This window comes from Actinoplanes auranticolor (assembly GCF_018332655.1).
Classification (GTDB): domain Bacteria; phylum Actinomycetota; class Actinomycetes; order Mycobacteriales; family Micromonosporaceae; genus Actinoplanes; species Actinoplanes auranticolor.
Map to the genome: position 1 here is coordinate 1 of NZ_BOQL01000035.1, position 55,879 is coordinate 55,879.

Here is a 55,879-nt window from a genome sequence, read left to right on the forward strand (position 1 = left end):
GAAGCCGAGCAGGCCGGTCGCCGCGATGGCCAGGGGCACGACGAGGGTGATGACCGTCAGGGGCGCCACGGACGAGCAGATCGCCGAGCCGATCGCCAACGGACCGAGCCGGTTACGCGCGAGCGCGTAGGACACGGGGGACTGCGCGACAGAGGGAGGTGCGGACACGGGGGTTCCTCCTGCGGAGTGGGTTGAGGGGTGGGTGATGCGTTGCGGTCGTTCAGCGCATGGCGGCCTCACCGATCGCGGCGTCCGCCGCTTGCAGCAGCTCCCGCACCATCGCCTTGATGCCGGGCTCGCCGGTGTCGGTCAGCCCGGCCTGGATCTGCTGGGCCAGCAGCGACCGCTCGTACGGCGACAGCGTGGCCAGGGCATGGTGGTGCAGCCCGCTGGCCAGGAACAGGCCGGCGAGAACGACGTCCGACCCGGACAGGCGGCGACCGGTCTGCACCGCATGGGTGATGGTGTTCGCCGGCGTCCCCGAGGCGTAGGAATCACACGGGACGTAGCGCACCGTGGTGCCGCCGAACAGCCGACGGTGCTCCTCACGCCGGACCAGACCGGTGCGGGACAGCCGGTCGAGGACCCGGGTCTCCGCGCGTTGCTCGTAGGCCAGGTAGGAGATCCAAGCGTTGAGCTGGTGGCCGGGCAGGCGGTGCCGGGTCTCCTGCCTGACCGGTGGTAGCCAGCCACTGTGCTCGTCGTGCGCCCATGCCCGCACCGGAGCCGTCGGGACGGGCCAGGTCTGCTCTTCGGCTTGCATCGTGACCAGCACCGGGCGCAGCGCAGGATCGCTCGGCAGGGCGGCGGCGGCCTTCGCGGTGCGGAACAGCTCGCCCTCGCGCAGTTCCAGGAAGCCGCCCTGGATGAACTCCGCCAGCAGCCCGGTGGCCAGAGCGACCCCGAGCGGCCAGTCACCGATCAGGCGAGCGCCTTTGACGCCGTCGTGCGCGGCGAGCCACAGGTCGTCGGTGAGCCGTGTCGGCTCCGCTGACGGCATGACAACGTTCCTTTCCTCCGGGGAGGTGTTCGCGGTCGAAGGCGTGGCGGTAGGGGGGCCGTCGGCGGCCGGGCCGGCTGCGGACCGAGTGCTCAGCGGGCGGAGACGCCGGCGCGGATCCCTGGGGTGTGCTCGCCCGGGTCGGCGTCCGGTCGTCGCCGAGGTGGAACGGGTCCTCGGCGTGCTCGACGGCGCTGTCCGCCTGAGCACCGTGCCTTGGGCGCGAGGCTCGGCTCGACCGGCTGCGGCCCGTCGAAGAACCCGCCGATCTGGGTGGCGGTGCGGGCATCCAGTGGCCGCGGCCTGTCGAGGACTCCGCCGATCTGGGCGGTAGCGCGGGGATCCAGCGGCCGTGGTTGATCGACTTGCTCGCCGATCTGGGTGGCGGTGCGGGGACCCAGTGGCCGCTGTTTGTGGGAGTGCTCGCCGATTCAGGCGGCGGTGTGGGGATCCCGCGGCTGCGGCCCGTTGAGGATCCTGTCGGTGTGGGTGGCGGATCGTGGAGCCAGTGGCCGCAGTTCGTCGGAGTGCTCGCCGGTCCGGGTGGCGGTGTGGGGATCCCGCGGCCGTGGCCCGTCGAGGAACCCGTCGGTCTGGGTGGCGGTGTGGGGATCGTGCGGCGGCAGCTCGTTGAGGAATCCGTCGGTTCGGGTGGCGGCGCGGGGATCCAGTGGCGGCAGCTCGTTGAGGAATCCGTCGGTTCGGACGGCAGTGCGGAGATCCAGTGGCCGCAGTTTGTCGGAGTGTTCACCGGTCTGGGCGGCGGTGTGGGGAGCCGGCGGCGTGGTGATACCCGGGCGTTCGGGCTCCGCGGCGACGTTGCCGACCACCTCGGGTCGGCTGTCACTGCTGACATGCGTGTTGGCCAGGTAGCCGCCGGGTCCGGGCGGGTCGACCGGCTCCGGGCGCGCCCCGGGACTGGCCGCCGGGGCGATTCGGTGCCTCGTGCCCGGGCTGGGCAGACTGGCGCCCGGGCCGATGGATTGACCCATGCCCCTGGCACGCCCGGGAAGTCACGTCGCGTCCGGTCGGTGTGCTTGCTGCCTGGTCCGCCTGGTCGTACCGGGCACTTGCGACGCTCGGCATGCCGGTGTCCACGGTGTCGCCGCCCGGCGGGAGAGGGAACGGTAGTCGTGGCGCGGGGACCAGGCGGTCCACGCACGGGGCTGGGAGTCCGCACGAGCAACGTCGCCACAGCGACCGCCAGAGGCGCCGGTGGGACGGTTCGTGCGGGACCGGGCCGAGGCGCCGCTTGCGACGGATAGTCATCCGGCCGCCTCTGCGGGGAACCGCTTGTCGGGGTCAGTCATCCGGCCACCAATCCGAGAGTCCGCTTGTCGGGGATGCTCATGCGGCCACCGTAGTTGCTCAGCGACTAGCTGTCGTTTGCGAAGTTGACCCATGACTAATAGTCATACGTCTACGGTCGATCATGTGGGAAGCAAGCCGATTCGATTGATGGGCGCGCACGAGATCCGCATTCGCCTGGGCGGGGTCAGTCGTCAGCGCGCGTACCAGATCACCAGCAGGGCGGACTTTCCCGCGCCTGTCGCTGATCTGGCCCAGGGCAAGGTGTGGGCGACCGAGGACGTCGAGGCCTGGATGAAGGCACACCGCCGCGACGTGGACGACGTCGAGGCCTGACGCCGCGCTCTACACCGGACCCGGCGGCGCTCGTCTGGCCGACCGGGCCAGTGCCACGCCGTCGCTGCGACGTACCACCAGGCCGGCCATCTCCAGCAGGGAGAGCCGGCGCAGCACCGTACGAACGCCCAGCCCGGCCCGGGCCGCCAGTTCCTCCGGCCCGACCGTTCCCCGGCGCGGTATCGCCTCCAGCACCAGGGCGGAATCCTCGTCCAGGTCGTCCCGGACGTGATCGCGGCCGCGCGGTATCTCCGCCAGATATTCGCCGATCGTGCCGACCTCTTCGAGGACCTGGGCCGTCCCGGTCACGACGACGGTCTCGGGATGCCGGCGGAGCAGCTCGTGGCAGCCCACCGACATCGCCGACGTCACCGGGCCGGGCACGACCATGGCTCGCCGGCCGAGAGCGACCGTCCGGCTGAGAGTCTGCACGGCGCCGCTGCGGGCGGCCGCCTCGACGATCACCGTGCCCGCCGTCGCCGCCGCGATGACCCGGTTACGGATCAGGAACCTGTGCCGCAGCGGATCCGATCCCGGCGGCCACTCGCTCATCAGCAGACCGCTCTCCGCGATCTGCTCGAACATGGCGGAATTCCCCACCGGGTACGGCCGGTCGACCCCGCACGCCAGTACAGCGACCGTCAGCTCGCCAGCCGTCAGCGCCGCCCGATGCGCCGCCGCGTCGATCCCGAACGCGCCGCCGGACACCACCGTCCACCCGTGCTCGGCCAGCCCGTACGCCAACTCGTTGGTCACGTGGACGCCGTAATTCGTCGCAGCGCGGGCGCCCACCACCGCGACCGAACGGGCGAACGCCTCATCGAGCCGCCGCCCGCCCCGGACCCACAGGCACAGCGGCGGTCGGACGTTCCGGTTGATCCGGTCGCCGCCTTCGAGCTCGAGAGTGCTCAAGCTGTCCACACCGGTCGGCCACTCCGGATCCGCGGGGACCACGACCCGGGCGCCGAGCCGCTCCGCCCGGTGCAGTGCCGCCTCGGCGAGCCGGCGTGGGTCGCCGGCGGTGGTCCGGGAGATCACCGCCGCGCGCAACGTCGGCTCCGGGATGTCCCCGCCGAGCAGGCGGTCGAGGGTGGCCTCGGCGCCGCCCGCCTGGACGAGCTGCCACACGGCCCGGTTGCCGGGCTCGGCCAGCCAGGTGAGTGCCACCCGCGCCATCCGGTCGGCGTCATCACCCGGCCGCGACCCGCTCATGCCGCCCTCCCGCCGTCGTCGTCCCCGGACGGGACGGACGAGGTGGGGATCAGCCAGGGCCGGCGTGTGCGACGGTGCCGGCCACCGGACGGCCAGCCGATCGCGGCGCCCGAGCCGCCGTCAGGCCACAGCCGGACGACCGCCGCCACATCCGCGCCGGCCACATCCACGCCCGCCGCAGTCGGCTCCCGCCCAATAACGGACTGCCTGACGTCCCGCAGGGACGGCGGCCGGGATTGCCTGACATACCGCGGTGTGGGTGGTGGCGGGAATTGCCTGTCATCCCGCGGTGGGGATGGTGGCAGGGGCTGCCTGTCATCCCGCGGTGGGGATGGTGGTGGGGATTGCCTGACGCCGAGCGGTGGGGATGGCGGTGGGGATTGCCTGACCCCGGGCGGTGGGGACAGTGGCAGGGGCTGCCTGACATCCCGCGGTGGGGATGGTGGTGGGGATTGCCTGACGCCGAGCGGTAGGGATGGCGGTGGGGATTGCCTGACCCCGGGCGGTGGGGACAGTGGCAGGGGCTGCCTGACATCCCGCGGTGGGGATGGCGGTGGGGATTGCCTGTCATCCCGCAGTGGGGGTGGCGGTAAGGATTGCCTGACGCCCCGCGGTGGGGACGGTGGCAGATCCCGCGGCGAGGATGGCGGCAGGGGCTGCATGGCAACCCGCGGCGAGGACCGCGGTGTAAACGGCGCCGGGGACCGCAGGGCAATCCGTGGCGGCCGGTGCTGGTCAGGTCTGGTCTCTCTGGTCATGAGCCTCTCCAATTCGTAGTTGTGCCGCCTCGTGCACGTCCGAGCCCGTCGGCCGCCCCCGCCCGTCCAGGTCCGCGATCGACCAGGCCAACCTCAGAATCCGGTCGAATCCCCGCGCCGACAGGGCGCCCCGGTCCAGCCCTGCCCGCAACGCCGCCGTGTCCCGTGCCGCCAGTCGCCACGGTGGTCGCCGCAGGTACGGCCCCGGGACCTCCGCATTCACCCGCCAGCCCGCCTTCGACCACCGCTCGGCCGCCGCCGCCCGCGCCTCGGCCACCCGTGCCGCCACCACAGCGGACGACTCGGCGGGGGCCGCGGTCGTCATCAGCTGGGCCGCGCTCAACGGCTGGATCCGGATCTGGATGTCGATCCGGTCCAGCAACGGGCCGGACAGCTTCGCCAGATACCGGCGCCGGGCCGTCGCATTGCACACGCAGAACTGGTCGCCGGCCGGGTTCGCGCACGGGCACGGGTTGGCCGCCAGCACCACCTGCACCCGGGCCGGATACTCGGTGTTTCCGCGCGCCCGGGCCAGCCGCACCCGCCCGCTCTCCAGCGGCTGCCGCAGCGCCTGCAGCGTCGCGTTGGCGAACTCCGGTGCCTCGTCCAGGAACAGGACCCCGCGGTGGGCCAGCGACAGAGCGCCGGGCCGGGCCAGTCCCGAGCCGCCGCCGACCAGCGCAGCCAGGCTGGCGCTGTGGTGGGGTGCCTGGAACGGCGGGCGGCGGACCAGGCCGCCGTCCGGCGGCAGCACGCCCGCGATCGACTGCAGCGCCGTCACTTCCAGGGCCGACGTGTCGTCCAGCTCGGGCAGCAGGGACGGCAGGCGCTCGGCCAGCATGGTCTTTCCCGCGCCGGGCGGCCCGATCAAAGCCAGGTGGTGTCCGCCTGCGGCCGCCACTTCGAGCGCATAGCGGCCCAGCTCCTGGCCGGCCACGTCGGCCAGGTCGGGTCCACCGGCCGGTGGCGGTGGCGGTGCGGGCGCCGGCTCCGGCAGGTGGTCCTCGCCCCGGACGTACGCGACCAGCCGATGCAGCGAGTCGACCCCGCGAACCGTCACCCCCGGCACCACGGTCGCCTCGCGGGCATTGCCCAGCGGCACGATCACCCGCCCGATCCCGGCCCGGGCGGCCGCCGCCACCATCGGCAGCACCCCGCGGATGGGCCGCACCGCGCCGTCCAGGCCGAGCTCGCCCAGCACCACCACGCCCTCCAGCGGCGCCAGCGGCAGCTCGCCCGCCCCCGCCAGCAGCGCGCAGGCGATCGCCACATCGAACGCGCTGCCGTGCTTGGGCACCGTGGCCGGCAGCAGGTTCACCGTGATGCGCCTGTTCGGCCAGCTCTGGCCCGAGTTCACCACCGCGGCGCGCACCCGGTCGCGGGCCTCGTGCAGCGCCGTGTCCGGCAGTCCGGTCAGCACCACCGCGGGCAGCCCGGGGGACAGGTCCGCCTCGACCTCGACGAGGTGTCCCTCGACGCCGACGAGACCGACGCAGAGCACCCGTGCGTAGCTCACCTAGAACGCCGCGCGGACGTGCTCGACCACGGTCGCGCCGCGCGGCTGGGGGAGCACCGCCACCACGTCGAAGCGGACCTCTCTCGGGTGCACCCCGGTCTGCTCGAGCCAGCGGGCCGCCAGCCGGCGCAGGCGGCGGACCTTGGCCGGGCGGATCGCTTCGGCCGGCGCGCCGAAGGTGTCGCCGCGGCGGGTCTTGACCTCGCAGAAGACGACGTCCTCGCCGTCGCGCAGGATCAGGTCGACCTCGCCCTCGGCGCAGCGCCAGTTGCGGGCCAGCACCACCAGCCCCTGGTCGCGCAGGTGCCGCTCGGCCAGTCGCTCGCCGTACGCGCCGACCGCCCTTCTCTCCGTCGTCATGGCGGCGACCCTCGCGCATCCGGGCGGCCTCGCGCGGACCCGGTTGTGGACAGAGCGCGATTGTGGATAACCGCAGCGTCATCGTCGGCATCTGATAGGCCCCCACCGGTGGCATCCGGCCTCCGCGTCACCTACGGTGCGAAATCGTGGAAGGACATCGCCGGTACGCCGAAGAGCCGGAACCCAGCTGGTACACCGGGTCGCGATCGCCTGAGGTCCCGAGCCCGTACGCAGCTCAGCCGCCGGAGACGAACCCCTACGACTCGGCTGTGCACGAGCGTCCCAGCGGCGCGTTCCGGTTGCCGGACCAGCGCTCGGCCGACCCGTACTCCGCCCCGCCGGCCGGTTACGCGTCACCCGATCCGGTGACGACCTCCGGCAGCCACGCGTTGTCGTCCGCCGATTCCGGCTCGATCCGCATCCCGGTGCGCGGGCCCGAGTATCCGGCGGTCCGGCCGAGCAGCGGGGCCACGTCGCTCGCCGACGCCCCGGCCGTGTCCACGGTCACCACGACCACCACGTACGGCGCCGCGCCGGAGCCCCCGCCGGCGGCGGCGTCCCCCTACGACGAGCCGACCAGCATGGTCCCCATGGCCAAGCCGGGTGGCGGCGCTCCCGACCCGGTGTACCACTCCCGCCGTCCGGTTTCGGCCATCGTGTTCGCGGCCGTCACCGTCGTCCTGTTGATCCCGGCGCTGCTGCTGCTGATCCAGGCCACGTTCGTCGACGACCCGACCGCTCGGGGTGTCGTGCCCGCGGTCCTGCTGACGCTCGGGCTGCCGCTCACCGGGTTCGGGTTGTACTCGCTGGCCGGCGGCGGCCGGGCGAGTGTCCGTGACGCCTGGCTGCGTCCGCCGCTCGCGTATCTGCCGATCGGCCTGCTGTTGCTGCTGGCCGCCGGCCTCGGCGTCGCTTAATCCGACAAAAACCCCGGAAGTCGGGCGGCGCCCGCCCGGAAGCGGGCCGCCCCGCCCACGGCGTATGCTTGTCCACGGCGACCGCCTCGTGCGGTCGACTTCGCGCGCCTTCTGCACGAGCCATGATTGATCACTCGCCGGCTGCACCTCGCGGCGAGGGTCATGAGCCGTCAGCGACGGTCCTCCCTGGTCCCGATCCTCTCGGGTCCACCTGGGCCGGCGACCGGGCGCCAGGACGCACACCGCCGGTGAGCGTGACAACCAGGGAAATAACAGGGAGCAATTCACCATGGCCGTCGTGACCATGCGTCAGCTGCTGGAGAGCGGTGTCCACTTCGGGCACCAGACCCGGCGCTGGAATCCGAAGATGAAGCGATTCATCATGACGGAGCGCAACGGTATCTACATCATCGACCTGCGCCAGACCCTCGACTACATCGAGAAGGCCTACGCGTACGTGCGGGACACCGTCGCCGAGGGTGGCCACATCCTCTTCGTCGGCACCAAGAAGCAGGCCCAGGAGGCGATCGCGGAGCACGCGACCCGCGTGGGCCAGCCGTACGTCAACCACCGCTGGCTCGGTGGCATGCTGACCAACTTCCAGACGGTGTACAAGCGGCTCCAGCGCATGAAGGAGCTCGAGGCGATCGGCGACCTCACCGGTACCGCCGCCGGCTACACCAAGAAGGAGACCCTTCAGCTGTTCCGTGAGCAGACCAAGCTCACCAAGACCCTCGGTGGTCTGCGGGACATGACGAAGGTGCCGTCGGCGATCTGGGTCGTCGACACCAAGAAGGAGCACATCGCCGTCGACGAGGCCCGCAAGCTGGGCATCCCGGTCATCGCGGTGCTGGACACCAACTGCGACCCGGACGAGGTCGACTTCCCGATCCCGGGCAACGACGACGCGATCCGCTCGGCCGAGCTGCTGACCAAGGTCATCGCCGCCGCCGTCGCGGACGGTCTGATCAAGCGCTCCGGCCGTAACCGCGGCAACGCCGACGACAAGCCCGAGCCGGGCACCGTCGCCGCCGGTGAGCCGCTGCCCGAGTGGGAGCGCGACCTCTACGAGGGCGCCGACAAGAAGGCCGCTGACACCGAGACCGCCGCTGCGCCGGCCGCCGGAGACGCTGCGCCGGCCGCCGGAGACGCTGCGCCGCCCGCCGGAGACGCTGCGCCGCCCGCCGGCGAGGCTGCTCCCGCCGTCGCCGGCAACGACGCCACCCCGGCCGTCGATGCCGTACCGGACGCCCCTCAGAAGGTCGCCGCCACCGCGGAGTAACAAACTTCAAGGAAGCCGGCCGCCGCCCGCGGCGGCCGGCCCCGGAAGATCCCGGACCTCAAGCATCGAGAGAGAGTCATGGCCAACTACACCGCCGCGGACGTGAAGAAGCTCCGCGACCTCACCGGCGCCGGCATGATGGACTGCAAGAAGGCGCTCGACGAGTCGGACGGTGACTTCGACCAGGCCGTCGAGTTCCTGCGCATCAAGGGTGCCAAGGACGTCGGCAAGCGGGCCGGCCGGACCGCCGCCAACGGCATCGTGGCGCACTCCGGCAAGGCGCTGCTCGAGCTCAACTGCGAGACCGACTTCGTCGCCAAGACCCCCGACTTCGTCGCGCTGGGTCAGACCCTGGTCGAGCACGGCGAGCAGGCCAAGCTGGCCGACGCCGCCGCGCTGCTGGCCTCCACGCTGGCCGACGGCCGCGCCGTGGCCGACGTGATCCAGGACTTCTCGGCCAAGATCGGCGAGAAGATCGTCCTCAACCGCTTCGCGATCCTCGACGGCAACGTCGCGGTCTACCTGCACCGCAAGGCGCAGGACCTGCCGCCGCAGGTCGGCGTGCTGGTCGAGTTCACCGGCAAGACCGACGAGGCCGGCGCCGACGACGCGCGCGCGGTCGGCATGCAGATCGCCGCCATGCGGCCGAAGTTCCTCACCCGCGAGGAGGTGCCCGCCGAGACCGTGGAGTCGGAGCGTCGCATCGCCGAGCAGACCGCGCGCGAGGAGGGCAAGCCCGAGCAGGCGCTGCCCAAGATCGTCGAAGGCCGGGTGAACTCCTTCTTCAAGGACTTCGTCCTGCTGGAGCAGCCGTCGGTCACCGACAACAAGAAGACCGTCAAGCAGGTCACGGCCGACTCCGGGATCGAAGTCACCCGCTTCGTCCGGTTCGAGGTCGGCCAGGAGTAATCCAGGCGCCAGCGCACTGCGCGGGAGGCCGGGACGCGAGACAAGCGCCCGGCCTCCCCGTCACATAGGGTCTCGGGTTAGCGAAGGAAAGGGCGGACCGGCATGACGATGGTGACCGAGCAGGCTGTCGTGGTGGACGAGGTCACGACGCCCCGGGCCGAGCGGCCCCGGCGGGTCGTGCTGAAGCTCTCCGGCGAGGTCTTCGGTGGCGGCGCGGTGGGTGTCGACCCCGACGTCGTGCAGGGCATCGCGCGGCAGATCGCCACGGCCACCCGCCGCGGCGTGCAGATCGCGGTCGTCGTCGGCGGCGGCAACTTCTTCCGCGGCGCCGAGCTGCAGAAGCGCGGCATGGACCGCAACCGGGCCGACTACATGGGCATGCTCGGCACGGTCATGAACTGCCTGGCCCTGCAGGACTTCCTGGAGAAGGAGGGCATCGAGACGCGGGTGCAGACCGCGATCACGATGGCCCAGGTCGCCGAGCCGTACATCCCGCTGCGCGCCATCCGGCACCTCGAGAAGGGCCGCGTCGTCATCTTCGGCGCCGGCGCCGGCATGCCGTACTTCTCCACGGACACGGTCACCGCGCAGCGCGCGCTGGAGATCCACGCCGACCTCGTGCTGATGAGCAAGAACGGCGTCGACGGGGTCTACACCGCCGACCCGCGGACCGACCCGGACGCCCGCAAGATCGACCACATCACCTTCGCCAGCGTGCTCCAGCAGGGCCTGCGCGTCGCCGACCAAGCCGCGTTCAGCCTCTGCGAGGAGAACGGCCTGCCGATGCTCGTCTTCGGCGCCCAGGGCGACGACACGATCGTCCGCGCCGTCAGCGGTGAGAAGATCGGCACCCTGATCACCACGTGATCCCGCGCTTACCCCACACTTTCGCAACGACCACGAGGAACAAGGAGGCGACGGAGCGGTGATCGACGAGACCCTCTTCGAGGCCGAAGAGAAGATGGAGAGCGCGGTCGAGCACGCCAAGGAGGAGTTCGCCGCGATCCGTACGGGCCGTGCCACGCCGGCGATGTTCTCCAAGATCGTCGTCGACTACTACGGCGCGCTCACCCCGATCACCCAGATGGCGTCGGTCGGCGTGCCGGAGCCGCGCATGGTGATCGTGAAGCCGTACGACGCGTCCCAGCTGGGCCCGATCGAGCGGGCGATCCGCGACTCGGACCTCGGGGTCAACCCCAACAACGAGGGTACGCAGCTGCGGATCAACCTCCCGCAGATGACCGAGGAGCGCCGCCGCGACATGATCAAGGTGGCCCGCACCAAGGCCGAGGAGGGGCGCGTGGCGATCCGCAACGTGCGCCGCAAGGCCAAGGAGCAGCTCGACCGCCTGGTCAAGGACGGCGAGGCCGGCGAGGACGACGGCCGCCGCGCCGAGAAGGAGCTCGACGACGTCACGCACCGCTATGTCGCGGTGGTCGACGAGCTGGTCAAGAACAAGGAAGCAGAGCTGCTCGAGGTCTGATGTCGTACCTCGAGCCCCGCGGTGGGCAGACCCCTTCCGGTGGCCGGGCGTCCGGGCAACCCGACGTCCCGGCCCCGTACGGCCTCGACGCGCCTGCCGCCGAGCCCGATCCGTACGCCGAGCACCGCCGGCAGGCCGCGCAGCAGGCGGCTGAGAACGGCCCGGTGTGGAACGCCTTCACGCCCGCCCCCGAGCCCGCGGCGCCGCCGTGGGACCCGCCCGTGGCCGCCACCTCCACTTCCCAGGCGGAATGGGAGCTGACCGCCACCGAAGCGGAGGGAGCCCGTGGGCCGGGTAAGCGCCGGGCCGGACGCGACGGCAAGCCCCCGGTGAAGCCCACCGGGCGGGCGGGGCGCAACCTGCCCGCCGCCATCGCGGTCGGGGTCAGCATGATCCTGGTCGTCCTGGCCTCGCTGTTCGTCTGGCGGCCGGCCTTCCTCGGGGTCATCGCCGTGGCCGCCGGCCTGGGCATCTGGGAGATGGTCCGGGCACTCAAGGTCACCGGCGCCAAGCCGCCGCTGATCCCGCTGGTCACCGGCGGCGTGCTGATGACCGGGCTGGCCTGGTACGGCAGCACCGATGCGCTGATCCTGGGCCTCGTGGTGACCGTCCTGGCCACGCTGCTCTGGCGGCTGGCCGACGGTGTCACCGGAATCACCAAAGACCTCGCGGCAACCGCGCTGATCGCCGTCTACGTGCCGTTCCTGCTGAGCTTCGGGGTGCTGCTGGCCAAGCCCGACGACGGCGACTACCGGGTGCTCATCACCCTGCTCGCGGTGGTGTTGTCGGACACCGGCGGCTACGCGGCCGGCGTCTTCTTCGGCAAGCGCCCGATGGCCCCCACGATCAGCCCCAAGAAGTCCTGGGAGGGCTTCGCGGGCTCGGTCGCCGCGGCGGCCGTCGGCAGCTCCGCGCTGGCGTACTTCCTGCTCGACGTCCCGTTCTACTGGGGCCTGCTCTTCGGTGCCGTGCTCTCGGTGGTCGCCGTGCTGGGCGATCTGGCGGAGTCGATGCTCAAGCGGGACATCGGCATCAAGGACATGAGCAACCTGCTGCCGGGCCACGGTGGCCTGATGGACCGGCTCGACTCGATCCTCTTCGCGGTGCCGACGGCTTTCCTGCTGCTCTGGCTCATCGCGCCGCCGGGGTAGGCATGGACGCGCGACGTGGGAGACTGGATACGCCATGACGATTCTTCCGGTCATCCCGATCAGCCCCGACGCCCCCGACGCGGTGGTCACCCGCCGTCGCCCCGCGATGCCGCCGCGCCACCTCGCCGACCTCGACCTGGCCGGCCGCCGCGCCGCCGTCGCCGCTCTCGGCGAGCCCGCGTTCCGGGCCCAGCAGCTCTCCACCCACTACTTCGCCCGGCTGGTGCGTGACCCCGCCGCGATGACCGACCTGCCCGCCGCGTCGCGGGCCAAGCTCGCCGCCGACCTGTTGCCCACGCTGCTCACCCCGCAGCGCGAGCTGGCCTGTGACGACGGCGCCACCCGCAAGACGCTGTGGAAGCTGCACGACAACGCCATGGTCGAGAGCGTCCTGATGGGCTATCCCGACCGGATCACCGCGTGCGTGTCCAGCCAGGCGGGTTGCGGCATGGCCTGCCCGTTCTGCGCCACCGGCCAGGCCGGGCTCACCCGCAACCTCTCCATCGCCGAGATCGTCGACCAGGTCGTCTATCTCGCCGGGGTGGCCGCCTCCGGCGCGGTCACCGGGTCGCCGCCGCGGCTGTCCCGGGTCGTGTTCATGGGCATGGGCGAGCCGCTGGCCAACTACCCGCGGGTGATCGAGGCCGTGCGCCGGCTGGTGGCTCCGGCCCCGGAGGGCCTGGGTCTCTCACAACGGCACATCACCGTCTCCACCGTGGGCCTCGTGCCCGCTATGCGGCGGTTGATCGCCGAAGGGTTGTCGGTGACTCTTGCGCTGTCCCTGCACGCCCCCGATGATGATCTGCGCGATGAGCTTGTGCCCGTCAACCAGCGTTGGAAGGTGGCCGAGGTGCTCGATGCCGCGTTCGACTACGCGGCGCAGACCGGTCGTCGGATCTCCATCGAATACGCCCTGATCCGGGACGTAAACGATCAACCCTGGCGTGCCGACCTGCTTGGCAGGCTGCTGCACGGCAAGCTGGCGCATGTGAATCTGATCCCGCTCAACCCGACGCCGGGCAGCAAGTGGGACGCCAGCCCCAAGCCGGTCGAGCGGGAGTTCGTCCGCCGGCTGCGCGAGGCCGGCGTGGCGACCACGGTCCGAGACACCCGGGGGCGGGAGATCGACGGTGCATGCGGCCAATTGGCCGCAAGTGAGCTGACGGTGGTGGACGCTGGGGGCGCCGTCGCCGACGCGGAGGTGGCACGATGACGGGGCTCAGTTCCCTGCGGACGCTGATTTGGGAGACGTTGTGACGAGTCAGGGACAGCGTTTCCGGCGGCGCGCGCTGCGCCGCGGTTACAAGGTCGACGAGGTCGACGCTTTCCTGGACCGGGTCGAAGCGACCCTGGCCGGTGAGCAGTCCGGCGCGCCCGTCGGTGCCCAGGAGGTGCACGACGTCGTCTTCCGCGTGCGCTTCGGCGGCTACGACGAGTGGCAGGTGGACCTGCACCTGGACCGGGTGGAGCGGCAGCTCGCCGAGTTCGAGGACCGGGGCGGGCGCTCCCCCGACCCGCGGATGACCCCGGAGCGGATGCAGCCGGAGCCGATGCGCGGCATGCCGGGCGACCGGATGAGCCAGGCGCTGGGCCGGTCCGCGCCGCCCACCGAGCGCCTGCCCGCGCCGGTGCGCGACGACCGCCAGTATGCCCGCGAGGACCAGTTCGGCCGGGACGACCAGTACGCCCGCGAGAGCCAGTTCGCCCGCGAGGACCCGTACGGCCGCGAGGACCGGATGCAGCCGCAGCAGCTCCCGCAGCGGCCCCAGATGCCCGCTCCGGACCCGTACGGCCGCTACGAGGAGCCCGGGTACGGCCAGCAGCCGCAGCAACAGCAGCGGCCGCCCGCTCCGGCCGGCTACGACACCGGCAGCTACGACGGCTTCGAGCCGGGCCGGCACGGCAAGACCGACATGACGGCCGAGATCCGCATGCCGGACCGGGACCGCGGCGGCTTCGGCGGTCCGTCCCCGATGAGCGCGCCCCCGATGAGTGGCCCGCCCATGGGTGGCCCGCCGATGGGTGGCCCCCCGATGGGTGGCGGCCCCGGTGGCAGCCCGGAGCTGTACCGGGTGGATCAGCTGCGCCGCACGTTCCAGCCGCGCCGCTTCGGCAGCGGCTACGACCCGGTGCAGGTGGACCGGCTTTTCGAGAGCATCCTGCAGGCCATGACCGGCCGCGGCCCGATGCCCGTCCCCGAGAACGAGCTCGACACGCTGCAGTTCGGGCTGGTTCCGGGTGGCTACTTCGAGGCCGAGGTCGACGCGGCCCTGCGCGAGGTCAAGGACATCCTGCTGCGCCACCGCTGAGCACGTACGGCAAAGGCCCGCCCCCGGCCGGGGAGCGGGCCTTGCTGTGTCCGGGGGTTACTGGTCGTTCGGCCGCAGGCCGTTACGGCGCAGCACGACATCGATCAGGAGGACGGCGATCAGCCCGACCGCGGTCCCGATGATCCAGATGTTCTCGGTGTTGCCCTCGTGGTTGCCCCACAGGTACATCAGCAGGACGACCACCGAGGCGATCGCGCCGCGCCGAGCGCCCTTGCGATTGCCCGGCTTGAGCTGGTCGGGCGCGTAAACCGGCTCGTTCTCGGCTGCCACTGTCGGTTCCTCCTCAGGCACGGACACGTCTGCCGTCCAGTCTGACACGGGGCCGATGAGGGCATCCGGGCAACCCGGCGGTACCTTCGATGCCGTCGGATATGGGTGAACCGAGGGAGCTGAACGGTGCGGATCACGGGCACTGGCCACGCGAGCATGCGGATCGACACGGCCGCGGGCAGCATTCTGTGCGACCCGTGGGTCAACCCGGCGTATTTCGCGTCGTGGTTCCCGTTCCCGGACAACTCCCAGCTGGACTGGGAGAGCCTCGGTGACGTCGACTACCTGTACGTCTCGCACCTGCACCGGGACCACTTCGACGCGGAGCACCTGAAGCGCTTCATCAACAAGAAGGCCACGGTGCTGCTGCCGGAGTATCCGACCAGCCAGCTCGAGGACGAGCTGCGTGAGCTCGGCTTCACCAGCTTCTTCAAGACCAAGAGCAACGAGGTGCACGAGCTCGACGGCGGCCTCAAGGTCATGATCCAGGCGCTGATCAGCCCCACCGACGGCCCGATCGGCGACTCGTCGCTGTGGGTCGAACACGACGGCGTCCGGGTGCTCAACCAGAACGACGCCCGCCCGACGGACCTGTCCACGTTCGCCGAGCTGGGCCACGTGCACGCGCACATGCTGCAGTTCTCCGGCGCGATCTGGTACCCGATGGTCTACGAGCTGCCGCAGGCGGCCAAGACGGCGTTCGGCAAGCAGAAGCGCGACCGGCAGTTCGACCGCACCTGGCGCTACATCGACGACCTGAAGGCCGACCACGTCTTCCCGATCGCCGGCCCGCCGTGCTTCCTGGACGACGAGCTGTGGCAGTTCAACGACATCCACGGTGACGAGGGAAACATCTTCCCGGACCAGTCGGTCTTCATGAGCGAGTACGCCAAGGTCGGCGGCACCAACGGCGTCGTGCTGCTGCCGGGCAGCGTGTCCGAGCTCACCACCGGGTCGATCGAGACCACCCACCCCACCGACGTGGACGAGTTCTTCGCCGACAAGCAGGCCCACCTCGAGGAGATGCGCGAGCGCAAGGCGCCGATCATCGCGGCCGAGAAGGCGTCCTGGCGGCACCCCGAGATCGACGTGCTGGGCGAGCTGAAGAAGCGCATCGAGCCGCTGCTCGAGGAGTCGATCTACCTGGCCAAGGGCGTCGGTGGCCCGGTCCGCTTCGACCTGCTGTCCTACGACGGCGAATCGGTCGAGTCGATCGTGGTCGACTTCCCGGGCAAGCAGGTCCGGCCGTACGCCGACGAGAAGGTCCGCTACCGGTTCAAGACCCAGCGCGAGCTGATCGAGCACCTGATCTTCATCGACGAGGGCGACTGGGTGAACTCACTGTTCCTGTCCTGCCGGTTCTCGGCGGCCCGGATCGGCCAGTACAACGAGTTCGTCTACGCGTTCTTCAAGTGCCTGTCCGAGGAGCGCCTGCAGTACGCCGAGGGCTGGTACGACGAGCACGAGAAGTCGGTCGACGCCGAGGACACCGAGCTGGGCGGCTGGACCGTGCAGCGCCGCTGCCCGCACCTGAAGGCGGACCTGAGCCGCTTCGGCATCGTGGACGGCAACGTGCTGACCTGCCAGCTGCACGGCTGGAAGTTCGACCTGCCGACCGGCCGGTGCCTCACCAGCGTCGGCCACAAGATCCGCGCCGAGAAGTCGGGTGCGGACATGCCCGCGCGAGCGGAGTAACGCCGGGCCCGCCCCGAGCGCTCTTAGGTCTGGCATTGATCAGCAGCGCTCGGGGAGGGACCCATGGACGACATCTGGGCTTACCGTGTCAGCCGGCAGGGCGAAATGTCCCTCGTCGTCCTGTCCGGCGAAGTCGACATGAGCGCGGAGGACGAACTGGCCGCGGTCCTGCTGGCGGAAATGTCGCGTCCCGGCATCTCGTGCGTCCAGATCGATCTCGACGCGGTGGAGTTCCTGGACTCGTCCGCGATCAACGTCCTGGTCCGGGCGTTCAACGCCGCCCGGGAGGCCGGCCGGGAGCTCCATATCGTCCGGGCCCACCAGACGCCGCTGAAGGTGCTGGAGATGACCGGGCTGATGCCGCTGCTGGCCCCCGGCGGCGATACGGCGGTCAGCGACCCAGATCGGTGAGGATGCGCCTGGCGGCGTTGTGACCGGCGGCGCCGATCACACTGCCGGCCGGGTGTGCGCCCGCCGAGCCGGCGTAGAGGCCGTCCAGCCCGGTGGCGTACGGCATGCGCTCGTTGAAGGCCACGGTGTTGTCGACGTGGTGGATGTGGCCGCCGGTGATGCCGAAGTGCTTCTCGATGCCCGGCGGGCTCAGCGGCATCGTGTCCGCCACCAGCTCCGATGTGCCCGGTGCGTAGCGGTCGACGATGGCCAGCAGCCGGTCGACGTAGCCGGGCAGCTCCGCCTCCCAGGACGAGGAGGCCAGCGCGTACGGCACGGACTGGACGAACAGGGCCGACGAGTGGTGGCCCGCCTCGTCCTGCAGGGACGGGTCGACTGTCGTGTGCAGGTACCACTCGATGGTCGGCTCCGCCGGCAGCCGGCCGGCCTGCACGTCGGCCCACATCGCACGCAGGGCGGCCATCGGCGAGTCGGTCCCGGCCAGGCCGGCCAGGCCCGCCGAGCCGGGCAGCAGGTGGATCGTCGAGCCGAACGGCGAGGCCGCGTCGTCGGGCAGGCAGGAGAAGCGCGGCAGAGCGCTGAGCGCGAGGTTGACCTTCAGGGTCGTGCCGGGGCGGCGGACCGCCGCCATCCGGTCGGTCAGGGCGGCGGGCAGCGCACCCTCCGGGACCAGGCTCATCAACCTGTACGGGTCGCAGGAGCCCAGCACGACCCGGGACGAGATCGCCCGCCCGTCGGCCAGCACCACGCCCGTGGCAGCGCCCTGGGAGACCGTCACCTCCGCGACCGGAGTGCTCGTGAAGATCGACGCACCGGCGGCGCGGGCCGCGTCGGCGAACGTGCGCGACACCGTGCCCATCCCGCCCGCCGCGATCATCCACGTGCCATCCGAGCCCGGCAGCCGGCACATGTTGTGCACCAGGAAGTTGTGGCCGGTGCCCGGGTCGTCGGGGCCCGCGTTCAGCCCGGACAGGCCGTCGGTCACCGCGTACATGCTCATCAGCAGTTCGCTCTTGAAGCCGAACCGGGACAGGTAGTCGGCGACCGACCCGCGGACCAGGTCGATGAACGTGCTCTGCAGCTGGGGGCGGATGTGCCGGTCGGCGATCTCCTCGACCGTGCCCGGCTCCCGCAGCCAGGCCGGCGCCAGATCGGCGCGCAGGGCCGCGATCTCCACCTGCATCGCCTCGTCGGCGGTCACGTCGCGGGGCGAGAAGAACCGCTGCATCTGCGCCCGGGTCGCCTCGCGGTCCGTGCCGAACAACAGGTACGGCGAACCGGGGCCGCCCGGAGTGGGCAGGAAGTAGTGCGGGTCGCGGCGCAGCACCGGGATGTCCACGTCGAGCGTGCGCAGCAGCTCCGGCGGCATCAGACCGAGCAGGTACGAGCCGGTGGACTGGCCCAGGCCGGGCACCCGTGGGAACGGCCGCTCGGTGCGGGTGGCTCCGCCGAGCACGCCGGCCGCCTCGAGCACCACGACGTCCAGTCCGGCGCGGGCCAGCAGCACGGCGGAGACCAGGCCGTTGTGGCCGGCCCCGATGATCACCACGTCCGCGCGTTCGGGCAGAGAGCTCATGGCAGCGGAGCCTAGCGCGCCAATCGGCTGACGGTCCGGGCCAGTTCGACCTCGAAAAGTGGCTCCACGTCCGTCATGGCCCACCTGAGATGGCCGAAAACCTCCATCGCCACGATTCCGTACAACCGGGTCCAGGCGGCCACGAAGAGGTAGATCACGGGCAGCGGGAAACGGTCACCGAAGATGTCCAGGTACGGCTTGAACAGCTCGCGCAGTGCCGGGTCGGGCAGGTCGGGGGCCTCGCCGCCGAACGGGTGGCGGGCGTAGTGCTCGCCCAGCACCGTGAAGAAGGTCTCCCCGAACCGGGCCCCGGCGTCGTTGAGCGGGCCGCACCGCTCGGCGAACGGCGTGACCCCGGGCACCGGGCTGCCGAACATCAGCGCGAACTCGGCCGGCCGGTCGAGCGACCAGCGGCGGAACGCGCGGGCCATGTAGCCGACCCGGGCCAGCGGCTCCTCGTCGCCGTGCGCGACCGCCGCGTCGGCCACCGTGGCCCGCAGATCCTCGAACAGGTCGGTGACGATCGCCAGGATCAGGGCATCAAGGCTGGCGAAGTACCGGTACAGGGCGGGGGCGGTCATGCCGAGGTCCCGGGCGATGGCCCGCAGTGAGATGGCGGTCGGGCCGCCGGCGACGAGCAGGCGGCGGGCGGCGTGCTTGATCTCGGTGACGGTCTCCGCGCGCAGCCGTTCGCGGCGGCCGGGCGTGGTCGTCGTCATAGGGTGCTCCGTTGACGAAGGTGAACGGTGTTTGCGAGGGTAAACGGCGTTCACTGGGTTGGCCAAGATCTGGAGCGACTCTAACGGGCCGTGCGGGAGGCAGACACATGTTCGGCTGGTGGGGCAGAGCCGTCGTCCGGCTGCGCTGGTGGGTCATCGCAGCGGCGTTTGCGCTGGTCGTGGCCGGGGCGACGTGGGGTGCCGGCGTCTTCGGCGCCCTCACCGGCGGCGGCTACGACGACCCGGACAGTCCCTCGAACAGGGCAGCCGCGGGCATCGCCGAGCAGCTCGGGCAGCGTGATCCCGACCTGATCGTGCTGTGGTCCAGCGCCACCGGCACCGTCACCGACCCGGCGTTCCGTACGGCGGTGAGCGAGGCCGTCGGCCGGATCCGGGCCGAGGCGGACGTGGCCCAGGTGGCCGCGTACACGGACGGGAACGCGTCGCCGGCCCTCGTCAGCACCGACCGGCGGGCCACCTACGCGGCGGTCTACCTGCGGGCCACGGACGAGGACGGCAAGACCGCCGCGTACCACCGGATCGAGCCGGCCTTCGCCGCACCCGGCCTGACCACCCAGGTCGGTGGGCTCGTCGCCTTCACCGACCAGGCGAACACGCAGACCGAGCAGGACATCACCCGGGCCGAGATCTTCTCGCTGCCGATCCTGTTCATCCTGCTCGTGCTGATCTTCCGCGGCCTGATCGCCGCACTGTCGCCGCTGGTCATCGGCGGTATCGCGATCCTCGGGGCGTTCGTCGCGGTGCGGGCGCTGACCTACCTCACCGACATCTCGGTCTTCGCGATCAACGTCATCACGCTGCTCGGGCTGGGCATGGCCGTGGACTACTCGCTGTTCGTGGTGAGCCGGTTCCGCGAGGAGCTGGCGAACGGGCAGGACGTGAGCGCCGCCATCCGGACTACGGTGGCGACGGCCGGCCGTACCGTCGTGGTCTCGGGTCTGACCATCGTGCTGGCGCTGTCCAGCCTGCTGATCTTCCCGCAGCCGTTCCTCGGCGGCCTGGCCATCGGCGGCATGGCCGCCGTGCTGATCGCGATGCTGGCCGCGCTGACCGTGCTGCCCGCGGCGCTGGTCCTGCTCGGCCACCGCATCGACAAGCTGCGCATCCCGCTGCCGCACAGTGCCCACCCGGGCGCCGGCTGGGCCCGGATCGCGCACAGCGTGATGCGCCGCCCGGTGCTGTACGTCGTCGGCGTGCTCGTCGTGCTGACCGCGTTCGCGGCACCTTTCCTGCGGGTGGAGTTCGGCGGTTTCGACGAGCGGGTGCTGCCCTCCGACAGCTCGGCCCGGATCGTCGGTGAGCGGCTCGCCGCCGGTTTCCCCGGTGGTGGTGAGGAACCGATCACCGTGCTGGTGACCGGTGCGCCGGCCGGCGGGCTGGCGGAACGGATCGCCGGCCTGCCCGACGTCGCCGCCGCCACCGTCACCGCCGAGCGCGGCACCTCGTCGCTGATCACCGTGACCTACCCGGCCGACTTGTCCCGCGCCGAGTCCCGCGAGATCGTGTCGCAGATCCGGGAGCTACCCGCGCCCGTCGGCGCCGAGGTGCTCGTCGGTGGCCGGCCCGCGATCGACCTCGACCTGTTGGAGAGCCTCGCGGCCGGGCTGCCCTGGATGGCGCTGATCATGGCGGTGGCCACGATGCTGCTGCTCTTCCTGGCCTTCGGCTCCATCCTGCTGCCGATCAAGGCCGTGCTGATGAACCTGGCCTCGATCGGGGCGTCCTTCGGCGTGGTCGTCTGGATCTTCCAGGACGGCCACCTGGAGGGCCTGCTGCGCTTCGAGTCCACCGGCTTCGTCGAGCCGAGCAACATGATCCTGGTGCTCGCTGTGCTCTTCGGCCTGGCCACCGACTACGAGGTGTTCCTGCTCTCCCGGGTGCGCGAGGAGTGGGACGCGAGCGGCGACAACACCGCTGCCGTGGCCGCCGGTCTGCAGCGCACCGGCGGCATCATCACCGCCGCCGCGGTGCTGCTGATCACGGTGGTGGCCGGCTTCGCCACCGGCTCGGTGACCGTCATCAAGACCATCGGCGTCGGCATGATCGTGGCCATCATCGTGGACGCGACCCTGGTCAGGGCGCTGCTGGTCCCCGCGACGATGCGACTGCTGGGGCGGTGGAACTGGTGGGCGCCGGGTCCGCTGGCCCGTTTCTACGGCCGCTACGGGATCCACGAGACCCCGGCTCCGCCGGCTCCGGAGGCTCCGGATCGCCGGCCCGCACCCGTCTAGCCCGCTGGAAGGCGCTGGCGCTCTGGGTCGCGGCGAAGCCGGCCAGCAGGATGACGTGGAAGAGGTAGAGCCACAGCCCGACGGCGACCACGCCGCCGATCTCGGTGAAGCCGCCGAACGGCACGCCCAGGTCCAGCGGCAGCGAGCAGAAGAGCACAAAACCGTGCAGGAAGCCGGACAGGTTCGCCGCGGTGAACGAGCCGACCAGCGTGGTGGCCAGCCACTCCGGGCGTCCCGGGGCCACCCCGCGGTAGACCCAGATCACCACGGGGGTCAGGACCAGCCAGGCGGCGAAGAAGGACAGGATCACCCCGGCGACCGCGTACCAGCCGCCCCGGACCCAGAGGCCGCTGGTCACCGGCAGCGCCAGGAACAGCGCGAGCAGCAGGGCGGGGGAGGCGGCCAGCAGCGGCAGCCAGAGGATCCGGCCGCGCCAGCCGACCAGCGCCTCGCCCGGCTCACGCAGGGACACGAAGGCGCGGCGCAGGCCCTCGCCGTACAGGGTGGCGGGCAGCAGGCTGGCCACGGCGAGCATCGGGGTCAGGTGCAGACCGGCCTCGATCAGCGCGGCGAGCGCGCGCGGCGCCCCGATCGCGTCCGGCAGGGCGTCGATCGTGCGCCCGGTGAGCCGGCGGACCCGGTCGGCCCCGGCGATCAGGCCGGTGATCCAGATCGCCAGCAGCGCCACCGGCACCACGGCGATCCCCGCGTAGAAGGTCACCGCGGCCGAGTACAGGGCGAGGTCACGCCCACGGAGCAGCCGGAACGGCGCCGACAGTTTTCGGCGCACGTCCGCCACCCGGGATCTCATGGCTCACCCTTACCCAGTGCGGCGCTACGATCCACCCGCCGGCGCCTCGACCCGGCAGGGGAAGATGAACGTCATGCGTGAGTTGGTACTGCTCGGCTCGACCGGATCCATCGGCACCCAGGCCATCGACATCGTCCGGCGCAACCCGGACCGGTTCCGGGTGGTCGCGCTCGGTGCCGGCGGCGGCAACGTCGAGGTGCTCGCCGCGCAGGCGCTCGAGCTGGCCGTCGACGTGGTCGGCGTGGCCCGCTCCAGCGTCGTGCAGGACCTGCAGCTCGCCTTCTACGCCGAGGCGCAGAAGCGCGGCTGGGCCACCGGCGACTTCAAGCTGCCGAAGATCGTCGCCGGGCCGGATGCGATGACCGAGCTGGCGCAGTGGCCCTGTGACGTGGTGCTCAACGGGGTGGTGGGCAGTCTCGGGCTGCCGCCGACGCTGGCCGCGCTGCGCTGCGGGCGTACCCTCGCGCTCGCCAACAAGGAGTCCCTCGTCGCCGGCGGCCCGCTGGTCAAGGCCGCGGTGACGCGGCCGGGGCAGATCGTGCCGGTCGACTCGGAGCACTCGGCGCTGGCCCAGTGCCTGCGCGGCGGATCGGCCGCCGAGGTCCGGCGACTGGTCCTGACCGCCAGCGGGGGAGCGTTCCGCGACCGACGGCGCGCGGAGCTGACGAACGTCACACCGGAGGAAGCGCTCAAGCACCCGACGTGGGACATGGGCCCGGTGGTGACGATCAACTCCGCCACCATGGTCAACAAAGGTCTCGAGGTGATCGAGGCGCACGAGCTGTTCGACGTGCCGTACGACGCCATCGAGGTGATGGTGCACCCGCAGTCGGTGCTGCACTCGCTGGTGGAATTCGCCGACGGCTCGACTCTTGCCCAGGCCAGCCCGCCGGACATGCGGCTGCCCATCGCGCTCGCGCTGGCCTGGCCGGAGCGGGTGCCCGACGCCGCGGCGGCCGTCGACTGGACGCTGGCGCACAACTGGGAGCTGCGTCCGCTGGACGACGACGCCTTCCCGGCCGTCCGGCTGGCCAAGGCCGCCGGTACGGCCGGACGGTGCCGGCCGGCCATCTACAACGCCGCGAACGAGGAGTGTGTGGCCGCGTTCGTGTCCGGTCGGCTACCTTTTCTGGGCATCGTCGACACCCTCGAGGCGGTGCTCGCGGCGGCCCCCGATTTCGACGAGCCGGGTACCGTCGAGGACGTGCTGACCGCGGAGGCCTGGGCGCGTGCCCAGGCCCAGCGGATGATCGCTACGGCGGCTGAAGGAGCCTGATGCTGTACTGGTTGGGGACGGCGGCCTTCGCGCTGGCTATCTTGATCTCGGTGAGCCTGCACGAGCTGGGCCACATGATCACGGCGAAGCGCTACGGGATGAAGGTCACCCAGTACTTCGTCGGCTTCGGGCCGACCATCTTCTCGTTCCGCCGCGGCGAGACGGAGTACGGCCTCAAGGCCATCCCGCTCGGCGGGTTCTGCAAGATCGTCGGGATGACGCCGCAGGACGACGACGTCTCGGAGCAGGACCAGCCGCGGGCCATGTGGCGGTACCCGGTGTGGAAGCGCACGGTCGTGATGTCGGCCGGCTCCCTCACCCACTTCGCCCTCGCGATCGTCGCCGCCTGGTGCGCCGCGGTCTTCGTCGGCCTGCCCAACCCCGACGTGCCGCAGACCGTGCAGCAGCAGGTCGCCCTGCCGGCCCAGATCACGGTGGCCGACTGCGTGCCGATCGTGCTCAGCGCGAACGAGTGCAAGGTGGGCACGGGCACCGACGTCGCCGGCCCGGCCGCCGCCGCCGGGCTGAAGACCGGCGACGTCATCACCAAGGTCGGCAACACCCCGATCACCAGCTACGGCCAGCTCACCGACGCCATCCGCGGCAGCCGGCCGGGCCCGACGGTCTTCGAGTACACCCGCGACGGCCAGCCCGGTAGGACCACGGTCACCATGATCGCCGCGCAGCGCCCGCCGCTGGCCGACCCGGAGGGCAAGGTCGCCGAGGTCTCGGTGGTCGGCATCGGGCAGAGCATCAACATCCCCGGCACGGTCACCTACGGCCCGCTCGACGCCGTGCCCGCGAGCCTGCGGTACGACTGGAGCCTGGTCGAGGGCTCGTTCGTGGCGATGAAGCGGATCCCGGAGAAGATCCCGGCGCTGTGGAACTCGATCACCGGCTCGGAGCGCGACCCGAACACCCCGATCAGCGTCATCGGCGCCAGCCGGCTGGGCGGCGAGGCGATCGAGCGCGGCGTGCCCGAGATCTTCCTGCTGATCTTCATCTCGCTGAACGTCTTCATCGGCATCTTCAACCTGCTGCCGCTGCTGCCGCTCGACGGTGGCCACATCGCCATCGCCTGGTACGAGCGGGTCCGCTCGTGGATCTACGGCAAGCTGCACAAGCCCGACCCCGGCCGCGTCGACTACTTCAAGCTGATGCCGCTGACCTACGCCGTCATCCTGATCGGTGGGGCGTTCACGCTGCTCACCGCCACGGCCGACGTGATCAACCCGATTACCATCTTCTCTAAGTGAGAGTGCGCACATGACCGCTGTCAGTCTCGGTATGCCGGCCGTACCGCCGCCGCCGCTGGCCTCCCGCCGGCAGAGCCGCCAGATCATGGTCGGCAACGTGCCGGTCGGCGGGGGCGCGCCGGTGAGCGTGCAGTCGATGACGACCACGCTGACCGCCGACGTCAACGCGACGCTGCAGCAGATCGCCGAGCTCACCGCCTCGGGCTGCCAGATCGTCCGGGTCGCCGTGCCGTCGCAGGACGACGTCGAGGCGCTGCCGGCCATCGCGAAGAAGTCGCAGATCCCGGTCATCGCCGACATCCACTTCCAGCCGCGGTACGTCTTCGCCGCGATCGACGCCGGCTGCGCGGCGGTCCGGGTCAACCCGGGCAACATCCGCCAGTTCGACGACAAGGTCAAGGAGATCGCCAAGGCCGCGGGCGACGCCCGGGTGCCGATCCGGATCGGCGTGAACGCGGGCTCGCTGGACAAGCGGATCATGCAGAAGTACGGCAAGGCCACCGCCGAGGCGCTGGTCGAGTCGGCGCTGTGGGAGTGCTCACTGTTCGAGGAGCACGGCTTCCGCGACATCAAGATCTCGGTCAAGCACAACGACCCGGTGGTGATGATCCGCGCGTACCGCCAGCTCGCCGAGCAGTGCGACTACCCGCTGCACCTCGGTGTCACCGAGGCCGGTCCGGCGTTCCAGGGCACGATCAAGAGCGCGGTGGCCTTCGGCGCGCTGCTGGCCGAGGGCATCGGCGACACCATCCGGGTGTCGCTGTCGGCGCCGCCGGTCGAGGAGATCAAGGTCGGCCAGGGCATCCTGGAGGCGCTGGGCCTGCGCGAGCGCGGCCTGGAGATCGTCTCCTGCCCGTCCTGCGGCCGCGCCCAGGTGGACGTCTACACGCTGGCCGAGCAGGTGACGGCGGCGCTCGAGGGCTTCCCGGTGCCGCTGCGCGTGGCGGTCATGGGCTGCGTCGTGAACGGCCCGGGCGAGGCCCGCGAGGCCGACCTGGGGGTGGCTTCCGGCAACGGCAAGGGCCAGATCTTCGTCCGGGGCCAGGTCATCAAGACGGTGCCGGAATCGATCATCGTGGAGACGCTGGTCGAGGAGGCCCTGCGGCTGGCCGACCAGATGGGCGCCGAGCTGCCGGACGAGCTCCGCGAGCTCCTGCCCGGCCCCACCGTCACCGTCCACTGAGGTCCGCGCCGTCCGATCCCGACCCGCCTCGCCGCAGGCCGGGCCGGTCGGCGTCGCGCCACTGCGCCGGGGTCGCCTGGTGCTCGGCGCGGAACCGTTTGATGAAGTAGCTGACGTCGGGATACCCGACCCGGTGGCTGATCGCCGCCACCGTCAGGCCGGTGGTCGACAGCAGCAGGCGGGCCTGCTGCATGCGCCGCTGCGCGATCCACTGCTGCACCGTCCGGCCGGTCTTGCGGCGGACGACCGTGGTGAGATGGCCGGTGGTCAGGGCCAGCTCGGCGGCGACGTCGGTCAGCGAGATGGGCTCGTGGTAGCGCCGCTCGATGACCTCGAAGACGGCGGCGAGCAGCGGCTCGTCGGACGAGCGCAGCTGGCCCGCGACGTCGGTGGACAGCCGGGCCGCGGCGACCAGCACGAGAGTCAGGTGGGCGAGCGCGGCCTCCTGGTAGCCGTCGCGCCGGGCCCGTAGTTCGGCTTCGAGCGTGGCGAAGCGGGCCACCCAGGCGTCCCGGTCGGCGGCGGGGATCTCCAGTCGCTGCGCGCGGTCGATGCCGCGGGCGAACGGGAACAGCAGCGGGTGCGCGCGCCACGACGAATAGGCTCCGGGCGTACCGGGGCGGATGACGTCGGCCGGAAACCAGACCACCCAGCCGTCGGTGGCGACCTCCTCGTGCGGGCCGGTGAAGGACACGACCTGCCCGGGCGCGATGACGAACAGATCGCCGTCGGCCACCGGCCACTCCCGCTCGTCGAGCACGATCGTCCCGGCGGCCCGGTGCGCGTAGAAGAGCACCAGGAAGTCGTGCGTGTGCGAGCCGGCGGGCGGACCGCCGCTCGCAGGGTTCTCCGGCAGACGGGTGATCGCGATCGGGGCGGCGCCGGGCACGTGGCCGAAGGCGATGACCGGGACACCCCGGCCGGTCGCCCCCACCTGCCGGGCCCTTCCCCAGGTCGGCACCGAAGATCGTCGCATCCCGGCCACGGATCGCCCGTTGTTGCTTTCCTCGTCCCGCATGAGGCTGAGAGTACGACCGAACTTCGTCGGACTCGACAGGAGCGCGACATGAACCGACAGACACACGCCCGGGACGACCAGCACTACCTGCCGGCCATGGGCAGACACTGGCTGCTGCCCCTCTACGACCCGTTCACCCGGCTGGCGCGGGTCGGCCGGATCCACGCTCAGCTGCTCGACCGTGCGGACCTGCGGCCGGGCCAGCGGATCCTGGAGATCGGCTGCGGCACGGGCAATCTGCTGACCGCCCTCGGGCGGCGCGCGCCCGACATCGAGGCCGTGGGCATCGACCCGGACCCGGCGGCGCTGCGCCGGGCCCGGCGCAAGGCCGCCCGCCGCAGACTGCCGATCCGGTACGAGCAGGCGTTCGCCGGCCACCTGCCCCAGCCCGACGCGAGCTTCGACCGCGTCCTGTCGTCGTTCATGCTGCACCACCTCGACGAGGAGGAACGCGGGCGAGCGCTGGGCGAGGTCCGTCGCGTCCTGCGCCCGGGCGGCGAGTTCCACGTGGTCGACATCGACGCCACGCCGTCAGGCACCGGCCGGGCGCACCGCCGTCCCCTGGTGGCGGACAGCGTCCCGGAACGCGTGCTGGCCTCGATGACAGAGGCCGGCCTGACGGGCGTCCAGGAGAACGGCCGCGAGAGAGCCCGCTTCGGCGCCTACGCCTTCTACCGCGCCGAGAAGTGACAGCCCGGGCCGAGTGGCGGGCTTGTGGGCGGGCACGTCCCCTGGACGCGGCCATGGCAGCGACAGCCGCCGGCGTGGCGAGTGCCCTGTTTGCCGTCGCCGTCGTGGCGTTCAGCTTCGCGTAGTACAACGGCGACCGGCGCATCGACTGGGCGCAGGCCGCCGGCGTCGGCCTGCTCGCCGCCGCATGCGTCCGGGCGATCGCGGTCAACGCCGTCGTGACCACCCCCGACTGAACCGCACCCGCCGCGCCGGGCGTCCGGGCGGCCACCGGAATCGCCCGGCGGCGGGTGCTCAGCCGGAGTTCCGCCGGCTCGCCTGTGTGCGGGTGGAGGACGGTGTTGCGGTTGGGGACCGTTGCTCGCCGTAGCTGAATGGAAAGGGGTCCCCGCTCACTCGTCGGCGAGGATCGCGTAGAGCTTGCGCTTGGTTTCGTTGAGGACTTCCAGGGCCTTGTCGCGCTGCTCCGGGGTGCCGTTGAAGCCCACCTGGCGCAGCGCGTCCATGATCCCGATCGCCGCGTCGCGGAAGTCCTGGACCTGGGACATCGTGTCGTTGCTGAACTGGGCCCACGGCGGGTTCTCCGCCGCGACGGTCGCTTCCTCGCGGCCGGCGTCGGTCAGGGTGAAGCGCTTGCGGCCGCCCGTCGCCTCGGCCTCGATGAGGCCTTCGTCCTCGAGCAGCTGCAGGGTCGGGTAGACCGAGCCCGGGCTCGGGCGCCAGATGCCGCCGGTGCGGCTCTCCAGCTCCTGGATCATCTCGTAGCCGTGCATCGGCCGCTCCAGCAGCAGGGCCAGCAGGGCCGGGCGCACGTTGGGCCGGCTACCGCGGCCACCGCGGCGATGGCCGCGTCCGCCCGGGCCGAAGCCGGGGCCGCCGAAACCAGGACCGCCGAAGCCGGGCCCGCCCTGACCGAACGGGAACCCGGGCGGGAAGCCGAAGCCGCGCATCAGGCCCTCGCGCAGGCTGCCGGGGTGACCGTGTCCCTCGCGCATGTGGTGGTGTCGCATGACCTTCTCCGATCTGTTGTCGATAGTTAGACGATATATCGGCAACATGTCATCGGCAAGGGTTTCTCCGATCGGAGGGGGCGGCGCGGGTGTATCCGGGCTGCCATCTGGCAATCTGGTAGCTGTGTTGACGGTGCCCATCCGCCAGCTCGGTGAGTCCGAGCGGGCGACGGTCGAGCGGATCCTCGACCAAGACCCCTACGCCGGCGCTCAGATCGCCGAGCGCGTAGCGGCGCACGGGCTCAACTGGTGGCGTTCCGACGGCCGGATCTACGGCTACGGCACCGGCCGCCGCATCGAATCGCTCTGCTGGTCCGGCGCACATCTCGTGCCGGTGTGCACGACGCCGGCCGCGGTGGCCGCCTACGCCGACCTGCTCGGCGCCGAGCCGCGCATCTGCTCGTCGATCATCGGGCGGGCCGAGGCCGTGCTCGACCTCTGGGAGCGTCTCGGCGGGCACTGGGGCCCGGCCCGCGACGTGCGGCCGCACCAGCCGCTGCTGGTCGCCGACCGGGAGGCCCCGGTCGCGCCCGACCCCGAGGTGCGCCTGGTGCAGCCCGGCGAGGTGGATCAGCTCTTCCCGGCCGCGGTCGCGATGTACACCGAGGAGGTCGGCGTCTCGCCGCTGGTCGACGACGGCGGGCGCGGCTACAAGCGGCGGATCTCCGACCTGGTGCGGTCGAAGCGGGCCTACGCGCGGTTCGTGGGCGACCGGGTCGTCTTCAAGGCCGAGCTGGCGATCGTCACCCGGCGCACCACGCAGGTGCAGGGCGTGTGGGTGGACCCGGAATTCCGCGGGCAGGGAATGGCCGCGGGGGCCATGGCGGCGGTGCTGCGGGACGCGCTGCGCCGGGTGGCGCCGACCGTGAGCCTGTACGTCAACGACTACAACGCGCCCGCCCGCCGGGTCTACGCGCGCTGCGGTTTCGTGCCGAACGGCAGCTTCGCCACCGTCCTCTTCTAGGGCCGGCCCAGCCCCGTGATGAGCTCACCCAGCGCCGCGGCGCCACCCTGCTGCAGCTCCGGTGTGGGCACCAGGGCCATCACCGGGACGTCGACGCCGGCCTCCGCATAGCGCGCCACGTGCTCGCGGCACTGCTCCGGTGAGCCGTGCACGATCAGCTCGTCCACCACCTCGTCCGGGATCGCCGCCAGCGCACCCTTGCGGTCGCCGGCCGCCCAGGCCGTCCACATCGGAGCCAGCACGGGCTCCCGGCCCAGCCAGCGGTGGAACTCCGCGTACGCCGGGACCGTCAGGTAGGCCGCGATCATCCGGCGGCCGACCGTGCGGGCATAGGCCGCGTCCTTGGTCGGGCACACGAAGATGCGCGCGACCACGTCGAAGCCCGGCCGGTCGGACTTGGCCTCGGCCAGCGCCCGGGGCACGTCGGTGGCCGCCAGCCAGTTCAGGATCACGCCGTCGGCGGCCGACGCGGCCAGCCGGAGCATGCCGGGACGCAGGGCGGCGAGCAGCACTCCCGGCGGGGTCGCGGGCGGGCGTTCGAGGCGGAAACGGCGTACCCGGAAGGTCTCGAACTCGCGGTCGACCATCTCGCCGGCCAGGGCCGCGCGCAGGAACTCCAACATGTCCCGGCTGCGGGCGAACGGGCTGGTGAAGTCGGCCGCGTTCCAGTCGCCGACCACGACCGGTGACGACGCGCCGATGCCGAGCTGGAACCGGCCCGGTGCGGCCTCGGCCAGGGCGGCGGCCGTCATTGCGAGCAGAGCCGGGCCGCGGGTGAAGACCGGGGTGATCGCGGTCCCGAGCCGGGCCCGTGGCTGCCAGGCGGCGGCGAGGGTCAGCGGGGTGAAGGCGTCGGTGCCGGCCACCTCGGACGACCACAGGTCGGTGAAACCCGCGTCGGTCAGCGCCGCGAACACCGCGGCGTGCTCGGCCAGCGGCACCCCGCCCAGCGGTACGGTCATTCCCCATCGCGTCGACATCACCCGATCCTGCCCTGTGATCGAGGTGAGGTCCACCACCGGGCCAGGGTCGCCAAGGGCGTCCGCCGGGTCGCTCGAGCGACCCGGCGGCACCACACCTCAGCCGACGGTGGAGCGGCTGCGCCAGGCGGTCGCGAAGGACGTCCGCCCGTTGGTACGCAGCAGCGACCCCTCGTAGACGCGGGCGCCGACGGCGAGGAACACCACCGTGGAGACCGCCAGCACGAGCAGGGACACCACCGGCTCCCAGCCCGCCGCGTCCCCGGTGAACAGGCGCACCGGCATCGCGATCGGCGAGGAGAACGGGATGTAGGACAGCGCCGTCATCGCCGCGGCGTTCTCCTGCAGGAACAGCACCGCGAAGAACGGTCCCATCACCGCGAGCTGCAGCGGGGCCGAGGCGCCGTTGATGTCCTCCTGCCGCGCCGCCAGCGCGCCCACCCCGGCCCACAGGGTGGCCAGCATGACGAAGCCGATCAGGAAGAACGGCAGGAACCAGGCGATGGTCGGCCCGACCAGAGCGGTCACGTCGGCGTCGACCCCGGCGATGCGCATGCCGACCAGCGCCACCACCGCGATCAGGGCGATCTGCCCGAACGCCAGCAGCGTCATCGCCGCCACCTTGCCGGCCAGCAGCGCCCGTACGGGCACGCTGGCGACGAGGATCTCGACGATGCGGGTCTGCTTCTCCTCGGTCACGCTCATGGCGATCTGCAGCCCGAAGGTGAACGAGGTCATGAAGAACAGGAAGGCCAGGGCGAACGGCACGAGGAAGGCCAGGAACGGGTCGGTGGCGTCCGGGTCGAGCAACCGCACCGGCGGCGCGGTGCTGAGCGCCTCCACCACCTCACCCGGCGCCTCCTCCAGGCCGAGCACGGTCGGGCCGGCGACCACGGCCGCCTCCACGTCGCCGTCGCGCACGAGCCGTTCGGCCTCGGCGTCGGTGGTGACCGGACGCACCTCCAGGCCGGCCCGCTGCAGCGCCGTGGCCACCGTGGGGTCGGTCGTGGCGACCTTGGCCGGGCCGCCGTCGAGCAGGCTCGGCAGCACGGTGCTGGCGATGGCGATCAGCAGGAAGAAGGCCGTGCTGATCAGGAACGTCTTGTCCCGGAGCTTGACCCGGATCTCGCGGGCGGCGACGAGCCGGGCGGCGGCAAGGGTGGTCACTGGTTCACCTCTCGGAAGATCTCGGCGAGCGACGGCGTGACCGGACCGAAGGAACGGACCGGGCCCCGGGCCAGCGCGGCCCGCAGCACCTCCTGGTCGTCGGTGCCGGGAGCCAGATCGAAGACCGCGCGGGCGCCGTCCAGGTCGATCAGCGTCACCCCCGGCTGGTCGCGCAGCCAGCCGGCGTCGGTGTCGACCTCGACGGCGAACCGGGGGAGCGCATAGCCGGCCCGCAGCTCCGTCCGGCTGCCCGAGGCCCGGATCCGGCCGCCGGCGATGATCACCAGGTCGTCGCAGAGCCGCTCGACCACGTCGAGCTGGTGGCTGGAGAAGAGCACCGGGGCCCCCGCGGCCGCGCGTTCACGCAGCACGCCGACGACCACGTCGACGGCGAGCGGGTCGAGCCCGGAGAAGGGCTCGTCCAGCACCAGCACCTCGGGGTCGTGCACCAGCGCGGCGGCGATCTGCACGCGCTGCTGATTGCCGAGCGAGAGCTTCTCCACCTGCTCGCCGGCCCGGTCGCCCAGCCCGAGACGCTCCAGCAGAGCGTCGGTGTTGCGGCGGGCGGCGTCGGCGCTCAGCCCGTGCAGGCGGCCCAGATAGATGATCTGGTCGCTGATCGTCATCTTCGGATAAAGGCCGCGTTCCTCGGGCATGTACCCGAACCGGTGCCGCAGCTGCCGGGTAAGCGGGACGCCCTGCCAGGTCACCTCGCCGGCGTCCGCCGCGAGCACGCCGAGCATGATCCGCATCGCTGTGGTCTTGCCGGCGCCGTTCGCGCCGACGAAGCCGGTCATCCGCCCGGCCTCCACAGTGAACGAGACGTCCTCGAGCACCCGCCGGTCCCCGAAGCTGCGACTGACGGCCTCGACTTTCAGCACGTTGGTCATGGTGACCACGCTAGGGCGCTTTCGCCGCCCGCGAGTCCGGCCCGAGGATGATCACCGGGGTCCTCCGCTAGGAGGACCCCGGCCGCACCACCCCGAGCTCGTACGCGAGCACGACCGCCTGCGTCCGGTCCCGCGCCCCGATCTTCATCAGCACCCGGCTCACGTGCGTCTTGACGGTGGTCTCGCCCAGCCGCAGCCGCCCGGCGATCTCGGCGTTGGTGGCCCCGCCGGCCATCAGCACCAGCACCTCGTGCTCGCGCGGGGTCAGCTCGGCCAGCCGGGCCCCGGCGCCGGGCTGCCGCAGGGCCGGATTGGCGAAGGTCTCGATGACCCGCCGGGTGATCGCGGGCGCGAGCAACGCGTCCCCCGCCGCCAGCACCCGGACCGCCTCGGTCAGCGCCTCCGGGGTGCCGTTCTTGAGCAGGAAGCCGCTGGCCCCGGCCTGCAGCGCGGCGAACAGGTAGTCGTCGCGGTCGAAGGTGGTCAGGATCAGCACCGACGGGCCGTCCCGGGCGGTGACCCGCCGGGTCGCCTCCAGCCCGTCCATGCCGGGCATCTCGACGTCCATCAGGATCACGTCGGGCCGCAGCCGCCCGGCCAGGTCGACCGCCTGGATGCCGTCGGCGGCCTCACCGACCACCTCGATGTCGTCCTCGCTCTCCAGGATGGCCCGGAAACCGGTCCGCACCAGCTGGTGGTCGTCGGCCAGCAGCACCCGGATCATCGCTGCTCCCCGGCGACGGCCAGGGCCCGGGACAGGGGCAGCCGCGCGCGGACGCGGTAGCCGCCGCCGATGCGCGGTCCGCTCTCCAGTACGCCCTCGTGCACCGCGACCCGCTCGCGCATGCCGATCAGGCCCAGTCCGCCGGTGGGACCGGGAACGGCGCCGCGGCCGTCGTCGGCCACGTCGACCTCCAGCTCGCCGGCCAGGTACCGGATCCGGATGTCCAGGGTGGTCGCGTGGGCGTGTTTCAGCGTGTTCGTCACGGCCTCCTGGATGATCCGGTACGCCGCCTGCGACACCGAGCCGGGCAGGGGCACCGGGTCGCCGTACACGTTGCAGGTCGCGGTGAGGCCCGCCTCCCGGGCGCGGATCACCAGCTCGTCGACCCGTTCCAGGGCGGCCTCGGCCGGCGGCTGCTCGCCGGCGCCGCCGGTGTCGCGCAGCGCACCCAGCATGCGGCGCAGCTCCTCCACAGCGGTCCGGGCGCTGTCCTCGACGGCTGTCAGCGCCGTGCGGGCCCGCTCGGGGTTCTTGTCCAGCATCCGGCGGCAGGCCGAGGCCTGGATGCCCATCACCGACACGTGGTGGGCGACGACGTCGTGCAGCTCCCGGGCGATCCGGACCCGCTCGCCGATGACCGCGCGCTCACCGGCCACCGCCTGCGCCGCCCGCAGCTCGGCCGTGCGCCGCTCGAGCTGCCACTGCCGCCGCGCGGCCTCGCCCAGGGCGTACGCGAAGCCGAAGAACGCCGCGTTGACGATGATGCTGTTCAGCAGACCGGCCAGCAGCGGGGGGAGCTCGCCGGAGGCGCCGGGCGGCCCGTCCGCCAGGATCTCGTCGTGGGCCAGGAACCACGCGACGCCCAGCCAGACGAACATCGCGGCGATGACGGCCAGGCGCAGCCGACGGCTCCGGCGCCGGTCCCGGCCCCAGGCGCCGAGGGTGTAGATCGCGACGAAGAGCGCCCCGGTGACCAGCTGCTGCTCCTGCGAGCCGCGGACCTGACCGCCGATGTAGGAGATCGCGACCAGCACCACCACGACGTCCGGGTGGCTGCGCCGCCAGATCAGCGGCAGCGTCACCGCCAGCGACCAGCCGATCTGCTCGATCACCGAGGGCGCGGAGCCGGAGGACAGCAGGCCGAAGCTGCGGGCCAGGAAGACGTTGAGGACCGCGATCGTGGCGACGGTCAAGGCGATGCCGAGGTCGATGCGGCGCTGGCGCGGTGTCGGTCCGGGGCGCGGCCCGTCGTCGACGGTCGGGGACGTCATCCACCGACGATCGCACGGCTCCCGGGCCCGGGGGCAGGGCGGGTGCGGCGGATCATGGCGGCGGCGATCGACGTGCCGACCAGCCAGCTCACCGCCACCACCAGGGCCGCCCGTTCGAGCCCGGCGCTCAGCGGCCCGCGGCCGGCCAGCAGCATGGTCAGCCCGAGGGCGGCACCGAGCGGCACGATGATCGCGACGGCGGTGGTGGCCAGCCGGCGCAGCACCGGCCCGAAGGGTGCGGAGAGGGCCACCAGCGCCATGGCCCCGGCCAGCAGCACCATGCCGATGACGCTGGCCACGGTGTGGCTGACGTCGGCGACGGTCGTCGGCTCGTACGGCGGGAGCGGGCAGCCGCTGGTGCACGGCACCACACCCGACGTCCCGGCCAGCACCGCCGCCAGGCCGAGCAGCGTCGCCACCGGCCGCGAGTCGCGTCCCAGGACCCGGCCCAGCAGCGCCACCCCCAGGGCCAGCCCGACGAGCCCGCAGCGGTACGCGACAGCCAGCGGCATGCCGGTGGTGCCCGCCTCGCTGACGTAGCCCTCGGTCCAGGGGCCCGGCGCGGCGACCAGCCCGGCCAGCATGGTGAGCGCGCCCACCAGGACTGCCGCGCCGGCCAGGGCAGCGACCCGGTCGTGGCGGTACCCGAGCGCAACCATGATCTCCACCGTAGCCCGGCGGCGCGCCCGGACTGATCCAATGGTGGGTGTGGGAGAGCGGCGCACGATCGTGGTCACCGGTGGCAGCTCGGGCATCGGGCTGGCCGCGGCCGCCGCGTTGGCCCGCGGTGGTGACGAGGTGGTGCTGCTCGGCCGCGATCCCGGCCGGCTGCGGCGTGCGGTCGAGGTGGTGCGGGAGGCCGGCGGGCGCACGCCGGCGGCGTACCGGGCCGACTTCGCGGTGCTGGACGAGGTGCGCTCGGCCGGTGCCGCGCTGGCGGCGGTCCACGAGCGGGTCGACGTGCTGGTCAACAACGCCGGGCAGCTGGCGCCGGCGCGGCGGTTGACCGTCGACGGGTTCGACCCGTGCGTCCAGATCAACCATCTCGGCGGTTTCCTGCTCGCCCACCTGCTGCTGGACCGGCTGCGGGCGGCGGCGCCCGCGCGGATCGTCACGACCGGTTCCGCGGCCGAGGCGTGGGGCACGCTGGACGTGCGGCGGCCCGGGCGGCGTCAGGTGAGCCGGTGGGCCGCGTACGGCGCCAGCAAACAGGCCAACCTGCTGTTCACGATCGAGGCAGCCCGGCGCTGGGGCCCGTACGGGATCGTGCCGACCTGCTTCTTCCCCGGCCTGATCCGCAGCCGCTTCGGCCGGCAGAGCCCGCTGTTCTCCCTCGGCAAGCTGGTCTTCCGCAGCCCGGAGCAGGGCGCGGACACGCTGCTGTGGCTGGCCGGCGATCCGGCCGCCGCGATGCCCGGCGGCTACTTCGCGTGGCGCAGGCCGTTCGGCGCCACCGGGCGTTCCGTCGATCCGGCCCGCGCCCGGCACCTCTGGGACTCCAGCCTGGCCGCCGTCTACGGCGCCGAGGGGGAGCGGTCGCCGCGGGGCGAGCCGTAGTAATGGGTGGTCGCGATGTCCGGCCGGGTGGTGGTCGGCAGGTCCGCGTCGTCGTCGGCGGTCAGCGTGCCGCCCAGCTCGACGATGCGCCGGTGCGCCGCCGCCAGCCTGTCCTCCAGGGTCACGATCCGGCAGGCCGCGGTGAGCAGCATGCCCTCGTCCAGTAACTGCCGGACCCGGACGGCGAGTTGCAGCTGGTGCCGCGAGTAGCGGCGGTGCCCGCCCAGCGAGCGTTCCGGCTCGATCAGGCCGGCCGAGCCCAGGCTGCGCAGGAAAGCCGGCGTCACGCCGATCATGTCAGCGGCCCGGCCCATGGTGTACGCCGGGAAGTCGGCGTCGTCGAACGCGGTGCTCATGGTGCCTTCCGTGGGGGGTTGGACACAGTCCAAGGCCCCGGCGGGTTACCGGGGCCTTGGCTGTTCAATTCTGTGGCCGACCGTCGTCGGCGAGGCTCATCTGCTTGCGTGCCGCTAGCGGATGGCCTGAGTAAGGGGCATCGGCTGCCATCACCTCTTGTCGGGTCGGGGACTTTGCGAGTTCGCGTTGCTGCGGTATCTCGTCCTCCTTACCAACTCAGAGTCATTGCCAGTTGCGTGCCGGCTGTGCGTGGCCGACTCCTGTGATGTTAGGCCCGCCACAAGCATATTTCTAGTCTCGCCGCTGTAGATTTTTAGGGCGAATGGGGCGGCGGCACGGGACGGGCGCGTGGCACAGCGCGATGCTGCGTCGAGAGAGAGGTGACCGCGCCCCGCGCCGCCGCGGGTGGGGAGCCGTGGGCTGCCCCGGGTCTTCCGCGAAGCCTGCCGAGGGCCCGCGCGCCGAGTGGCGTCGTCAGTGCAGTTGCCCTGACATGTCTACGAGTGTGCGGGTTGCTTCTGGCGCCCGGCAACGCAATTAACGCGGTTCATTGACGGCCGTAACACCGCGGGTAGATCATCACCGAACAGCGGTGGCCCAGGTCACATCTGCCCCTCGGATCCAGGGAGTCGTTATGAGCGTTGAGCCTCCCAGCACCGACGAAGAACGCCTCGCCCAGCTCGGCTATCAGCAGGAACTGCACCGCCGACTGTCCGGCTTCTCGAACTTCGCGGTCTCCTTCTCGATCATCTCCATCCTGGCCGGCGCGATCACCTCGTACGGGATCGCCATGAACGCCGGTGGCCCGCTGGCCATCACGCTCGGCTGGCTCTTCGTCGGCATCATGGTCACCTTCGTGGCGCTGGCGATGGCCGAGGTCTGCTCGGCCTATCCCACCGCCGGCGCCCTCTACTGGTGGGCCGCCGCGCTCGCCAAACGCAACAAGGCGGCGTGGGCCTGGTTCATCGGCTGGTTCAACTTCCTCGGCGAGGTGGCCGTCACCGCGGCGATCGACTTCGGCGCGGCCATCACCACGTCGGCGTTCCTGAGCCTGACCTTCGACATGGAGGTCACCAAGGGCCGCACGTTCCTGATCTTCCTGTGCCTGATCGTGGCCCACGGCCTGCTGAACACCTTCGGGGTCAGCCTGGTCCGGCTGCTCTCCGACGTCAGCGCCTGGTGGCACCTGATCGGCGTGGCGGTCATCGTGGTCGTCCTCGCCGTCGTGCCCGACCAGCACAAGCCGATCTCGGAGGTGTTCTTCGAGGTCCGCAACGAGACCGGCTTCACCTTCACCGGCGCGGCCGTGTACGCGGTCCTGATCGGCCTGTTGATGGCCCAGTACACGTACACCGGCTACGACGCCTCGGCGCACGTGGCCGAGGAGACCCACGACGCCGCCCGCGCCGCACCGCGCGGCATCGTGCTCTCGGTCGTGGTCTCGGTGATCGCCGGTTTCCTGCTGCTGACGGCGATCACCTGGTCGATCCAGGACTACGACGCGCAACGCACCACCGAGCTGGGGCTGCCGCCGGCGCAGATCTTCATCGACGCGGCCGGCGACAACCTGGGCGCCTTCCTGCTGTTCATCTGCGTGGTCGCCCAGTTCTTCTGCGGCATGGCGTCGGTGACGGCCAACTCCCGGATGTCGTACGCGTTCGCCCGCGACGGTGCGCTGCCCGGCTCCCGGCTGTGGAAGCAGGTCAACGCCCGGACCGGTACGCCGACCAACTCCATCTGGCTCTGCGTGACGCTGTCCACCCTGCTGGTGCTGCCGTCGCTGTGGAACACCACGGCGTACGCGGCGGCGACCTCCATCGCGGTCATCGGGCTCTACATCGCCTACGTCGGCCCGGTGCTGCTGCGCCGGCTCAACCCGGACTTCCAGCCGGGGCCGTGGAACCTGGGCCGGTGGAGCGCCCCGATCGGCTGGATCGCGATCGTCTGGGTGGCGTTCATCTGCGTGCTGTTCGTCCTGCCGGTGGCCGGCCCGATCAGCGCGGCGAACTTCAACTACACGATCGTGGCCGTCCTCGTCGTCGTCGGCGGAGCCACGCTGTGGTGGCTGATCAGCGCCCGCAAGTGGTTCACGGGTCCGAAGCAGAACCTGATCGAGAAAGCCGCGCACGGAGAGCCGACGTTGCCGGCCGGGGAGTGATCTATTAGTAGGCGGGGCCGGGCACCTGCCCGGCCCCTCGTACCCCCTGGAGGGAACCGGATGGATCTCGAAGATCTGGACGTCGCCGTCACCAACGGCAGCATCGACACCGTGCTGCTCGCGCTCACCGACATGCAGGGCCGGCTCCAGGGCAAACGGCTGCACGGCCCGTTCTTCATGAACGAGGTCGCCGGCGGCGGCAGTGAGGGCTGCAACTACCTGCTCGCGGTGGACGTCGACATGAACACCGTCGACGGTTACGCGATGTCGTCGTGGGACAGCGGCTACGGCGATTTCGTGATGCGCCCGGACTTCGCCACCCTGCGGCCGGTCCCGTGGCAGCCCGGCACGGCCATGGTCCTGGCCGACCTCGAGACCACCGACGGTGAGCCGGTCTACGCCTCGCCCCGGCAGATCCTGCGCCGCCAGCTCGACCGGCTCGCCGAGCACGGCCTGACCGCCTTCGCCGGCACCGAGCTGGAGTTCGTGCTCTACCAGGACACCTACGAGCAGGCGTTCAGCAAGAGCTACCGCGACCTGACCCCGGCGAACCAGTACAACGTGGACTATTCGCTGCTCGGCACCGCCCGGGTCGAGCCGCTGCTACGCCGCATCCGCAACGAGATGTACGGCGCCGGCCTGGTCCCGGAGAGCGCCAAGGGTGAATGCAATCTCGGCCAGCACGAGATCGCGTTCCGCTACGCCGACGCGCTGACCTGCGCCGACAACCACGTGATCTACAAGAACGGGGCCAAGGAGATCGCCGCTCAGGAGGGCATGGCGCTGACCTTCATGGCCAAGCCGAACGAGCGCGAGGGCAACTCCTGCCACATCCACTTCTCGCTGCGCGGCGAGGACGGCCGCTCGGCGATGCTCGGCGACGGCCCGGCCCACCTGAGCGTGACCGGGCAGCGGGTGCTGGCCGGCCTGCTCGCCACCATGCGTGAGTTCAGCCTGCTCTTCGCGCCGAACATCAACTCCTACAAGCGCTACCAGCCCGGCTCGTTCGCGCCGACCGCCCTGCGCTGGGGCGTCGACAACCGCACCTGCTCGCTGCGGATGGCGGGACACGGTCAGGGCATGCGCGTGGAGAACCGGGTGCCCGGCGGTGACGTGAACCCGTACCTGGCCATCGCGGCGCTGGTCGCGGGCGCGCTGCACGGGCTGGAGAACGAGCTCGAGCTCGAGGAGGAGTTCCGGGGCAACGCCTACGACGACGCCTCCGCGCCGCGGGTGCCCGGGCATCTGCGTGACGCGGTGGAGTTGTGGGAGCTCAGCCCGGTGGCAGCGGCGGCGTTCGGGCCCGAGGTGGTCGCCCACTACGCGAACATGGGCAAGATCGAGCTGGCCGCGTACGACGCCGCGGTCACCGACTGGGAGCTCAAGCGAGGGTTCGAAAGGCTGTGAGTCTTCAGACAGGTCAGGGGCGGCGGCGGGGCGGTTGGACGGGGGCTGTGACAGATGTCATCAATCCCGCTACGGGGACGGTGCTCACCTCCGTACCGTCGCTCGGTCCGGCCGAAACCGACGCCGCGATCGAGCGGGCGCAGCGAGCTTTCGCATCCTGGCGTCTGGTGGCGCCCGGGGACCGGGCGCGGCTGCTGCGGCGCTTCGCCGCGGTCGTCGACGACCACCTCGAGGAACTCGCCGCGCTGGAGGTCGGCAACGCCGGGCACACGATCGGCAACGCCCGCTGGGAGGCCGGCAACGTCCGGGACGTCCTGAACTACTACGCGGGGGCGCCGGAGCGACTGTCCGGCCGGCAGATCCCGGTGGCCGGCGGCCTGGACGTGACGTTCCACGAGCCACTCGGCGTGGTCGGCATCATCGTGCCGTGGAACTTCCCGATGCCGATCGCCGGCTGGGGCTTCGCCCCGGCGCTCGCGGCCGGCAACACCGTCGTGCTCAAGCCGGCCGAGCTCACCCCGCTGACCGCCATCCGGCTCGGCGAGCTGGCGCTCGAGGCGGGCCTGCCGGAGGGGGTGTTCACCGTGCTGCCGGGCAAGGGCAGCGTGGTCGGGCAACGCTTCGTCACCCATCCGGCGGTCCGCAAGGTCTGCTTCACCGGCTCCACCGGGGTCGGGAAGTCGATCATGGCCGGCTGTGCCGACCAGGTGAAACGGGTGACGCTCGAGCTCGGCGGCAAGAGCGCCAACATCGTCTTCGCCGACGCCGACCTGGAACGTGCCGCCGCGGCGGCACCCGGCGGGGTCTTCGACAACGCCGGCCAGGACTGCTGCTCACGGTCCCGGCTGCTGGTCCAGGAGTCGGTGTACGACCGTTTCCTCGCCCTGCTGGAGCCGGCCGTCAAGGCGTTCCGGGTGCAGGACCCCGCCCTGGAGACCGCCGAGATGGGCCCGCTGATCTCCGCCGGGCACCGGGACAAGGTGGCGTCGTACACCGCTGACGCCGACGTCGCGTTCGCCGGGCAGGCACCCACCGGCGACGGCTGGTGGTTCCCGCCGACCGTGCTGCTCGCCCACTCGACCGGTGACCCGCACTGGCGGGAGGAGGTCTTCGGGCCGGTGCTGTCGGTGCTGCCCTTCCGCGACGAGGAGGAAGCGGTCCGGCTGGCCAACGACACCGAGTACGGCCTCTCGGGTTCGATCTGGACCCGCGACCTGGGGCGGGCGCTGCGGGTCTCGCGCGGAGTCGAGACCGGCAACCTGAGCGTCAATTCGCACTCGTCGGTGCGCTACTGGACGCCGTTCGGCGGGATGAAGCAGTCCGGCCTCGGCCGCGAGCTCGGTCCCGACGCACTGCTGTCCTTCACCGACGTCAAGAACGTCTTCATCTCGACGGAAGCCTGAGAGGTCAGCTGTGGAGCGTTTGCAGGATCGGGTCGCCGTCATCACCGGTGCCGGGAGCGGCATCGGGCTGGCCACCGTCCGCCGGTTCGCGGCCGAGGGGGCCAAGGTCGTCTGCGTCGACATCTCGGCGGACGCGGGCAAGGCCGCCGCCGACGAGGCGGGCGGCGAGTTCGTCGCTTGTGACGTCACCGACGAGGAGGCGGTCAAGGCGCTGTTCGACGGGGTGGCCGAGCGGTACGGCCGGGTCGACATCGCGTTCAACAACGCCGGGATCTCGCCGCCCGACGACGACTCGATCCTCGTCACCGGCCTGGACGCGTGGGAGCGGGTGCTGCGGGTGAACACCACGAGCGTGTTCTTCTGCTGCAAGTACGCGATCCCGCACATGCAGCGCCAGGGCAAGGGGTCGATCATCAACACCGCGTCGTTCGTGGCGCTGCTGGGCGCGGCGACCTCGCAGATCGCGTACACCGCGAGCAAGGGCGGGGTGCTGGCGATGACCCGGGAGCTGGGTGTGCAGTTCGCCCGCGAGGGCATCCGGATCAACGCCCTGTGCCCCGGACCGGTCGCGACGCCGCTGCTCATGGACCTGTTCGCCAAGGATCCGGAGCGGGCCGCGCGCCGGCTGGTGCACGTGCCGATGGGCCGCTTCGCCGAGCCGGCCGAGATCGCCGCCGCGGTCGCGTTCCTGGCCAGCGACGACGCGTCGTTCATGACCGCGTCCCAGTTCGTCGTCGACGGTGGCATCACCGGTGCGTATGTAACTCCGCTGTAGCGGTTTAGCACCCCCGGGCAGCGGAGAGAAGACAAGTACGTCCAGTTCACGCCGGACGCAGGGGTCGAATCTCCGCCCGCGCACGCTGCGATCGCTGTACGGGTGGTTCGAAGGGCCCGGGCGCGGCGCCGACTCGTGGAGTCGGCGCCGCTCACTAATTCGCGGCGCTCGTCCGGTCCGGCGAGCGGATCACCCACTCGGTCGACGTCATCCGAACAGGACGTGGATACCGTGGTCAAGATGCGACCCGTCATCGGCATCACCACCTATGTGGAGCCCGCCACCTGGGGTGTCTGGCACAACCTGCCCACCACGCTGGTGCCGCACGACTACGTCGCCGCGGTCACCGGGGCCGGCGGCCGGGCCGTGCTGCTGCCACCGGACGACCTCGACACCGACGTGCTGCGCATCCTGGACGGGCTGGTGCTCAGCGGCGGGTCCGACCTCGGCCCGGAGCTCTACGGCGCCCCGGCCGCCCCGCAGACGGTCACCCGGCCCGAGCGCGACGCCGCCGAGATGCTGCTCGCCCGCGCGGCCCTCACCCGGGACCTGCCGGTGCTCGGCGTCTGCCGGGGCATGCAGCTGCTGACCGTCGCCGGGGGCGGCACCCTGCACCAGCACCTGCCCGACGTGCTGGGTCACGACCGGCACCGCCCGGCGCCCGGGGTCTACGGCGAGCACGAGGCCGGCTTCACCCCCGGCAGCCGGATCGCCGGCCTGATGGGCGAGGACACCCGGGTGCACTGCTTCCACCACCAGGGCGTCGACGACCCGGGCACGCTGACCGTCACCGGCCGGGCCGAGGACGGGACCGTCGAGGCGGTCGAGGACCCGAGGCACCGGTTCGTGCTCGGCGTGCAGTGGCACCCCGAGGTGACCAGGGACAAACGGCTGTTCGGGGCCCTGGTCGAGGCGGCGGCCTAAGACATCCGGCGCGGGCGCCGATACGCAGGTTCTACGAACGAAGGAGGATCGCACCAGCATGCGCAGGCCCTTGATCGGACTGACCGCGTACGCGCAGCATGTCCAGTACGGCAGCAACGAACAGGTCGTCGGCATGCTGCCGATGTCCTACGTCCGGGCGGTGCACGCCACCGGGGGACGGGCGGTGCTGATCACCCCGGATGATCCCGGCACCGACGTGCTGGAGTCGCTCGACGGGATCGTCTTCGCCGGAGGCGGTGACGTCGACCCGGCCAACTGGGGCGCCGAGCCGCACCCGGCCACCGACTCGGACCCGGTCCGGGACGCCTCCGAGCTGCTCCTCATGCGCGCCGCGCTCGACGCAGACCTGCCCGTGCTCGGCGTCTGCCGGGGCCTGCAGGTGATGGCCGTGGCCACCGGCGGCTCCCTGCACCAGCACCTGCCCGACCTGGTGGGCCACGACCGGCACCGGGCCGCGGCCGGCACCGACCCGCTCGCGGTGGACTCCTCGGCGTTCGGCCGGCACGACGTGGTGCTGACCCCCGGCTCGGCGGCACGGTCCCTGCTCGGCGCCCGGCTGACCGTGAACTCGTTCCACCACCAGGCGATCGACGATCCCGGCAGCTTCACGGTGGTCGGCCGCTGCCCCGACGACCGGGTCGTCGAGATCATCGAGGACCGCAACCGGTCGTTCGCGCTGGGCGTCCAGTGGCACCCCGAGCGCACCGGTGACCTGCGGGTCTTCGCCGCGCTGGTCGAGGCGGCCGCGGACAGCTCCGGGCTGGGCCGTACCGCGCTGGCCGCCTGAAAGTCAGACCGTGACCGGATGCGCCGCCTGAAAAGCCAGCCGCTCGTCCGCGCCGGCGGCCAGGCTCTGCAGCATGTCGTCCAGCACGAGGAACGCCTCCCAGGGGGCCCCGCCGAGGTGGCCGCCGACCCGATCCTCCAGCCCGGTGATCCGGGCGCCCTTCCACACCTTGTCCGCCAGGCTGACCAGCAGGTCGTCCAGCGCGACCTCCGGCGCGTCCCAGCTGCCGTGGCTGCCCGCGAAGCGGGCCAGGTGCGCCGGTACGCCGTAGCGCAGCAGCAGGTCCCGGCCCGCCTCCTCGTGCCGGTGTCCGGGCGCGGACAGCTCGGCCACGTGCAGGATCTTGCCGATGTCGTGCGTCGCCGCGCCGAACAGCACCGCGGTGGTGTCGAACTCCAGATCCGGCCGGCGCCGCCCCAGCACGTCGGTCAGCGACCAGGCGACGTCGTGCACCGCGCGCAGATGCGCACCCAGCCGGGGCGGTGCGTCCAGGGCCCGCAACAGCTCGGCGGCCGGTTCGGGCAACGGTCTCAGGTTCGATTCGGTCAACGCGCGGTGCAGGGCGGGCGATGTCACGCGGGCAAGGTTAGCTACGGCTGAAAGCCGTCGCTGTCGGTGTTACCGTGCAGCCCTGTCGGCCGGAGGAATCCGCAGGAGGACGTATGGGGGCCAGCGCGGGCGATGCCCTGCCGCAGCGGTTGCGGACGGCGTTCGAGCGCGGTGGTGAGATGGGCCGGCGCATGCTCGATCTCGACTGGTCCGCGACCCCGCTGGGCGGCCCGGCCGGCTGGCCGCCGGAGCTCGCTGACGCCGTCGCCCGGATGCTCGCCTCCAAGGCGCAGATCGTGCTGTTCTGGGGCCCGGACCACTGCGCGCTCTACAACGACGCCTACATCCCCACGATGGGCAGCAAGCACCCCGGCCACGTGGGCCGTCCCGGCCGGGAGATGTGGCCCGAGACCTGGGCGGTGCTGCAGAAGCTCTTCGACGGGGTGAAGGACCGGGACGAGTCGTTCTGGGCCGCCGACCTGCTCTTCATGCTCGAGCGTTTCGGTTTCCTCGAGGAGACGTACTTCGACGTCTCCTACGACCCGATCCGGACCGCCGAGGGCGCCGTGGGCGGCATCTTCTGCATCGTCAGCGACACCACGGGCCGGGTGCTGGCCGACCGCCGGGTCCGTACGCTCAGCGCCCTGGGCTCCCGGCTGGCCGACTCGCCCGACCAGGACGCCCTCGGCACCCAGGTCGCGCAGGTCCTCGGCGAGAACGACGCCGACGTGCCGTTCGCCCTCCTCTACCTGGACGACCCCGACGGCGGTGGCGTGCCGGCCGTGGCCGGAGTGTGCGGGCTCCCGCCGTCCGCCTGCCGACCGCTCGATCCCCGGGTGCGTAAGGTCGTCGAGGCGGTCATGCGGTCCGACGAGGCGGAGACCATCGCCGCCGGCACCGTGGCCCATCCACCGCCCTTGTCGGCCGCCGACCAGGCCCTGGTGCTGCCCATCGGGGCCGGCACCAGCGGCGCCGGAGCGCTGGTGGTGGGGGTGAGCCGGTTCCTGGCCCTGGACCGCGGCTACCGGGACTTCCTCGAGCTCGCCACCGCGCAGATCTCCCGGGCGGTGGCCAACGTGCGGGCCTACCAGCAGGAGCGCCGCCGGGCCGCCGAGTTGGCCGCCCTGGACACGGCCAAGACCAACTTCTTCTCCAACGTCAGCCACGAGTTCCGTACCCCGCTGACCCTGATCCTCGGCCCGCTGGAGGAACTGCTCAGCGACCACGGGCTCACCCCCGAGGCGCGTGAGCGCCTGGTGCCGATGCAGCGCAACGGCCTGCGGCTGCTCAAGCTGGTCAACACGGTGCTGGACTTCTCCCGGCTGGAGTCCGGCCGGCTGCGCGCCGCCTACCGGCCGACCGACCTGGCCGACTACACCGCCCGGCTGGCCAGCACCTTCCGCTCCGCGGCCGAACGGGCCGGGCTGCGGCTCGACATCCAGTGCCCGCCGTTGCCGGCGCCGGTGCACGTGGACCGCGAGATGTGGGAGAAGATCGTCTTCAACCTGCTCTCCAACGCGGTGAAGTACACGCCGGCCGGCGGGATCACGGTCCGGGTCGGTGCCCGCGACGGCGCCGCGGTGCTCGAGGTGACCGACACCGGCGTCGGCGTGTCCGAGCAGGAGCAGCAGCTGCTCTTCGACCGCTTCCACCGGGTGACCGGCGCCTGGGCGCGCAGCCACGAGGGCACCGGCATCGGCCTGGCCCTGGTCCGCGAGCTGGCCGAGCTGCACGGCGGTACGGCCACCGCAAGCAGCGAGCTCGGCGTGGGCAGCACGTTCTCCGTGCGCATCCCCCTCGGTACGGCCCACCTGCCGGCCGACCGGATCATCAACGAACAACCGTCCGCGCTGCCCGAGGAGCAGTCCCGGCTCTACGTCGAGGAGGCGCACTGGTGGGTGGGCGACACCGCGCCGGCCCCCGTCGCGCCGGGCGAGGTGCAGGCCGGCCGGCGCGGCCGGGTGCTGCTCGCCGACGACAACGTGGACCTGCGCGATCACGTCTCCCGGCTGCTGCGGCCGTCCTTCGACGTCACCAGCGTGTCGGACGGGCTGGAGGCGCTGGAACTGGCCCGTACCGAGCAGTTCGACCTGGTGCTGACCGACATCATGATGCCCCGGATGGACGGCTTCGGCCTGATCCGGGCGCTGCGCGCGGACGAGCGCACCCGGGACGTGCCGATCGTGGTGCTCTCCGCCCGCGCCGGTGAGGAGGCGTCGGTCGAGGGCCTGGCCGCGGGCGCGGACGACTACCTGGTCAAGCCGTTCTCCGTGCGGGACCTGACCGCGCGGGTCCGGGCCAACCTGGAGCTCGGGCAGACCCGCCGGCAGATCATCAGCCGGCTGCGCGGCCTGGTCGACGCGGCCGCGGCGGTCAACACCGTCAGCACCACCGCCGAGGTGCTCGCCGTCGCCGCCCGCCACGTCCGGGCGATGACGTCGGCCGGCCGGGTCGTGCTGACCGCCCCCGGCGCCCGCGCCGAGGTGGACGGCGGCGCCGGCGGCTCGGCCGCCCCGGACGTCGTGCTGCCGCTGCCGGACACCTCCGGCGCGCCGCTCGGCGAGCTCAGCGTCTGGTCCGGATCGGACGGTCCCCCGGAGCCGGCGCTGCTCACCCAGCTCGCCCGCCTGATCGGCCTGCGGCTGGGCAACGCCCGGCTCTACGAGGCCGAGCACCGCATCGCCAGCACGCTGCAGCACAGCCTGCTGCCGCAGTCGCTGCCCCGGGTGCCCGGCGCGATCGTGGCGAGCCGCTACCTGCCGGGCAGCACCGAGGCCGAGGTCGGCGGCGACTGGTACGACGTCATCCTCGCGCCGGACGACCAGCTCGTGCTGGTCATCGGGGACGTGGTGGGCAAGGGGGTGCAGGCCGCGGCGGTGATGGGACAGCTGCGCAACGCGCTGCGGGCGTACATCCTCGAGGGCTTCGACTGCGGTGAGGCGCTGACCCGGCTGAACCGGCTGGTGGACAACCTGGGCCGGCGCCAGTTCGCCACCGTGGTCTGCGTCCGCTTCGACATCCGGAACAGGCGACTTCACTTCTCGTCGGCCGGGCACCCGTCCCCGATGCTCGCCGCGCCGGGGGAGAAGGGCGAGTTGCTCTACTCCGGCGCGCTCGGCCCGCCGATCGGCGCGCTCAAGGACGTGACGTACCCGACGCTGACCGCGGCCCTCGAGCCCGGTCACCGGCTGCTGCTCTACACCGACGGGCTGGTCGAGGACCGCCGGCTGGGTATCGACCGGGGCCTGGCCGAGGTCCGGGCGGAGCTCGCCGAGCCGGCCGAACACGTCGAGGACCTGCTCGACCGGCTGCTGGCCAAGGCGGCGCAGCAGACCCGCCGGGACGACATCGCGCTGCTCGCCCTGCAGGCCACCGAGCCACGCAAGTTCGAGCTGCGGCTGCCCGCCGACCCGACCCGGCTGAGCGTGCTGCGCCGGCGGCTCGAGGACTTCCTCACCGCCCACGGCGTGCCGGAGAACGACATCTTCGACCTGACCGTGGCGATCTCCGAGGCCGCCGCGAACGCGATCGAGCATCCCGTCGAGCCGGCCGAGCCGGTGATCTCCGTCGAGGTGTCGCTGGACGAGGAATCGGTGCTGGCCACCATCCGTGACACCGGGAGCTGGCGCCCGGCCGGCGCGGCCGGCTTCCGCGGGCGGGGACTGGCGCTGATCGGCGCACTGTCGGAGCTGTCGGTGGCGCGGACCGGCTCCGGCACGGCCGTGACGCTGCGCCGGCCGTTGAGCTCCTCCTGACCCGCCTAGCCCCGGCCGGGCCTCAGCCGGGCTCGCCCTGGACCAGCCAGGGCTGGGTGCTCAGGCCGGAGATGTCGAGCACCCGGCGGACCGGCGCCGACGGGATCACCTCGAAGGCGTCCGGGTAGCGCTCGGCCAGCCGGATCAGCGCGTGGATGGCGGCCGAGTCGAAGAAGGTGACGGCGCGCAGGTCCAGGGTGGCGCCGCGGGCTCCCTTGCCGGTGGCGGCCTGGTACATCGCGTCGGCGGTGGACATGTCAACCTCGCCGCGTACCACCACGGTGGCGCGGTCGCCCGTCACGGAGGAACTGGCCGAGAAGTCCGTCTCGGCGCCGTCTTGATCCACGCTGACACGATTACACAGGCGCCCGGGGGCGGCAACAACGGCCCGGTAAAGGGCCGGCCGAGCTGTTGTCCGCGGTCACACTCCCGCGGTGCCCGCCGGGCTCGGCGATAAGCTGGGTCGATGACCGTTCGTGCCCCCCTCGCGCCGGGAAAGCTCTCACCCTGGCGGGCGGTGCCGCCGCAGATCATCCGCCCGGAATACGTCGGCAAGAAGCGCCCGAAAGAGTGGCGCGGGTCGCACGTGCAGACCCCCGAGACCATCGAGAAGATGCGGGTCGCCGGGCGGATCGCCGCGCAGGCCACCCAGCTCGCCGGGGAGCACTGCAAGCCGGGCGTCACCACCGACGAGATCGACCGGGTCGTGCACGAGTTCCTGATCGACAACGGGGCGTACCCGTCCACGTTGGGCTACAAGGGCTTCCCCAAGTCCTGCTGCACGTCGCTGAACGAGGTCATCTGCCACGGCATCCCGGACACGACGGTGCTGGCCGACGGCGACATCGTCAACGTCGACGTGACCGCGTACCTCGACGGCGTACACGGTGACACCGACGCGACCTTCTGCGTCGGCGAGGTCAGCGAGGAGGCCCGGCTGCTGGTCGAGCGCACCCACGAGGCGATGATGCGCGGCATCCGCGCCGTCGCCCCGGGCCGGCGGATCAACGCGATCGGCCGGGTGATCGAGGCGTACGCCCGCCGCTTCGGCTACGGCGTGGTGCGCGACTTCACCGGCCACGGCATCGGCGAGACGTTCCACAGCGGTCTCTACATCCCGCACTACGACAACCCGCGGCTCGACACGGTGATGGAGCCCGGTATGACCTTCACCATCGAGCCGATGATCACCCTGGGCACCCACGAGTACGAGATGTGGGACGACGGCTGGACGGTCGTCACCAAGGACCGCAAATGGACCGCCCAGTTCGAGCACACGCTGGTGGTGACCGAGGACGGGTACGAGATCCTGACCCTGCCGTGACCCTCCCCGAGCACCACGCGGACGTCTCGGGCGGCTGGCTGCGCGCGGCCACCTTCGGCGCGATGGACGGCCTGGTCACCAACATCGCGCTGATCGCCGGGGTCGGCGGGGGCGGGGTCAGCCGGCACACCCTGATCCTGACCGGGGTGGCCGGCCTGGTCGCCGGGGCGATCTCCATGGGCCTCGGCGAGTTCACCAGCGTCCGCACGCAGAACGACCAGGTCGCCGCCGAGCTGGCCAAGGAGCTGCGCGAGCTACGGCTCAACCCGGAGGGCGAGGCCGACGAACTGGTCGCCATGTGGACCGCGCGGGGGCTGCCCACCCCGCTCGCCCGGCAGGTCGCCGACGTGCTCAAGACCCACCCGGAGCAGGCGCTGCGGGTGCACGCCCAGGAGGAGCTCGGCGTCGTCCCGGACGAGCTGCCCAGCCCGTGGACGGCGGCGGTGTCCTCGTTCGTGTGCTTCGCGATCGGGGCGGTCGTGCCGCTGCTGACGTATCTGCTGGGCTTCGACAGCCTGCTCGCGGCGCTCGTCGTCGGCGGCGCCGGGCTGTTCGCCGCCGGTGCGCTCATCGCCCGCTTCACCGCCCGCCCGTGGTGGCGCAGCGGCCTCTGGCAGCTCCTGCTCGGCGCGGCCGCCGCCGGGGCGACCTACGTCATCGGCACGCTGATCGGCGTCGGCGTCGCCTGAGCGGGATCACTCGAAGAGGGCGCTGAGCGGCCCGTCGACCGGGCGGCCCCGGGCGGTGAGGTCGTCGGCCTGCGTCTTCAGCACCGCCGCCAGCTCGGTCATGTCCGCCCCGGCCAGCCCGGTGCGCTTCACGGCGTCGGCCCGGTTGCGGAAATACGTGCGGCTGAGCAGGCCGGTGACCATCGCGGCGTGCAACCTCGCCTCGGCCAGCAGCACCAGCGCCGCGTCGGTCTCGTACCACTCGGCCAGCCGGACCGCCCGGGCGTGGGCCGCCGAGGCCACACACCAGTTGCGCCGGGCCAGCGCGCTGAACTCGCCCGGCCGGGTCTCGGCGAGCTTGCCCAGGTGCGCGTCCCGCTGGCCGGCGAACCAGCCCCCGGGATCGAACAGGTCGCGGGTGGTCAGGTAGCGGTCGGCCTCCAGCGGCCAGCGCGGCGTCAGCTCCCGGGCCCGGCGCAGGCCGTCGTCGGCGGTGCCGACACTGAGGTCGACCAGGATGCCGTCCACCCGGCGCAGGGCGGCGCGGGGTCCGGCGTTCGGCCGGTACGTGACCACGTGCAGGTTGAGATCGCTGCTGTCGCTGTCGTCCCCGTGGGCCAGGGAGCCGTGCACGCCGACCGCCCGCACCTCGGCCGACCAGCGCCGCAGGATCACGTCACGCAATCGGGTGGCCAGGTGCCAGCGCGGGTTGGCCAGGTCGTACTCGTCCTGCGACACTGCGTCATTGTCGGGCATGGACCGGCGCCGGGAAAGGGCCGCTAGGCGCGTCCTGGCCAGGCCATCGTGGCCGGGGTCACCTCGCCGAGCCGGCGCCAGCGGGTCGCCCGGACCGCCGCGTCGACCAGCGCGTTCAGCCCGGTGGCCCGATCCGCGCCGGTGGTCGCCGGCAGCACCGCCCGCCAGGCCTGCGCGACCCCGTCCTCCACCTGGATGGCCAGCTTCAGCGCGCTCGCCCGGTCGGTGACGTCGAACGGCAGCTCGTAGCCGGCCGGGGCCGGGGCGGTGCTGGCCTTCAGCGCCGACAACCGGCTGACCAGCACGTCCCGGCGGCCGCGGTGGACCGCCTCGGCGGCGCGGGCCTCGGTGCGGTCACCCTCGCCGGTCAGCTTCACCCCGAGGACCCCGTACGCGTAGATCGCCGCCTCCTCCGCGGCCAGCGCGGCCGCCAGTTGGGCGCTCATGCCGCCTCCGCGATGACCGTCGCCGGACGCGGCGTGGACGACGCGCTCATCGCAGGGCCTCCGCGTGGGCGGCCCGGGCGGCGGCGATCGAGCCGGTCAGCCCGGCGCGGTCGGCGGGGGCGGTCCGGCAGGCCGCGGCCGCCGTCTTCTGTGCCGCCTGCTCGGCCTTGCGCAGTGCGGCCACCGAGTCGGCTGCCGCGCCGCTCGGGGCGCTGGACGCGGGCGCCCCGGACGGGGCCGCCCGGCCGATCACCCGGGACAGCTCGGCCGCGTGCGTGCGGTGGTCGGCGGCGAGCGGGGTCAGCCTCTTGGCCAGGCCGGGCTCGGCCAGCACGGCCCGGTCGTAAGCCGCCGCCAGGGCCAGGGCCTCGTCAAGCACGGGCTGCAAGGCGTCGGGGGCCGGCGCGGGCTCGGGATCATCGGAGAAGAGCCCGCAGCCGCCCAGTGCCGTCGCGCTCAGCGCCCCACCGGCGGTCACGCCGATCAGGTGACGTCTTTTCACCCGGTCAGTCAACACCATCCGCACCACGCGTCGCTGACCTGCACCGGGCGCCGAATCGGAGCGGCGGCGGCCGGCCCGCGCCGCCGGCGCGTTACGCTCTGCGTCAGCCGCCGGGGATTTCCAGCCCCGGTGGCATGCCGGTGTTGCCGGCGATCGGCGCACGGAGCGTTTGCCGCGCGCCGCATTCGAGCAGAAGGGTTGGGCCCGATGACGCAGCGTGGTCGCGGCGGTGCCCGGCCGGCGAACCGCCGCTCCGGCGGGGGCCGGGGCCGAGAGGCCGCCGAAGAAACGCGTCAGCCCGCTGCTCCGCGCATCGATCTGGTGGCTGCGAAGGCCCGCGTGCGCGCGGTGATCGAGCCGGTCGTGGTCGCCGCGGGGTTCGACCTCGAGGACGTGAACCTCTCCCGGGCCGGCCGCCGGCACGTGCTCCGGGTCCTGGTCGACGCCGACGGTGGCATCAGCCTCGACGACGTCGCGGTCGTCTCCCGGGAGATCTCCCAGGCGCTCGACACGGCCGAGGAGAACCAGGGCGAGGTGCTGGCGGGTGAGTATCAGCTCGAGGTCGGTTCGCCCGGGGTGGACCGGCCGCTGACCCTGCCCCGGCACTGGCGGCGCAACGTCAGCCGGCTGGTCGCCGTCACCGTCGCGGGCCGGTCGCTGACCGGCCGGGTCACCTCGGCGGACGACACCTGCGTGGTGCTCGACGTCGACGGCAGGAGCACGGAGATCCCGTACGCCGAGCTGGGGCCGGGCAAGGTCCAGATCGAGTTCAAGCGGCTGGATGAAGCCGTCTTCCCCGACGAGCCCGACGAGGGCGACGAGGACGAGGACGATGAAGATGACGACGAGGATGGGGAGGGCGAGGACAAGTGAACATCGACCTCGCGGCGCTGCGCGCCCTGGAGCGCGAGCGGGAGATCCCGTTCGACACGATCCTCGCGGCGATCGAGACGGCACTGCTGACCGCGTACCGGCACACCGACGGGGCCGAGAGCCACGCCCGGGTGCAGATCGACCGCAAGAACGGCGCGGCCCAGGTCTTCGCCCAGGAGCTGGACGCCGACGGTTCGCTGGTCCGGGAGTGGGACGACACCCCGCACGACTTCGGCCGGATCGCCGCGATGACCGCCAAGCAGGTCATCCTGCAGCGGCTGCGCGAGGCCACCGACGAGGTGCACTTCGGCGAGTACGCCGGCCGCGACGGTGACCTGGTCACCGGCATCGTGCAGGCCGACGCGGCGCGCGCCGAGAAGGGCATCGTCATCGTCGACCTGGGCAAGCTCGAGGCGGTCCTGCCGCAGGCCGAGCAGGTGCCGGGGGAGACGTACGAGCACGGGTCGCGGATCCGCTGCGTCGTGGTGCACGTGGCCAAGGGCTTCCGCGGGCCGCAGATCACCCTGTCGCGTACCCACCCGGCGCTGGTCAAGAAGCTGTTCGCGCTCGAGGTGCCGGAGATCGCCGACGGCACGGTGGAGATCGCCGCCATCGCACGTGAGGCAGGTCACCGTTCGAAGATCGCGGTGCACTCGCGGGTGGCCGGGGTCAACGCCAAGGGCGCCTGCATCGGCCCGATGGGCCAGCGGGTCCGGGCGGTGATGAGCGAGCTGCACGGCGAGAAGATCGACATCATCGACTACTCGGACGACCCGGCGCAGTTCGTCGGCAACGCGCTCTCCCCGGCCAAGGCCCTGCGGGTCGAGGTGGTCGACGCGGCCACCCGCACCGCGCGGGTCACCGTGCCCGATTTCCAGCTCTCGCTGGCGATCGGCCGCGAGGGGCAGAACGCCCGGCTGGCCGCCCGGCTGACCGGCTGGCGCATCGACATCCGTCCGGACAACGAGCAGCCGGATCCGGCCTCCGAGCGCGATGCCGCCGAGACCGGGAGCTGACCGGATACCCGAGCACGAGGCAAGCGGGGTAGACTTTCGGGTGGCCGGTCCGACACGCACCTGTGTTGGCTGTCGCTCACGCGTGCCGGCCTCCGATTTACTGCGGTTCGTCGCGGTCGGAGCAGGAGGTCAACTCCGGCTCCAGCCCGATCCGGGCCGCCGGCTGCCGGGCCGGGGAGCACATGTGCATCCTGATCCGGCCTGCTTCGCGCAGGCGGAGCGGCGTCGCGCCTTCGGGCGTGCGCTGCGACTCACCGGTGTTGCTGACACCGGATTGCTTGCCGAGCACATCCGAGCGGTCACCGTGCCGTCCGGAACCACCGATGATGTGGCGTAGGTGCCCCATCCATGTCCAGCAAGGTAGGACGACCCAGATGAGCACACGATGAAGTCCCTGAAATGACCAGGCTTCTAGTGCACGAGTGAGGTCGGCGGGCGCTGCTCGTACGACCTCGAGATGAGGAGTGCAGTGCCAGGCAAGGCCCGCGTTCACGAGCTCGCCAAAGAGCTCGGGGTCGACAGCAAGACCGTTCTCGCCAAGCTCAAGGAGATGGGCGAGTTCGTCAAATCCGCATCCAGCACGGTCGAGGCCCCGGTGGCCCGGCGACTTCGTGGTGCCCTCGACGCTCCGGGCGGTGCCGCTCCGGCGGCGCCCGCGCCCGCCGCGCCGAACGCCACGAGTGCGCCCAGCGCCCCCCGGGCCAACCCATCGGCCATGCGGCCGCAGCCGCCGCGCCGGCCCGCTGCGCCGACGGCGGGAGCGCCCACCAGCGCCCCCACGTCCTCGGCGCCGTCGCCCGGCTCGATGGTCCGGCCCAAGCCGCCGGTTCCCGGCCGTCCGGGCCCGGTGCCCGGTCCGGTCGCCAAGCCGGCGAGTGCCCACGACATCGAGGTGGCAGCCGCCGAGGCCCGCGCCTCGGCGCTGAAGGCCGAGCAGGAGGCCGCCGTCAAGGCTGCCCAGGCGGCCCGCACGCGGGACGCCGAGCGCCGGGCGCAGCAGCCTCCGGCCGACGGCACCACCCGTCCGCGGCCCCCGGGCCCCGGCACGGTGCCGCCGCGTCCCGGCTCTCCCGCCGCAACGCGTCCCGGAGCCCCGGGCGCGCCCACTACCGGCCGTCCCGGCCCGGGCGGCTCGCCGCGCCCGCCGGCCCGCGGTCCCGGTAACAACCCGTTCGGCGTCTCCGGTGGCGGCCAGCGGCCGACCCCGTCGGCGATGCCCCGGCCCAACCAGCCGGGCATGCCCCCGCGGCCGAGCCCTGCCTCGATGCCGCCGCGGCCCAGTCCCGCGTCCATGCCCTCGCAGCGTCCCGCCGGTCCCGGCGGCGGTCGTGGCGGTCCCGGCGGTGGCGCCGGCCGTCCCGGCGGTCCCGGTGGCGGTCGTGGCGGTCCGGGTGGCGGCGCCGGTGGCGGTTTCCGCCCCGGTGGCGGTGCCGGTGCCGGTGGCGGCGGTTACCGCGGCGGTGGTGCCGGTGCCGGTGGCGGCGGTGGCTACCGCGGTGGCCCCGGTGGCGGCGGTGGTGCCGGTGCCGGTGGCGGTTTCCGCCCCGGTGGCGGCGGTCCCGTCGGCGGTGCCCCGGGTCGTCCCGGTGGTGGCGGTCGCGGTCGTGGCGGCGGTGCCGCGGGTGCCTTCGGGCGTCCCGGTGGCCGGCCCACGCGTGGCCGCAAGTCGAAGAAGCAGCGGCGTCAGGAGTTCGACAACCTGTCGGCTCCGCAGATGTCGTCGGGTGCGCCCCGCGGTTCGGGCCAGGAGGTCCGGCTCTCGCGTGGTGCGTCGCTCTCCGACTTCGCCGACAAGATCAACGCCAACCCGGGCTCGCTGGTCCAGGAGATGTTCAACCTGGGCGAGATGGTGACGGCGACGCAGTCGTGCTCCGAC

53 protein-coding genes and 2 pseudogenes (1 of these 55 cut by a window edge) are annotated in these 55,879 nt (G+C 72.1%); 32 read left to right on the plus strand and 23 right to left on the minus strand.

Annotated features, from left to right (window positions below; translation table 11 throughout):
* Window positions 1-220: 220 nt before the first annotated feature.
* Window positions 221-1,000, minus strand: coding sequence for a GOLPH3/VPS74 family protein (locus Aau02nite_RS21935; RefSeq protein ID WP_212990412.1), 780 nt, complete (start codon window positions 998-1,000; stop codon window positions 221-223).
* Window positions 1,001-1,431: 431 nt separating this feature from the next.
* Window positions 1,432-1,992, minus strand: a complete 561-nt coding sequence (locus Aau02nite_RS21940; RefSeq protein WP_212990413.1) for a hypothetical protein — start codon at window positions 1,990-1,992, stop codon at window positions 1,432-1,434.
* A gap of 466 nt (window positions 1,993-2,458) precedes the next feature.
* Between Aau02nite_RS21940 and Aau02nite_RS21945 the strand changes: the two genes are divergently transcribed.
* On the plus strand, window positions 2,459-2,644 hold the full coding sequence (locus Aau02nite_RS21945; RefSeq protein ID WP_212990458.1) for a DNA-binding protein: 186 nt from the start codon (window positions 2,459-2,461) through the stop codon (window positions 2,642-2,644).
* 9 nt (window positions 2,645-2,653) lie between these two features.
* On the opposite strand, the gene dprA is transcribed toward Aau02nite_RS21945, so the two are convergent.
* The 3 genes from dprA to Aau02nite_RS21960 form a co-directional block, all read right to left on the minus strand.
* Entirely contained in the window at window positions 2,654-3,856 is a 1,203-nt protein-coding gene (dprA, locus tag Aau02nite_RS21950; RefSeq protein ID WP_212990414.1) for a DNA-processing protein DprA, read from the minus strand.
* Window positions 3,857-4,591: 735 nt separating this feature from the next.
* Window positions 4,592-6,130 carry a YifB family Mg chelatase-like AAA ATPase gene (locus Aau02nite_RS21955; RefSeq protein ID WP_212990415.1) on the minus strand — a complete coding sequence of 513 codons (1,539 nt, stop codon included), beginning with the start codon at window positions 6,128-6,130 and terminating at the stop codon, window positions 4,592-4,594.
* Window positions 6,131-6,490, minus strand: a complete 360-nt coding sequence (locus Aau02nite_RS21960; RefSeq protein WP_212990416.1) for a YraN family protein — start codon at window positions 6,488-6,490, stop codon at window positions 6,131-6,133.
* Between the two features lie 269 nt (window positions 6,491-6,759).
* Between Aau02nite_RS21960 and Aau02nite_RS21965 the strand changes: the two genes are divergently transcribed.
* From Aau02nite_RS21965 to Aau02nite_RS22000, 8 genes are all read left to right on the plus strand, one after another.
* The gene (locus Aau02nite_RS21965; protein WP_212990417.1) at window positions 6,760-7,407 is read left to right on the plus strand and encodes a hypothetical protein; all 648 of its coding nucleotides are present in this window, start codon (window positions 6,760-6,762) and stop codon (window positions 7,405-7,407) included.
* A 289-nt stretch (window positions 7,408-7,696) separates the two neighbouring features.
* Window positions 7,697-8,689, plus strand: a complete 993-nt coding sequence (gene rpsB, locus Aau02nite_RS21970) for a 30S ribosomal protein S2 (protein WP_246595348.1) — start codon at window positions 7,697-7,699, stop codon at window positions 8,687-8,689.
* 78 nt (window positions 8,690-8,767) lie between these two features.
* Complete coding sequence (tsf, locus tag Aau02nite_RS21975) at window positions 8,768-9,598, plus strand: translation elongation factor Ts (protein WP_212990418.1); 831 nt, start codon at window positions 8,768-8,770, stop codon at window positions 9,596-9,598.
* A gap of 102 nt (window positions 9,599-9,700) precedes the next feature.
* The gene (pyrH, locus tag Aau02nite_RS21980) at window positions 9,701-10,465 is read left to right on the plus strand and encodes a UMP kinase (RefSeq protein WP_212990419.1); all 765 of its coding nucleotides are present in this window, start codon (window positions 9,701-9,703) and stop codon (window positions 10,463-10,465) included.
* Between the two features lie 58 nt (window positions 10,466-10,523).
* Complete coding sequence (frr, locus tag Aau02nite_RS21985; protein ID WP_212990420.1) at window positions 10,524-11,081, plus strand: ribosome recycling factor; 558 nt, start codon at window positions 10,524-10,526, stop codon at window positions 11,079-11,081.
* Complete coding sequence (locus Aau02nite_RS21990) at window positions 11,081-12,232, plus strand: phosphatidate cytidylyltransferase (RefSeq protein WP_212990421.1); 1,152 nt, start codon at window positions 11,081-11,083, stop codon at window positions 12,230-12,232. Before frr ends, Aau02nite_RS21990 begins: the two co-directional genes overlap by 1 nt.
* A gap of 34 nt (window positions 12,233-12,266) precedes the next feature.
* Window positions 12,267-13,445 carry a dual-specificity RNA methyltransferase RlmN gene (gene rlmN, locus Aau02nite_RS21995; RefSeq protein WP_212990422.1) on the plus strand — a complete coding sequence of 393 codons (1,179 nt, stop codon included), beginning with the start codon at window positions 12,267-12,269 and terminating at the stop codon, window positions 13,443-13,445.
* A 40-nt stretch (window positions 13,446-13,485) separates the two neighbouring features.
* Window positions 13,486-14,541 carry a DivIVA domain-containing protein gene (locus Aau02nite_RS22000; RefSeq protein ID WP_212990423.1) on the plus strand — a complete coding sequence of 352 codons (1,056 nt, stop codon included), beginning with the start codon at window positions 13,486-13,488 and terminating at the stop codon, window positions 14,539-14,541.
* 57 nt (window positions 14,542-14,598) lie between these two features.
* Here the strand turns inward: Aau02nite_RS22000 and Aau02nite_RS22005 are convergent, their stop codons facing one another.
* Entirely contained in the window at window positions 14,599-14,832 is a 234-nt protein-coding gene (locus Aau02nite_RS22005) for a DUF2631 domain-containing protein (RefSeq protein WP_212990424.1), read from the minus strand.
* A gap of 126 nt (window positions 14,833-14,958) precedes the next feature.
* Here Aau02nite_RS22005 and Aau02nite_RS22010 point away from each other — a divergent pair, with 126 nt between their 5' ends.
* Window positions 14,959-16,527 (plus strand): Rieske 2Fe-2S domain-containing protein, encoded by a 1,569-nt coding sequence (locus Aau02nite_RS22010; protein WP_212990425.1) that lies wholly within the window; start codon window positions 14,959-14,961, stop codon window positions 16,525-16,527.
* A gap of 63 nt (window positions 16,528-16,590) precedes the next feature.
* Window positions 16,591-16,938: an STAS domain-containing protein gene (locus Aau02nite_RS22015; RefSeq protein WP_212990426.1), complete on the plus strand. Its 348-nt coding sequence runs from the start codon at window positions 16,591-16,593 to the stop codon at window positions 16,936-16,938.
* Here the strand turns inward: Aau02nite_RS22015 and Aau02nite_RS22020 are convergent.
* Window positions 16,919-18,514: a phytoene desaturase family protein gene (locus Aau02nite_RS22020; RefSeq protein ID WP_212990427.1), complete on the minus strand. Its 1,596-nt coding sequence runs from the start codon at window positions 18,512-18,514 to the stop codon at window positions 16,919-16,921. The genes Aau02nite_RS22015 and Aau02nite_RS22020 overlap by 20 nt on opposite strands.
* 11 nt (window positions 18,515-18,525) lie before the next feature.
* Window positions 18,526-19,233, minus strand: coding sequence for a TetR/AcrR family transcriptional regulator (locus tag Aau02nite_RS22025; protein ID WP_212990428.1), 708 nt, complete (start codon window positions 19,231-19,233; stop codon window positions 18,526-18,528).
* A gap of 107 nt (window positions 19,234-19,340) precedes the next feature.
* Here Aau02nite_RS22025 and Aau02nite_RS22030 point away from each other — a divergent pair.
* A pseudogene (locus Aau02nite_RS22030) lies at window positions 19,341-21,329 on the plus strand (MMPL family transporter); the annotation flags it as partial.
* Here Aau02nite_RS22030 and Aau02nite_RS22035 read toward each other — a convergent pair.
* A complete protein-coding gene (locus Aau02nite_RS22035; protein ID WP_246595349.1) occupies window positions 21,328-22,296 on the minus strand; it encodes a YhjD/YihY/BrkB family envelope integrity protein in 969 nt (322 codons plus the stop codon). The pseudogene Aau02nite_RS22030 and the gene Aau02nite_RS22035 sit on opposite strands and share 2 nt — an antisense overlap.
* A 64-nt stretch (window positions 22,297-22,360) precedes the next feature.
* Here Aau02nite_RS22035 and dxr point away from each other — a divergent pair, with 64 nt between their 5' ends.
* The 3 genes from dxr to ispG are packed head-to-tail and all read left to right on the plus strand — an operon-like array spanning window position 22,361 to window position 26,011.
* On the plus strand, window positions 22,361-23,572 hold the full coding sequence (gene dxr, locus Aau02nite_RS22040; RefSeq protein WP_212990459.1) for a 1-deoxy-D-xylulose-5-phosphate reductoisomerase: 1,212 nt from the start codon (window positions 22,361-22,363) through the stop codon (window positions 23,570-23,572).
* A complete protein-coding gene (locus Aau02nite_RS22045) occupies window positions 23,572-24,828 on the plus strand; it encodes a M50 family metallopeptidase (protein WP_212990430.1) in 1,257 nt (418 codons plus the stop codon). Before dxr ends, Aau02nite_RS22045 begins: the two co-directional genes overlap by 1 nt.
* A gap of 10 nt (window positions 24,829-24,838) precedes the next feature.
* The gene (gene ispG, locus Aau02nite_RS22050) at window positions 24,839-26,011 is read left to right on the plus strand and encodes a flavodoxin-dependent (E)-4-hydroxy-3-methylbut-2-enyl-diphosphate synthase (protein WP_212990431.1); all 1,173 of its coding nucleotides are present in this window, start codon (window positions 24,839-24,841) and stop codon (window positions 26,009-26,011) included.
* Here the strand turns inward: ispG and Aau02nite_RS22055 are convergent.
* The gene (locus Aau02nite_RS22055; protein ID WP_246595350.1) at window positions 25,998-27,029 is read right to left on the minus strand and encodes an AraC family transcriptional regulator; all 1,032 of its coding nucleotides are present in this window, start codon (window positions 27,027-27,029) and stop codon (window positions 25,998-26,000) included. The two genes, ispG and Aau02nite_RS22055, sit on opposite strands and share 14 nt — an antisense overlap.
* Before the next feature lie 48 nt (window positions 27,030-27,077).
* Here Aau02nite_RS22055 and Aau02nite_RS22060 point away from each other — a divergent pair, with 48 nt between their 5' ends.
* Entirely contained in the window at window positions 27,078-27,719 is a 642-nt protein-coding gene (locus tag Aau02nite_RS22060) for a class I SAM-dependent methyltransferase (RefSeq protein WP_212990432.1), read from the plus strand.
* Between the two features lie 392 nt (window positions 27,720-28,111).
* On the opposite strand, the gene Aau02nite_RS22065 is transcribed toward Aau02nite_RS22060, so the two are convergent.
* Window positions 28,112-28,729 carry a PadR family transcriptional regulator gene (locus Aau02nite_RS22065; protein WP_246595351.1) on the minus strand — a complete coding sequence of 206 codons (618 nt, stop codon included), beginning with the start codon at window positions 28,727-28,729 and terminating at the stop codon, window positions 28,112-28,114.
* Between the two features lie 124 nt (window positions 28,730-28,853).
* Here Aau02nite_RS22065 and Aau02nite_RS22070 point away from each other — a divergent pair, with 124 nt between their 5' ends.
* Window positions 28,854-29,693, plus strand: a complete 840-nt coding sequence (locus Aau02nite_RS22070; protein WP_212990433.1) for a GNAT family N-acetyltransferase — start codon at window positions 28,854-28,856, stop codon at window positions 29,691-29,693.
* Here the strand turns inward: Aau02nite_RS22070 and Aau02nite_RS22075 are convergent.
* The 6 genes from Aau02nite_RS22075 to Aau02nite_RS22100 form a co-directional block, all read right to left on the minus strand.
* Window positions 29,690-30,673, minus strand: a complete 984-nt coding sequence (locus Aau02nite_RS22075; protein ID WP_246595352.1) for an LLM class F420-dependent oxidoreductase — start codon at window positions 30,671-30,673, stop codon at window positions 29,690-29,692. The two genes, Aau02nite_RS22070 and Aau02nite_RS22075, sit on opposite strands and share 4 nt — an antisense overlap.
* Before the next feature lie 99 nt (window positions 30,674-30,772).
* Entirely contained in the window at window positions 30,773-31,840 is a 1,068-nt protein-coding gene (locus Aau02nite_RS22080) for an ABC transporter permease (protein ID WP_212990434.1), read from the minus strand.
* The gene (locus tag Aau02nite_RS22085; protein WP_212990435.1) at window positions 31,837-32,730 is read right to left on the minus strand and encodes an ABC transporter ATP-binding protein; all 894 of its coding nucleotides are present in this window, start codon (window positions 32,728-32,730) and stop codon (window positions 31,837-31,839) included. The genes Aau02nite_RS22080 and Aau02nite_RS22085 overlap by 4 nt, the downstream gene beginning before the upstream one ends.
* 67 nt (window positions 32,731-32,797) lie before the next feature.
* The gene (locus Aau02nite_RS22090; RefSeq protein ID WP_212990436.1) at window positions 32,798-33,454 is read right to left on the minus strand and encodes a response regulator; all 657 of its coding nucleotides are present in this window, start codon (window positions 33,452-33,454) and stop codon (window positions 32,798-32,800) included.
* On the minus strand, window positions 33,451-34,725 hold the full coding sequence (locus tag Aau02nite_RS22095; protein ID WP_212990437.1) for a sensor histidine kinase: 1,275 nt from the start codon (window positions 34,723-34,725) through the stop codon (window positions 33,451-33,453). The genes Aau02nite_RS22090 and Aau02nite_RS22095 overlap by 4 nt, the downstream gene beginning before the upstream one ends.
* Window positions 34,722-35,384, minus strand: coding sequence for a DUF998 domain-containing protein (locus Aau02nite_RS22100; protein ID WP_212990438.1), 663 nt, complete (start codon window positions 35,382-35,384; stop codon window positions 34,722-34,724). Before Aau02nite_RS22100 ends, Aau02nite_RS22095 begins: the two co-directional genes overlap by 4 nt.
* 67 nt (window positions 35,385-35,451) lie before the next feature.
* Between Aau02nite_RS22100 and Aau02nite_RS22105 the strand changes: the two genes are divergently transcribed.
* Window positions 35,452-36,282 carry an SDR family NAD(P)-dependent oxidoreductase gene (locus tag Aau02nite_RS22105; protein ID WP_212990463.1) on the plus strand — a complete coding sequence of 277 codons (831 nt, stop codon included), beginning with the start codon at window positions 35,452-35,454 and terminating at the stop codon, window positions 36,280-36,282.
* On the opposite strand, the gene Aau02nite_RS22110 is transcribed toward Aau02nite_RS22105, so the two are convergent.
* Window positions 36,240-36,638, minus strand: coding sequence for a helix-turn-helix domain-containing protein (locus Aau02nite_RS22110; protein WP_212990439.1), 399 nt, complete (start codon window positions 36,636-36,638; stop codon window positions 36,240-36,242). The genes Aau02nite_RS22105 and Aau02nite_RS22110 overlap by 43 nt on opposite strands.
* Window positions 36,639-37,273: 635 nt before the next feature.
* Here Aau02nite_RS22110 and Aau02nite_RS22115 point away from each other — a divergent pair.
* The 6 genes from Aau02nite_RS22115 (at window position 37,274) to Aau02nite_RS22140 (ending at window position 44,114) form a co-directional block, all read left to right on the plus strand.
* Window positions 37,274-38,797, plus strand: coding sequence for an amino acid permease (locus Aau02nite_RS22115; protein WP_212990440.1), 1,524 nt, complete (start codon window positions 37,274-37,276; stop codon window positions 38,795-38,797).
* Window positions 38,798-38,857: 60 nt separating this feature from the next.
* Window positions 38,858-40,204, plus strand: a complete 1,347-nt coding sequence (locus Aau02nite_RS22120) for a glutamine synthetase family protein (protein WP_212990441.1) — start codon at window positions 38,858-38,860, stop codon at window positions 40,202-40,204.
* Between the two features lie 47 nt (window positions 40,205-40,251).
* The gene (locus tag Aau02nite_RS22125; RefSeq protein ID WP_212990442.1) at window positions 40,252-41,607 is read left to right on the plus strand and encodes an aldehyde dehydrogenase family protein; all 1,356 of its coding nucleotides are present in this window, start codon (window positions 40,252-40,254) and stop codon (window positions 41,605-41,607) included.
* A gap of 10 nt (window positions 41,608-41,617) precedes the next feature.
* A complete protein-coding gene (locus tag Aau02nite_RS22130; protein WP_212990443.1) occupies window positions 41,618-42,382 on the plus strand; it encodes a 3-oxoacyl-ACP reductase in 765 nt (254 codons plus the stop codon).
* Between the two features lie 240 nt (window positions 42,383-42,622).
* Entirely contained in the window at window positions 42,623-43,306 is a 684-nt protein-coding gene (locus tag Aau02nite_RS22135; RefSeq protein ID WP_212990444.1) for a gamma-glutamyl-gamma-aminobutyrate hydrolase family protein, read from the plus strand.
* Window positions 43,307-43,364: 58 nt separating this feature from the next.
* Complete coding sequence (locus Aau02nite_RS22140) at window positions 43,365-44,114, plus strand: gamma-glutamyl-gamma-aminobutyrate hydrolase family protein (protein WP_212990445.1); 750 nt, start codon at window positions 43,365-43,367, stop codon at window positions 44,112-44,114.
* Window positions 44,115-44,117: 3 nt separating this feature from the next.
* On the opposite strand, the gene Aau02nite_RS22145 is transcribed toward Aau02nite_RS22140, so the two are convergent.
* A complete protein-coding gene (locus Aau02nite_RS22145; protein WP_212990446.1) occupies window positions 44,118-44,690 on the minus strand; it encodes an HD domain-containing protein in 573 nt (190 codons plus the stop codon).
* 86 nt (window positions 44,691-44,776) lie between these two features.
* On the opposite strand from Aau02nite_RS22145, the gene Aau02nite_RS22150 reads away from it, so the two are divergent.
* Window positions 44,777-48,418 carry a SpoIIE family protein phosphatase gene (locus tag Aau02nite_RS22150; RefSeq protein ID WP_246595353.1) on the plus strand — a complete coding sequence of 1,214 codons (3,642 nt, stop codon included), beginning with the start codon at window positions 44,777-44,779 and terminating at the stop codon, window positions 48,416-48,418.
* 22 nt (window positions 48,419-48,440) lie between these two features.
* Here Aau02nite_RS22150 and Aau02nite_RS22155 read toward each other — a convergent pair whose 3' ends face one another.
* Window positions 48,441-48,764 carry an STAS domain-containing protein gene (locus tag Aau02nite_RS22155; RefSeq protein ID WP_212990447.1) on the minus strand — a complete coding sequence of 108 codons (324 nt, stop codon included), beginning with the start codon at window positions 48,762-48,764 and terminating at the stop codon, window positions 48,441-48,443.
* A gap of 120 nt (window positions 48,765-48,884) precedes the next feature.
* Here Aau02nite_RS22155 and map point away from each other — a divergent pair, with 120 nt between their 5' ends.
* Window positions 48,885-49,742 (plus strand): type I methionyl aminopeptidase, encoded by an 858-nt coding sequence (map, locus tag Aau02nite_RS22160; protein WP_212990448.1) that lies wholly within the window; start codon window positions 48,885-48,887, stop codon window positions 49,740-49,742.
* Window positions 49,739-50,431 carry a VIT1/CCC1 transporter family protein gene (locus tag Aau02nite_RS22165; protein ID WP_281421008.1) on the plus strand — a complete coding sequence of 231 codons (693 nt, stop codon included), beginning with the start codon at window positions 49,739-49,741 and terminating at the stop codon, window positions 50,429-50,431. Before map ends, Aau02nite_RS22165 begins: the two co-directional genes overlap by 4 nt.
* Before the next feature lie 6 nt (window positions 50,432-50,437).
* Here the strand turns inward: Aau02nite_RS22165 and Aau02nite_RS22170 are convergent, their stop codons facing one another.
* From Aau02nite_RS22170 to Aau02nite_RS22180, 3 genes are read right to left on the minus strand one after another with little or no spacing between them, the layout of a single operon-like run.
* Window positions 50,438-51,148, minus strand: coding sequence for a nucleotidyltransferase family protein (locus tag Aau02nite_RS22170; protein ID WP_246595354.1), 711 nt, complete (start codon window positions 51,146-51,148; stop codon window positions 50,438-50,440).
* A 41-nt stretch (window positions 51,149-51,189) separates the two neighbouring features.
* Window positions 51,190-51,612, minus strand: coding sequence for a ferritin-like domain-containing protein (locus Aau02nite_RS22175; protein WP_212990451.1), 423 nt, complete (start codon window positions 51,610-51,612; stop codon window positions 51,190-51,192).
* A gap of 46 nt (window positions 51,613-51,658) precedes the next feature.
* Window positions 51,659-52,114 (minus strand): hypothetical protein, encoded by a 456-nt coding sequence (locus tag Aau02nite_RS22180; protein WP_438841161.1) that lies wholly within the window; start codon window positions 52,112-52,114, stop codon window positions 51,659-51,661.
* A gap of 207 nt (window positions 52,115-52,321) precedes the next feature.
* On the opposite strand from Aau02nite_RS22180, the gene rimP reads away from it, so the two are divergent.
* From rimP to infB, 5 genes and pseudogenes are all read left to right on the plus strand, one after another.
* Entirely contained in the window at window positions 52,322-52,987 is a 666-nt protein-coding gene (gene rimP / locus Aau02nite_RS22185; RefSeq protein ID WP_212990453.1) for a ribosome maturation factor RimP, read from the plus strand.
* Window positions 52,984-54,003 carry a transcription termination factor NusA gene (gene nusA / locus Aau02nite_RS22190; protein ID WP_212990454.1) on the plus strand — a complete coding sequence of 340 codons (1,020 nt, stop codon included), beginning with the start codon at window positions 52,984-52,986 and terminating at the stop codon, window positions 54,001-54,003. The genes rimP and nusA overlap by 4 nt, the downstream gene beginning before the upstream one ends.
* Entirely contained in the window at window positions 53,981-54,340 is a 360-nt protein-coding gene (locus tag Aau02nite_RS47420) for a YlxR family protein (protein ID WP_212990455.1), read from the plus strand. The genes nusA and Aau02nite_RS47420 overlap by 23 nt, the downstream gene beginning before the upstream one ends.
* Before the next feature lie 120 nt (window positions 54,341-54,460).
* Window positions 54,461-54,667: pseudogene (locus tag Aau02nite_RS48085) on the plus strand (translation initiation factor IF-2 N-terminal domain-containing protein); the annotation flags it as partial.
* Between the two features lie 51 nt (window positions 54,668-54,718).
* Window positions 54,719-55,879, plus strand: partial view of a translation initiation factor IF-2 gene (infB, locus tag Aau02nite_RS22200; RefSeq protein ID WP_438841162.1) — the beginning only. The gene runs 1,668 nt beyond the window's last position; only the first 1,161 of its 2,829 coding nucleotides appear in the window; it begins with the start codon at window positions 54,719-54,721; the stop codon falls past the right edge of the window.

Coding starts and splice junctions, on each gene's coding strand:
- Aau02nite_RS21945 (WP_212990458.1), top strand. CDS start 2,459: ATGGGCGCGCACGAGATCCGCATTCGCCTGGGCGGGGTCAGTCGTCAG.
- Aau02nite_RS22065 (WP_246595351.1), bottom strand. CDS start 28,729: ATGCGACACCACCACATGCGCGAGGGACACGGTCACCCCGGCAGCCTG.
- Aau02nite_RS22135 (WP_212990444.1), top strand. CDS start 42,623: ATGCGACCCGTCATCGGCATCACCACCTATGTGGAGCCCGCCACCTGG.
- Aau02nite_RS22100 (WP_212990438.1), bottom strand. CDS start 35,384: ATGGTTGCGCTCGGGTACCGCCACGACCGGGTCGCTGCCCTGGCCGGC.
- Aau02nite_RS22110 (WP_212990439.1), bottom strand. CDS start 36,638: ATGAGCACCGCGTTCGACGACGCCGACTTCCCGGCGTACACCATGGGC.
- dprA (WP_212990414.1), bottom strand. CDS start 3,856: ATGAGCGGGTCGCGGCCGGGTGATGACGCCGACCGGATGGCGCGGGTG.
- Aau02nite_RS22020 (WP_212990427.1), bottom strand. CDS start 18,514: ATGAGCTCTCTGCCCGAACGCGCGGACGTGGTGATCATCGGGGCCGGC.
- Aau02nite_RS21940 (WP_212990413.1), bottom strand. CDS start 1,992: ATGGGTCAATCCATCGGCCCGGGCGCCAGTCTGCCCAGCCCGGGCACG.
- Aau02nite_RS22085 (WP_212990435.1), bottom strand. CDS start 32,730: ATGACCAACGTGCTGAAAGTCGAGGCCGTCAGTCGCAGCTTCGGGGAC.
- Aau02nite_RS22035 (WP_246595349.1), bottom strand. CDS start 22,296: ATGAGATCCCGGGTGGCGGACGTGCGCCGAAAACTGTCGGCGCCGTTC.
- Aau02nite_RS22115 (WP_212990440.1), top strand. CDS start 37,274: ATGAGCGTTGAGCCTCCCAGCACCGACGAAGAACGCCTCGCCCAGCTC.
- ispG (WP_212990431.1), top strand. CDS start 24,839: ATGACCGCTGTCAGTCTCGGTATGCCGGCCGTACCGCCGCCGCCGCTG.
- Aau02nite_RS22120 (WP_212990441.1), top strand. CDS start 38,858: ATGGATCTCGAAGATCTGGACGTCGCCGTCACCAACGGCAGCATCGAC.
- Aau02nite_RS21990 (WP_212990421.1), top strand. CDS start 11,081: ATGTCGTACCTCGAGCCCCGCGGTGGGCAGACCCCTTCCGGTGGCCGG.
- Aau02nite_RS21935 (WP_212990412.1), bottom strand. CDS start 1,000: ATGCCGTCAGCGGAGCCGACACGGCTCACCGACGACCTGTGGCTCGCC.
- rimP (WP_212990453.1), top strand. CDS start 52,322: ATGACGCAGCGTGGTCGCGGCGGTGCCCGGCCGGCGAACCGCCGCTCC.
- rpsB (WP_246595348.1), top strand. CDS start 7,697: ATGGCCGTCGTGACCATGCGTCAGCTGCTGGAGAGCGGTGTCCACTTC.
- Aau02nite_RS22175 (WP_212990451.1), bottom strand. CDS start 51,612: ATGAGCGCCCAACTGGCGGCCGCGCTGGCCGCGGAGGAGGCGGCGATC.
- dxr (WP_212990459.1), top strand. CDS start 22,361: ATGAACGTCATGCGTGAGTTGGTACTGCTCGGCTCGACCGGATCCATC.
- Aau02nite_RS22150 (WP_246595353.1), top strand. CDS start 44,777: ATGGGGGCCAGCGCGGGCGATGCCCTGCCGCAGCGGTTGCGGACGGCG.
- Aau02nite_RS22090 (WP_212990436.1), bottom strand. CDS start 33,454: ATGATCCGGGTGCTGCTGGCCGACGACCACCAGCTGGTGCGGACCGGT.
- rlmN (WP_212990422.1), top strand. CDS start 12,267: ATGACGATTCTTCCGGTCATCCCGATCAGCCCCGACGCCCCCGACGCG.
- Aau02nite_RS22060 (WP_212990432.1), top strand. CDS start 27,078: ATGAACCGACAGACACACGCCCGGGACGACCAGCACTACCTGCCGGCC.
- Aau02nite_RS47420 (WP_212990455.1), top strand. CDS start 53,981: ATGCCGCCGAGACCGGGAGCTGACCGGATACCCGAGCACGAGGCAAGC.
- Aau02nite_RS22075 (WP_246595352.1), bottom strand. CDS start 30,673: ATGTCGACGCGATGGGGAATGACCGTACCGCTGGGCGGGGTGCCGCTG.
- tsf (WP_212990418.1), top strand. CDS start 8,768: ATGGCCAACTACACCGCCGCGGACGTGAAGAAGCTCCGCGACCTCACC.
- Aau02nite_RS22140 (WP_212990445.1), top strand. CDS start 43,365: ATGCGCAGGCCCTTGATCGGACTGACCGCGTACGCGCAGCATGTCCAG.
- Aau02nite_RS22055 (WP_246595350.1), bottom strand. CDS start 27,029: ATGCGGGACGAGGAAAGCAACAACGGGCGATCCGTGGCCGGGATGCGA.
- pyrH (WP_212990419.1), top strand. CDS start 9,701: ATGACGATGGTGACCGAGCAGGCTGTCGTGGTGGACGAGGTCACGACG.
- Aau02nite_RS22015 (WP_212990426.1), top strand. CDS start 16,591: ATGGACGACATCTGGGCTTACCGTGTCAGCCGGCAGGGCGAAATGTCC.
- Aau02nite_RS22045 (WP_212990430.1), top strand. CDS start 23,572: ATGCTGTACTGGTTGGGGACGGCGGCCTTCGCGCTGGCTATCTTGATC.
- Aau02nite_RS22095 (WP_212990437.1), bottom strand. CDS start 34,725: ATGACGTCCCCGACCGTCGACGACGGGCCGCGCCCCGGACCGACACCG.
- Aau02nite_RS21960 (WP_212990416.1), bottom strand. CDS start 6,490: ATGACGACGGAGAGAAGGGCGGTCGGCGCGTACGGCGAGCGACTGGCC.
- map (WP_212990448.1), top strand. CDS start 48,885: ATGACCGTTCGTGCCCCCCTCGCGCCGGGAAAGCTCTCACCCTGGCGG.
- Aau02nite_RS22025 (WP_212990428.1), bottom strand. CDS start 19,233: ATGACGACGACCACGCCCGGCCGCCGCGAACGGCTGCGCGCGGAGACC.